This window comes from Curtobacterium flaccumfaciens UCD-AKU (assembly GCF_000349565.1).
GTDB classification, from domain to species: domain Bacteria; phylum Actinomycetota; class Actinomycetes; order Actinomycetales; family Microbacteriaceae; genus Curtobacterium; species Curtobacterium poinsettiae.
In genome coordinates this window covers 256510-310437 of record NZ_KB714631.1, presented here as the reverse complement: position 1 = coordinate 310437, position 53928 = coordinate 256510, and the positions used below count along the sequence as shown (strand labels likewise).

59 protein-coding genes and 1 riboswitch are annotated in these 53928 nt (G+C 72.3%); of the genes, 25 read left to right on the top strand and 34 right to left on the bottom strand.

The window, feature by feature from the left end; genetic code table 11:
- Nucleotides 1-54 precede the first annotated feature (54 nt).
- The 5 genes from H489_RS35105 to H489_RS35085 form a co-directional block, all read right to left on the bottom strand.
- Complete coding sequence (locus tag H489_RS35105; RefSeq protein WP_017888565.1) at nucleotides 55-669, bottom strand: superoxide dismutase; 615 nt, start codon at nucleotides 667-669, stop codon at nucleotides 55-57.
- Between the two features lie 44 nt (nucleotides 670-713).
- The gene (locus H489_RS35100) at nucleotides 714-1223 is read right to left on the bottom strand and encodes a flavin reductase family protein (protein ID WP_017888564.1); all 510 of its coding nucleotides are present in this window, start codon (nucleotides 1221-1223) and stop codon (nucleotides 714-716) included.
- A 141-nt stretch (nucleotides 1224-1364) separates the two neighbouring features.
- Nucleotides 1365-2888, bottom strand: a complete 1524-nt coding sequence (locus H489_RS35095; protein ID WP_017888563.1) for an MFS transporter — start codon at nucleotides 2886-2888, stop codon at nucleotides 1365-1367.
- A gap of 213 nt (nucleotides 2889-3101) precedes the next feature.
- Nucleotides 3102-4109 (bottom strand): LacI family DNA-binding transcriptional regulator, encoded by a 1008-nt coding sequence (locus tag H489_RS35090; RefSeq protein ID WP_017888562.1) that lies wholly within the window; start codon nucleotides 4107-4109, stop codon nucleotides 3102-3104.
- Nucleotides 4088-6124 (bottom strand): aldo/keto reductase, encoded by a 2037-nt coding sequence (locus H489_RS35085; protein ID WP_017888561.1) that lies wholly within the window; start codon nucleotides 6122-6124, stop codon nucleotides 4088-4090. The genes H489_RS35090 and H489_RS35085 overlap by 22 nt, the downstream gene beginning before the upstream one ends.
- Nucleotides 6125-6279: 155 nt before the next feature.
- Here H489_RS35085 and H489_RS35080 point away from each other — a divergent pair, with 155 nt between their 5' ends.
- Complete coding sequence (locus H489_RS35080) at nucleotides 6280-6828, top strand: TetR/AcrR family transcriptional regulator (RefSeq protein WP_017888560.1); 549 nt, start codon at nucleotides 6280-6282, stop codon at nucleotides 6826-6828.
- Nucleotides 6829-6894: 66 nt separating this feature from the next.
- Entirely contained in the window at nucleotides 6895-7065 is a 171-nt protein-coding gene (locus H489_RS38410; RefSeq protein WP_017888559.1) for a hypothetical protein, read from the top strand.
- Between the two features lie 91 nt (nucleotides 7066-7156).
- Here H489_RS38410 and ribH read toward each other — a convergent pair whose 3' ends face one another.
- The 5 genes from ribH to H489_RS38550 all read right to left on the bottom strand — a co-directional run bounded on the left by ribH (nucleotide 7157) and on the right by H489_RS38550 (nucleotide 12705).
- Entirely contained in the window at nucleotides 7157-7636 is a 480-nt protein-coding gene (gene ribH / locus H489_RS35075; protein WP_017888558.1) for a 6,7-dimethyl-8-ribityllumazine synthase, read from the bottom strand.
- On the bottom strand, nucleotides 7633-8322 hold the full coding sequence (ribB, locus tag H489_RS35070) for a 3,4-dihydroxy-2-butanone-4-phosphate synthase (RefSeq protein WP_017888557.1): 690 nt from the start codon (nucleotides 8320-8322) through the stop codon (nucleotides 7633-7635). Before ribB ends, ribH begins: the two co-directional genes overlap by 4 nt.
- Nucleotides 8322-8996 (bottom strand): riboflavin synthase, encoded by a 675-nt coding sequence (locus H489_RS35065; RefSeq protein WP_017888556.1) that lies wholly within the window; start codon nucleotides 8994-8996, stop codon nucleotides 8322-8324. Before H489_RS35065 ends, ribB begins: the two co-directional genes overlap by 1 nt.
- A 94-nt stretch (nucleotides 8997-9090) precedes the next feature.
- A riboswitch (FMN riboswitch) is annotated at nucleotides 9091-9225 on the bottom strand.
- Nucleotides 9226-9519: 294 nt separating this feature from the next.
- A complete protein-coding gene (locus tag H489_RS38555) occupies nucleotides 9520-11253 on the bottom strand; it encodes a hypothetical protein (RefSeq protein WP_020381116.1) in 1734 nt (577 codons plus the stop codon).
- Nucleotides 11254-11340: 87 nt separating this feature from the next.
- Complete coding sequence (locus H489_RS38550) at nucleotides 11341-12705, bottom strand: hypothetical protein (RefSeq protein ID WP_031260468.1); 1365 nt, start codon at nucleotides 12703-12705, stop codon at nucleotides 11341-11343.
- Between the two features lie 111 nt (nucleotides 12706-12816).
- Here H489_RS38550 and H489_RS35050 point away from each other — a divergent pair, with 111 nt between their 5' ends.
- On the top strand, nucleotides 12817-13248 hold the full coding sequence (locus H489_RS35050; protein ID WP_017888555.1) for a GNAT family N-acetyltransferase: 432 nt from the start codon (nucleotides 12817-12819) through the stop codon (nucleotides 13246-13248).
- A 43-nt stretch (nucleotides 13249-13291) separates the two neighbouring features.
- Here H489_RS35050 and H489_RS35045 read toward each other — a convergent pair whose 3' ends face one another.
- Together H489_RS35045 and H489_RS38770 are read right to left on the bottom strand one after the other, a co-directional pair.
- Nucleotides 13292-13819 carry an Lrp/AsnC family transcriptional regulator gene (locus H489_RS35045; RefSeq protein ID WP_017888554.1) on the bottom strand — a complete coding sequence of 176 codons (528 nt, stop codon included), beginning with the start codon at nucleotides 13817-13819 and terminating at the stop codon, nucleotides 13292-13294.
- A 9-nt stretch (nucleotides 13820-13828) separates the two neighbouring features.
- Nucleotides 13829-14395 carry a TetR/AcrR family transcriptional regulator gene (locus H489_RS38770; RefSeq protein WP_017888553.1) on the bottom strand — a complete coding sequence of 189 codons (567 nt, stop codon included), beginning with the start codon at nucleotides 14393-14395 and terminating at the stop codon, nucleotides 13829-13831.
- A gap of 122 nt (nucleotides 14396-14517) precedes the next feature.
- Here H489_RS38770 and H489_RS35035 point away from each other — a divergent pair, with 122 nt between their 5' ends.
- Together H489_RS35035 and H489_RS35030 are read left to right on the top strand one after the other, a co-directional pair.
- Entirely contained in the window at nucleotides 14518-15993 is a 1476-nt protein-coding gene (locus H489_RS35035) for an MFS transporter (protein ID WP_017888552.1), read from the top strand.
- Between the two features lie 177 nt (nucleotides 15994-16170).
- Nucleotides 16171-16620, top strand: coding sequence for a phage holin family protein (locus tag H489_RS35030; RefSeq protein WP_017888551.1), 450 nt, complete (start codon nucleotides 16171-16173; stop codon nucleotides 16618-16620).
- A 55-nt stretch (nucleotides 16621-16675) separates the two neighbouring features.
- Here H489_RS35030 and H489_RS35025 read toward each other — a convergent pair whose 3' ends face one another.
- Both H489_RS35025 and H489_RS35020 read right to left on the bottom strand, forming a co-directional pair.
- Nucleotides 16676-17182: a hypothetical protein gene (locus H489_RS35025; protein WP_017888550.1), complete on the bottom strand. Its 507-nt coding sequence runs from the start codon at nucleotides 17180-17182 to the stop codon at nucleotides 16676-16678.
- 30 nt (nucleotides 17183-17212) lie between these two features.
- Entirely contained in the window at nucleotides 17213-17602 is a 390-nt protein-coding gene (locus H489_RS35020; RefSeq protein WP_017888549.1) for a DUF5997 family protein, read from the bottom strand.
- Nucleotides 17603-17635: 33 nt separating this feature from the next.
- Here H489_RS35020 and H489_RS35015 point away from each other — a divergent pair, with 33 nt between their 5' ends.
- Nucleotides 17636-18439: a LysR family transcriptional regulator substrate-binding protein gene (locus tag H489_RS35015; RefSeq protein ID WP_031260463.1), complete on the top strand. Its 804-nt coding sequence runs from the start codon at nucleotides 17636-17638 to the stop codon at nucleotides 18437-18439.
- A complete protein-coding gene (locus tag H489_RS35010; protein ID WP_017888547.1) occupies nucleotides 18436-18906 on the top strand; it encodes a GNAT family N-acetyltransferase in 471 nt (156 codons plus the stop codon). Before H489_RS35015 ends, H489_RS35010 begins: the two co-directional genes overlap by 4 nt.
- A 151-nt stretch (nucleotides 18907-19057) precedes the next feature.
- Here H489_RS35010 and H489_RS35005 read toward each other — a convergent pair whose 3' ends face one another.
- The 5 genes from H489_RS35005 to H489_RS34985 form a co-directional block, all read right to left on the bottom strand.
- The gene (locus tag H489_RS35005; protein ID WP_017888546.1) at nucleotides 19058-19738 is read right to left on the bottom strand and encodes a DJ-1/PfpI family protein; all 681 of its coding nucleotides are present in this window, start codon (nucleotides 19736-19738) and stop codon (nucleotides 19058-19060) included.
- A gap of 51 nt (nucleotides 19739-19789) precedes the next feature.
- The gene (locus H489_RS35000; RefSeq protein WP_017888545.1) at nucleotides 19790-20410 is read right to left on the bottom strand and encodes a DNA-3-methyladenine glycosylase I; all 621 of its coding nucleotides are present in this window, start codon (nucleotides 20408-20410) and stop codon (nucleotides 19790-19792) included.
- Nucleotides 20411-20447: 37 nt separating this feature from the next.
- Complete coding sequence (locus H489_RS34995; RefSeq protein ID WP_017888544.1) at nucleotides 20448-20864, bottom strand: VOC family protein; 417 nt, start codon at nucleotides 20862-20864, stop codon at nucleotides 20448-20450.
- A gap of 175 nt (nucleotides 20865-21039) precedes the next feature.
- On the bottom strand, nucleotides 21040-21375 hold the full coding sequence (locus H489_RS34990; RefSeq protein WP_017888543.1) for a hypothetical protein: 336 nt from the start codon (nucleotides 21373-21375) through the stop codon (nucleotides 21040-21042).
- Nucleotides 21376-21397: 22 nt separating this feature from the next.
- On the bottom strand, nucleotides 21398-23068 hold the full coding sequence (locus H489_RS34985; protein ID WP_017888542.1) for a sodium:solute symporter family protein: 1671 nt from the start codon (nucleotides 23066-23068) through the stop codon (nucleotides 21398-21400).
- A gap of 142 nt (nucleotides 23069-23210) precedes the next feature.
- On the opposite strand from H489_RS34985, the gene aroQ reads away from it, so the two are divergent.
- The gene (gene aroQ, locus H489_RS34980; RefSeq protein ID WP_017888541.1) at nucleotides 23211-23654 is read left to right on the top strand and encodes a type II 3-dehydroquinate dehydratase; all 444 of its coding nucleotides are present in this window, start codon (nucleotides 23211-23213) and stop codon (nucleotides 23652-23654) included.
- Nucleotides 23655-23850: 196 nt separating this feature from the next.
- Here aroQ and H489_RS34975 read toward each other — a convergent pair whose 3' ends face one another.
- Nucleotides 23851-24447: an NAD(P)H-dependent oxidoreductase gene (locus H489_RS34975; RefSeq protein WP_031260461.1), complete on the bottom strand. Its 597-nt coding sequence runs from the start codon at nucleotides 24445-24447 to the stop codon at nucleotides 23851-23853.
- A gap of 88 nt (nucleotides 24448-24535) precedes the next feature.
- Here H489_RS34975 and H489_RS34970 point away from each other — a divergent pair, with 88 nt between their 5' ends.
- On the top strand, nucleotides 24536-25003 hold the full coding sequence (locus H489_RS34970; protein WP_017888539.1) for an MSMEG_6728 family protein: 468 nt from the start codon (nucleotides 24536-24538) through the stop codon (nucleotides 25001-25003).
- A 22-nt stretch (nucleotides 25004-25025) separates the two neighbouring features.
- Here the strand turns inward: H489_RS34970 and H489_RS34965 are convergent, their stop codons facing one another.
- The 7 genes from H489_RS34965 to H489_RS34935 form a co-directional block, all read right to left on the bottom strand.
- On the bottom strand, nucleotides 25026-25316 hold the full coding sequence (locus H489_RS34965; protein ID WP_017888538.1) for a hypothetical protein: 291 nt from the start codon (nucleotides 25314-25316) through the stop codon (nucleotides 25026-25028).
- Nucleotides 25317-25534: 218 nt separating this feature from the next.
- Nucleotides 25535-25801: a hypothetical protein gene (locus H489_RS34960; RefSeq protein ID WP_017888537.1), complete on the bottom strand. Its 267-nt coding sequence runs from the start codon at nucleotides 25799-25801 to the stop codon at nucleotides 25535-25537.
- 79 nt (nucleotides 25802-25880) lie between these two features.
- A complete protein-coding gene (locus H489_RS34955; RefSeq protein ID WP_017888536.1) occupies nucleotides 25881-27020 on the bottom strand; it encodes a cysteine desulfurase family protein in 1140 nt (379 codons plus the stop codon).
- Nucleotides 27021-27022: 2 nt separating this feature from the next.
- Nucleotides 27023-27925: a carboxylating nicotinate-nucleotide diphosphorylase gene (nadC, locus tag H489_RS34950; protein ID WP_017888535.1), complete on the bottom strand. Its 903-nt coding sequence runs from the start codon at nucleotides 27923-27925 to the stop codon at nucleotides 27023-27025.
- Nucleotides 27922-29667, bottom strand: coding sequence for an L-aspartate oxidase (locus H489_RS34945; protein WP_017888534.1), 1746 nt, complete (start codon nucleotides 29665-29667; stop codon nucleotides 27922-27924). The genes nadC and H489_RS34945 overlap by 4 nt, the downstream gene beginning before the upstream one ends.
- Nucleotides 29668-29699: 32 nt before the next feature.
- Entirely contained in the window at nucleotides 29700-30971 is a 1272-nt protein-coding gene (gene nadA / locus H489_RS34940; RefSeq protein WP_017888533.1) for a quinolinate synthase NadA, read from the bottom strand.
- A gap of 8 nt (nucleotides 30972-30979) precedes the next feature.
- Nucleotides 30980-31687: an NUDIX hydrolase gene (locus tag H489_RS34935; RefSeq protein ID WP_017888532.1), complete on the bottom strand. Its 708-nt coding sequence runs from the start codon at nucleotides 31685-31687 to the stop codon at nucleotides 30980-30982.
- 144 nt (nucleotides 31688-31831) lie between these two features.
- On the opposite strand from H489_RS34935, the gene H489_RS34930 reads away from it, so the two are divergent.
- The 3 genes from H489_RS34930 (at nucleotide 31832) to H489_RS34920 (ending at nucleotide 35107) form a co-directional block, all read left to right on the top strand.
- Nucleotides 31832-32113 carry an acylphosphatase gene (locus H489_RS34930; RefSeq protein ID WP_031260459.1) on the top strand — a complete coding sequence of 94 codons (282 nt, stop codon included), beginning with the start codon at nucleotides 31832-31834 and terminating at the stop codon, nucleotides 32111-32113.
- Nucleotides 32114-32278: 165 nt separating this feature from the next.
- The gene (locus H489_RS34925; protein WP_017888530.1) at nucleotides 32279-33760 is read left to right on the top strand and encodes an MDR family MFS transporter; all 1482 of its coding nucleotides are present in this window, start codon (nucleotides 32279-32281) and stop codon (nucleotides 33758-33760) included.
- Between the two features lie 99 nt (nucleotides 33761-33859).
- Nucleotides 33860-35107 carry a D-arabinono-1,4-lactone oxidase gene (locus H489_RS34920; RefSeq protein WP_031260457.1) on the top strand — a complete coding sequence of 416 codons (1248 nt, stop codon included), beginning with the start codon at nucleotides 33860-33862 and terminating at the stop codon, nucleotides 35105-35107.
- Between the two features lie 84 nt (nucleotides 35108-35191).
- Here the strand turns inward: H489_RS34920 and H489_RS34915 are convergent, their stop codons facing one another.
- Nucleotides 35192-35701 (bottom strand): 2'-5' RNA ligase family protein, encoded by a 510-nt coding sequence (locus H489_RS34915; RefSeq protein WP_017888528.1) that lies wholly within the window; start codon nucleotides 35699-35701, stop codon nucleotides 35192-35194.
- A gap of 177 nt (nucleotides 35702-35878) precedes the next feature.
- Here H489_RS34915 and H489_RS34910 point away from each other — a divergent pair, with 177 nt between their 5' ends.
- Genes H489_RS34910 through H489_RS34900 form a run of 3 tightly spaced genes read left to right on the top strand, consistent with a single transcriptional unit; the run spans nucleotide 35879 to nucleotide 38627 of the window.
- Nucleotides 35879-36829, top strand: a complete 951-nt coding sequence (locus H489_RS34910) for a MetQ/NlpA family ABC transporter substrate-binding protein (protein WP_017888527.1) — start codon at nucleotides 35879-35881, stop codon at nucleotides 36827-36829.
- The gene (locus tag H489_RS34905; RefSeq protein ID WP_017888526.1) at nucleotides 36829-37956 is read left to right on the top strand and encodes a methionine ABC transporter ATP-binding protein; all 1128 of its coding nucleotides are present in this window, start codon (nucleotides 36829-36831) and stop codon (nucleotides 37954-37956) included. The genes H489_RS34910 and H489_RS34905 overlap by 1 nt, the downstream gene beginning before the upstream one ends.
- Nucleotides 37953-38627, top strand: a complete 675-nt coding sequence (locus H489_RS34900) for a methionine ABC transporter permease (protein ID WP_017888525.1) — start codon at nucleotides 37953-37955, stop codon at nucleotides 38625-38627. Before H489_RS34905 ends, H489_RS34900 begins: the two co-directional genes overlap by 4 nt.
- 712 nt (nucleotides 38628-39339) lie before the next feature.
- Here the strand turns inward: H489_RS34900 and H489_RS34895 are convergent.
- Both H489_RS34895 and H489_RS34890 read right to left on the bottom strand, forming a co-directional pair.
- Entirely contained in the window at nucleotides 39340-40116 is a 777-nt protein-coding gene (locus tag H489_RS34895; RefSeq protein WP_017888523.1) for an endonuclease/exonuclease/phosphatase family protein, read from the bottom strand.
- A 133-nt stretch (nucleotides 40117-40249) separates the two neighbouring features.
- Complete coding sequence (locus H489_RS34890; RefSeq protein WP_017888522.1) at nucleotides 40250-41659, bottom strand: MFS transporter; 1410 nt, start codon at nucleotides 41657-41659, stop codon at nucleotides 40250-40252.
- Nucleotides 41660-41909: 250 nt separating this feature from the next.
- Between H489_RS34890 and H489_RS34885 the strand changes: the two genes are divergently transcribed.
- Nucleotides 41910-43157, top strand: a complete 1248-nt coding sequence (locus H489_RS34885; RefSeq protein ID WP_017888521.1) for a hypothetical protein — start codon at nucleotides 41910-41912, stop codon at nucleotides 43155-43157.
- A 223-nt stretch (nucleotides 43158-43380) separates the two neighbouring features.
- Here the strand turns inward: H489_RS34885 and H489_RS34880 are convergent, their stop codons facing one another.
- From H489_RS34880 to H489_RS34870, 3 genes are all read right to left on the bottom strand, one after another.
- Entirely contained in the window at nucleotides 43381-43872 is a 492-nt protein-coding gene (locus H489_RS34880; RefSeq protein WP_017888520.1) for a pyridoxamine 5'-phosphate oxidase family protein, read from the bottom strand.
- A 369-nt stretch (nucleotides 43873-44241) separates the two neighbouring features.
- Nucleotides 44242-44904 carry a hypothetical protein gene (locus H489_RS34875; RefSeq protein ID WP_017888519.1) on the bottom strand — a complete coding sequence of 221 codons (663 nt, stop codon included), beginning with the start codon at nucleotides 44902-44904 and terminating at the stop codon, nucleotides 44242-44244.
- A gap of 200 nt (nucleotides 44905-45104) precedes the next feature.
- Nucleotides 45105-46214, bottom strand: coding sequence for an LLM class flavin-dependent oxidoreductase (locus H489_RS34870; protein ID WP_017888518.1), 1110 nt, complete (start codon nucleotides 46212-46214; stop codon nucleotides 45105-45107).
- A 166-nt stretch (nucleotides 46215-46380) separates the two neighbouring features.
- Between H489_RS34870 and H489_RS34865 the strand changes: the two genes are divergently transcribed.
- Nucleotides 46381-47319: an SDR family oxidoreductase gene (locus H489_RS34865; RefSeq protein WP_017888517.1), complete on the top strand. Its 939-nt coding sequence runs from the start codon at nucleotides 46381-46383 to the stop codon at nucleotides 47317-47319.
- Nucleotides 47320-47651: 332 nt separating this feature from the next.
- Here H489_RS34865 and H489_RS34860 read toward each other — a convergent pair whose 3' ends face one another.
- Nucleotides 47652-48443, bottom strand: a complete 792-nt coding sequence (locus H489_RS34860; RefSeq protein ID WP_017888516.1) for an NRDE family protein — start codon at nucleotides 48441-48443, stop codon at nucleotides 47652-47654.
- A 64-nt stretch (nucleotides 48444-48507) separates the two neighbouring features.
- Here H489_RS34860 and H489_RS34855 point away from each other — a divergent pair, with 64 nt between their 5' ends.
- The 8 genes from H489_RS34855 to H489_RS34830 all read left to right on the top strand — a co-directional run bounded on the left by H489_RS34855 (nucleotide 48508) and on the right by H489_RS34830 (nucleotide 53879).
- Nucleotides 48508-49776 carry a bifunctional phosphopantothenoylcysteine decarboxylase/phosphopantothenate synthase gene (locus H489_RS34855; RefSeq protein WP_031260447.1) on the top strand — a complete coding sequence of 423 codons (1269 nt, stop codon included), beginning with the start codon at nucleotides 48508-48510 and terminating at the stop codon, nucleotides 49774-49776.
- Between the two features lie 78 nt (nucleotides 49777-49854).
- Entirely contained in the window at nucleotides 49855-50253 is a 399-nt protein-coding gene (locus H489_RS34850) for a hypothetical protein (protein ID WP_017888514.1), read from the top strand.
- A complete protein-coding gene (locus tag H489_RS34845) occupies nucleotides 50250-51041 on the top strand; it encodes a YqjF family protein (protein ID WP_017888513.1) in 792 nt (263 codons plus the stop codon). Before H489_RS34850 ends, H489_RS34845 begins: the two co-directional genes overlap by 4 nt.
- A complete protein-coding gene (locus tag H489_RS38545; protein WP_017888512.1) occupies nucleotides 51038-51142 on the top strand; it encodes a DUF1810 family protein in 105 nt (34 codons plus the stop codon). Before H489_RS34845 ends, H489_RS38545 begins: the two co-directional genes overlap by 4 nt.
- 14 nt (nucleotides 51143-51156) lie before the next feature.
- The gene (locus H489_RS38765) at nucleotides 51157-51291 is read left to right on the top strand and encodes a hypothetical protein (protein ID WP_200860534.1); all 135 of its coding nucleotides are present in this window, start codon (nucleotides 51157-51159) and stop codon (nucleotides 51289-51291) included.
- A 133-nt stretch (nucleotides 51292-51424) separates the two neighbouring features.
- Nucleotides 51425-52075, top strand: coding sequence for a GntR family transcriptional regulator (locus H489_RS37120; RefSeq protein ID WP_017888510.1), 651 nt, complete (start codon nucleotides 51425-51427; stop codon nucleotides 52073-52075).
- Between the two features lie 176 nt (nucleotides 52076-52251).
- Nucleotides 52252-52707: a MarR family winged helix-turn-helix transcriptional regulator gene (locus H489_RS34835; protein WP_017888509.1), complete on the top strand. Its 456-nt coding sequence runs from the start codon at nucleotides 52252-52254 to the stop codon at nucleotides 52705-52707.
- Between the two features lie 299 nt (nucleotides 52708-53006).
- Nucleotides 53007-53879, top strand: a complete 873-nt coding sequence (locus tag H489_RS34830; RefSeq protein ID WP_139179821.1) for a hypothetical protein — start codon at nucleotides 53007-53009, stop codon at nucleotides 53877-53879.
- Nucleotides 53880-53928: the final 49 nt, after the last annotated feature.

Below are 53928 nucleotides of genomic sequence, written 5' to 3'. Positions count from 1 at the left end.
GGCACCGTGCCTCCCGTTCGTCAGGTCGTCACCGTGGCGACCCGCCGACGCGGATCAGAGCGTGACGAACCGCTGCGACTTCGCGTTCTCGAAACGAGCGGCGACGTTCTCCCAGTCGACGATGTTCCAGACGGCCTTGACGTAGTCCGCCTTGACGTTGAGGTAGTCGAGGTAGAAGGCGTGCTCCCACATGTCGAGCATGAAGATCGGGACGAGACCGAACGGGATGTTGCCCTGCTGGTCGAAGAGCTGGAACGTGGTGAGCTTCTGGCCCACGGTGTCCCAGGCCAGCACGGACCAGCCGGAGCCCTGGATGCCGTTCGCGACGGCGGCGAACTGCGCCTGGAACTGCTCGAACGAACCGAAGAACTCGTCGATCGCCGCGGCGAGCTCGCCCTCGGGGACCTTCGTGTCCGGACCGAGGTTGGTCCAGAAGATCGAGTGGTTCACGTGACCACCGAGGTGGAACGCGAGGTCCTTCTCGAGCTTGTTGATCGCACCGAAGTTGCCCGACTCACGGGCTTCACCGAGCTGCTGCAGCGCGGTGTTGGCACCGGTGACGTAGGCCTGGTGGTGCTTGTCGTGGTGCAGCTGCATGATCTTGCCGCTGATGTGCGGCTCGAGCGCGGCGTAGTCGTACGGCAGTTCCGGCAGGGTGTACTCAGCCATGTGAGGTCCTTTCGATCAGTGGGTTGTGGACGCGGCTCCGCGGCTCACGAGAGCCGGGAACGATCGGTGAGGGAGTGGAATTCCCGGTTGTGGTAGACCAGCGGCTCGCCACGGTCGGCGCCGACGATGATGTCGAGCACCTCGGCGACGACGACGGTCGAGCTGCCGATCGGGGTCGTCGACAGCGGTCGGCAGCGGAGGGCACTCGCCGCACTCGGCAGGTAGCGGTCGCCGGACGGCAGGGTGCCCCAGATCGGGTCGTCGGCCGCCGGGCTGCCCGTCGAGGCGAAGCGCTTGGCCAGTGCGACCCCGAGGGAGTCGACCAGGTGCACGACGAAGATCGGCGCACCGAGCACGACCCCGGCCGAGCCGGAGTTGGTGGAGAGCGAGAAGACGAGGACGGGTGGGTCGACGGCGACGCTCGCGACGCTCGACGCGGTGAGGCCGGTCGGTCCGTCCGGGCCTTCGGCCGTGATGACGGCGACGCCGGCAGGGTGCCCGCGGAACGCGGACTTGTACACGTCGGCGATGGTGGCCGGTGCTTCGTCGGGCATGGTGATCGTGGTCGTTCCTTCGGGAGGGGCTGCCGTCACTCGGCGGCTGTCACCCAACGTATGACCTGAACCCTGGTTGAGGTCAACGATTCACAGGTTCGGGGACGGCCGGGCGCGCCGTGGCGACGACTCCGCGCCCGCTCAGCGGCGCTTGAGCATGACGAGCGCACCCGCTGCCGCCACGACCATGAGCACCGCCGCGACGCCCGCGGTGATCGTCACGCCGGAGTCGAACGCCGCCCGTGCCGACTCGAGCAGTGCCTGCCCGGCGCCACCACCGAGCTGACCGGCCGCGGCGACCGCGCCACCGAGGGTCTCCTGTGCCGCGACGTGCGCCGACGAAGACAACCCGTCGGGCACCACGACGTGCGCCCGGTAGGTCGTCGCCAGGATCGTGCCGAGGACCGCGGTGCCGAGCACGGCACCGATCTCGTACGCCGTCTCGGACATCGCCGATGCCGCACCCGCCTTGTCCGCCGGTGCCGTCGAGATGATGAGGTCGTTCGTCACCGTCTCGGACGCCCCGATGCCGATGCCGAGCAGCACGAACGCGAACGCCAGGGCCGCGATGGACGCGTGGTGTCCGAGGACCGCGACGAGGGCGTACGCCGCCGCCGAGAACAGCAGCGCCACCGACACGACCCACCGCGGTGCGACCCGGGCGACGACCGGCACGACCGCGAGCCCGGCGACGATGGTCAGCACCGACCCCGGGATCAGCACGACGCCGGACGCGAACGGATCGAGCCCGGCCACGAGCTGCAGGTGCTGGGCGATGAAGAACAGGAACCCGGTGAGCGAGAACATCGCCGCCAGGTTCATCAGCACGCTGCCGGTGAAGGCCGTGCTGCGGAACAGCCGCAGGTCGAGCATCGGCGTGCGGGACCGCAGCTGCCGGCGGACGAACGCGATGCCGCAGACGACACCGACGGCGAGCATGGCGATCGCGAGGCCCCGCTCCTCGGGGTGCACGACGGACTTGATGGCCCAGGCGATCGGTGCGAGGGCTCCGAGGGACAGGAACATGCTCGGCAGGTCGACCGGCCCGGGCAGCGGGTCGCGGGACTCCGGCACGCAGAACGGCACACCGACGAGCATGAGCACGAGGATCGGCACCGCGACCAGGAACACGCTGCCCCAGTGGAAGTGCGCGAGCAGGGCGCCACCGACGAGCGGGCCGAGCGCGTTGCCGGCGGCGAACATCGTCGACCAGACGGCGAGCGCCATCCGCCGCTCCCCCGCGTCGACGAACACGTTGCGGATGATCGACAGCGTGGCTGGCATGAGCATCGCGCCGAAGACCCCCATCGCGATCCGTGCCGCGACGAGCATCCAGGCGTCGGTCGCGAAGGCCGCGGCCACCGAGAACAGGGCGAAGCCGGTCGCGCCGATCACCAGGATCCGCCTGCGGCCGATCCGGTCGCCGATGCTGCCCATGACGACGAGCAGTCCGGCGAGCACGAGCGGGTACGCGTCCACGATCCAGAGCTGCGTGGTGGCGTCCGGGTTCAGCGCGCGGCTGATCGACGGCAGCGCGAAGCTCAGGATGGTGTTGTCCACCGAGATGAGCAGCACCGGCAGCATGAGCACGGCGAGCGCCAGGAACCGTCGGGCGCGGCTCCCGGTGACGCGGGTGGCGACGGGGCTGGTGAGCAGTGCGGACACGGCGGACTCCTGGGACTTCGAGCCGGACCAGGTCGACGGCGGGTGGTACGTGGGGCAGACGAGACGGGACGCGGGATGGACACGCGCCCCGTCAGGACTCCGTTAGTGTACCGTCCGGACGGTTTTGGTTGCAAGTGCAACTGACGACGGCCGGGAGGCCCGTGGCGGTCGTGCCGTCTGCCGTCGGGCCGTCCTCTGGTCGCGTTCCCGGACCTACGCCGATTCGCGGAGCAGCAACCGGTGTCGCACCATGCGCTCCACGGCCGCGCCGGAGCGCGGCAGCTCGCCCGCGAGCATGCCGAGCGCGAGGTCGAGGGCCTGGCCGGCGACCTCGTCCAGGTCGACGGCCAGCGTGGTGAGTGTCGGCGCGACGAGCGTGCCGAGCGGCAGGCCGTCGACACCGACCACGCGGACGTCACCGGGGACGTCGACGCCGGCACGACGGCAGGCCGACAGCACGCCGAGGGCCAGGACGTCGTTGAACGCCAGGACAGCGTCCACACGGCGGTGCTCGGCGAGGATCCGCTCGGTCTGCTCGGCACCGGCCTCGGCGGTGGGCACGGACGCGATGACGAGGTCGGGCAGGTACCCGCGGTGCCGCAGTGCCGCGACCATGCGCTCCCCCCGCTGGCTCGGCACACCGTCGGCGGCGGCGTCGAGCACGACGGGGTGCTTCACCCCGGTGTCGACGAGGTGGTCGGCGAGGTCCTCGATCGCGGCGGTCGGGTCGATCCGGACCGCGGCGCGGGTCACCGGGCCCGAGGGGTCGAGCTCGACGACGGGGACCGAGCCGAGCCGTTCGATCCACTCCGGCGCCCGGGACCCGAGGTAGCCGATCACGACGTCGGTCTGCGCGCCGAGGGACTCCACCATCCGGTCCGAGTCGCTCGCGAGCCCGACGTCCGCGAGCATGACGTTCCACCCGCGAGCGGCGGCCAGGCCGAGCACCGCCGACGCGAGCGCGGGGGCGTAGGGGTTCCGCAGGTCGTTGACGACGAGTCCGAGCTGGTGGTCGCCGCCGGTGACGAGCCCGCGGCCGAACCGCGACGGCCGGTAGTCGAGCGCCGCCGCGGCCTGGAGCACGCGGTCCTTGGTCGCCGCGCTGATGCCGGACATGCCGTTCATCGCGCGGGTGACGGTCTGCCGGGACACCCCGGCGGCCGCGGCGACGTCGATGATCGTCGCGCGGCCGCCCGGGGTCAGGCGCGGAGGTCCAGCCATGCCACCTGTTCCGGGGTGAGGTCGACGGAGAGGCCGGTCATGGACGACCGGGCCTCCGCGATCGTACGGGGTCCGAAGAGCGGGAACGTCGGGAACGGCTGGTGGAGCACGTACGCCAGGGCGATCGCCGTCGCCGGGACGCCGAACTGCTCCCCGAGTTCGCGTGCACGCCGGAGCCGCTCGAAGTTGTCGTCCGAGTAGTAGCAGCGGACGAGCTCGGCGTCACTGGTGTCCTCGGGCGTCGCGCGGCCGGTGAAGAAGCCGCGGGCCTGCGACGACCACGGCAGCAGCGGGACCTGGCGCTCCTCGAGCCAGGCCTTCGACGCGGCGTCGGTCGCGTGCTCGCAGCCGTCCCACGGCACGTCGTACGCCTCGGCGAGACCGAAGTGGTTGCTCAGGACCTCGAACCCGTGCTTCCCGTTGGCCCGGGCGTAGGCGTTCGCCTCGTCGAAGCGTGCGGGGGTCCAGTTCGAGCCGCCGTAGACGCGGATGCGGCCGGCACGACGGTGCTCGTCGAGCACGTCGACGAACTCCCCCACCGGGATGTCCGGGTTGTCCCGGTGCATCATGTAGATGTCCGCGTAGTCGGTGCCCTGTCGGTCCAGGCTCTCGAGCAGCTGCCGGGTGATCGACTCCGGGTCGCAGTGCGGGGTGTGGGCCCCCTTCGTGATGACGACCACGTCCTCGCGGATCCCCCGGTTCTGGATCCACTTCCCGAGCCGACCCTCGAGCACCCCGCCGCCGTAGATGTACCCGGTGTCGAAGACGTTGCCGCCCTGCTCGACGAACAGGTCGAAGATCGCGCTGGCGTGGGCCAGGTCGGGCTGGTTGTCGACGCCCATCACCAGGCGGGACATCCGCTTGCCGACCCCCGGCACCTCGCCGTACCGCATCGGGTTGCCGTCCTGCACGGCGAGCGGTCGGCCGGACACCGTCGGGATGTCGGCGGACTCGGCCTCGAACGGGTAGCGCAGGCCGATCGCCGCGCGCCACCGGTCGAGCGTGCGCGCGGTGGCGAGGGTCTCGTCGATGGTCATCTGCGCTGCCTCGACCGCACCGGCACGCAGGGCGTCGGTGGTGGCGTCGGCCTCTCGGGCGTAGGGGTGCTCTCCCGCGAAAGAAAGCGAACGAGGGGGTTCGTCGACCGTGCGGATCTCGATCGTGGGGTCGTCGCCGAGCGTCCAGGGGTCGGTGAGGACGATGCGGCCGCGCGTGCCGTACACCGACACCGCGTTGTCGTCCTGCACGGAGACGCCGGTGCGGACCGAGGCCGTGACCCCGCCCTTGTAGGTGAGCTGCGCCACCGTCCACTCGTCGACGCCGGTCGGTCCGAGCGTGCCGGTGGCGGTGAGGTCCACGGGCTCGGCGACCGCGACCCCGGTGGCGGCCTGCACGATCGCCGCGGCCATCGTCACCGGGTAGCCGCCGACGTCGAGGATCCCGCCGCCGGCGGTGTCGACGTCGAACAGCCGCCCCGTGCGCTCCCCCGTCCGGAACGCGAACGAGGCGTCGATGTGGGTCACGTCGCCGATCACGCCGTCGCGGACCAGGTCGACCAGCGCCGCGGTCTGCGGGTGGAAGCGGTACATGAACGCCTCGACGAGCGGCAGGCCGGCCTGGCGAGCGGCATCGGTCAGCGCCATCGCGGTGCCGTGGTTCACGGCGAGGGGCTTCTCGCACAGCACGGCCTTGCCGGCCTGGAGTGCGGCGAGCACGAGCCGGGCGTGCCCGGTGTGCACGGTCGACACGTAGACGGCGTCGACGCGCGGGTCGGCGAGGACCTCGTCGTAGGTGCCGGCGGTCACGTCGGCGAACCCGTACCCGGCAGCCTCGTCGGCGAAGACCTGTGCGCGTTCGGTCGAGGAACTGCCGGCCGCCACCAGGACGCCCCCGCTGGCGGGCAGCTGCGAGAGGAAGCGTCGGGCGATGCCGCCGGGGCCGAGGACGGCCCACCCGGGGCGGTCCGTGGTGGTCGGGGTCGGAGTAGTGGCGGTGTTCGCCGTCTGCGCTGACATGCGGATCCTTGTCGTCTCGTGAACCTTCACGGTCGCTCCGACCGTAGCCCCTGCGGGCGCGATCAGCAACGGGCACACGGCACTTCGTGAGCGTTCACGGCGACTGCGGCCGTGCTGGCGTCCGCGCCCCCGGGAACTGCTCCTAGACTCTCGGCATGGCCAGTGCCCGCGACCGTGTCCTCGACAGCTTCGTCGCCATCGTGTGCGAAGAGGGCGAGCGCCCCGCCACCCTCGACGCCGTCGCCGCGCGCGCCGGTGTCTCGAAGGGTGGGCTGCTCTACCACTTCGGCTCGAAGGCCGCCCTGGTCGAGGGGCTCTGCGAACGGCTGTCGGACCTGTCCGCGATCGACGTCGAGCGCATGCAGGACGCCGAGGACGGCGCCGCGCGCTACTTCGTCCGCAACTGCCTGTTCGTCGGCAGCGAGCTCGACCTCGCCCTGCTCGCCGCGAGCCGCCTGCAGCAGGCCGGCTACGAAGAGGCGGGTCGCACCCTCGACGACACCGAGAACGCCTGGCTCACGACACTCGTCGACGCCCTGGGTGACGAGCCGACCGCGCAGGCCGTCAAGCTCCTCGGCGACGGGCTGTACCACCAGGCCTCACTCGGGGCCGCGAGCGAGGTCCGACCGAAGCGCGGCAGCGTCGACATGGAGACCCTGCTCGCCGTCGTCGACCGTCTGATCGCGACCCGACCCGGCGCGTGAACCGGCACACCCCCTGCTGGGGATAGACTGGGGAACGATCCACTCGTCGACACCCGGAGGTATCCCGTGGGCCGCGTCATCGCCGCTGTTTTCTCGATCCTGCTGCTGCTGGTGTCGATGTACCTGTTCGGGTTCGCCTTCCAGGTCGAGTCGGGCCAGGCCTTCGTCTTCATGGCGGGTGTGCTCCTGATGAGCCTCTCCTTCTTCCTGCCGATCCACGTGTTCGGCAAGCGCTAGCGGGCGCAGCCGCTCGACGAGCGCAGACAGAACGGCCCCGCACCTCACCGGTGCGGGGCCGTTCTGCGTGGAGCGTCAGGCCGAGAGCGGCTCAGGCCAGGACGCGCAGCGACCGCAACGTCACCGCGGTGCTGATCGCGGCGTGGGCGGCCTCGGCGCCCTTGTCCTCCTTGGAGCCGGGCAGCCCCGCACGGTCGAGGCCCTGCTGCTCGTCGTCCAGGGTGAGCACACCGAACCCGACGGGCTTGCCGGTGTCGATCGCGACCTGCGTCAGCCCGGTCGTCGCGGCGCCCGAGACGTACTCGAAGTGCGGGGTGCCACCGCGGATGATGACGCCGAGCGCGACCGCGGCGTCGAAACCGGCGCCGAGCGCGGTCTTCGCGACCACGGGCAGCTCGAAGCTGCCGGGGACGGGGATGACGTCGGCCGTCGCCCCGAGCCGCTCGACCTCGCGCTGCGCCCCGGCCAGCAGTCCCGCAGCGATCGTGTCGTGCCACTGTCCGGCGATGATGGCCACCCGGATCCCGGTGCCGTCGACCTGGTCGCGGTCCGCCGCGCCTGCTCCGCTCATCGTTTCGTTCCTTCCGTGGGCGCGGCAGTCGCTGCCGCCGCCCGGTCTGCCGCGTCCAGCCACTCGGCGAGCGCAGCGATGGTGATGACGGGCACGCCTTCGCGCGCCCCGAGTGCGACGAGCGCCGGCAGTCGCATCATGCTGCCGTCCTCGTCGACGATCTCGCAGATCGCCGCAGCGGGACGGAGTCCGGCCGCGGTGACGAGCTCGATCGCTGCTTCGGTGTGCCCGGCGCGCTCGCGGACCCCACCCGGTCGGGCGCGCAGGGGCACCACGTGGCCGGGTCGGTGCAGGTCGTCGCGCACCGAGTCCGGGTCGGCGAGGACCCGCAGGGTGCGGGCGCGGTCGTGGGCGCTGATGCCCGTGGTCACACCGACGGCCGCGTCGACGGTGACCGTGTAGGCCGTACCGCGGACGTCCTCGTTGTGCGCCACCATCGGCGGCAGGTCGAGCGCGTCGGCGATCTCGGTGCTGACCGGCGCGCAGATGAACCCGGACGAGTGCGCGACCGTCCAGGCGATCCACTCCGGCGACGCGAGCTCGGCGGACAGGATGACGTCGCCCTCGTTCTCACGGTCCTCGTCGTCGACGACGATGACGGGGCGGCCCGCCGCGATCGACGCGATCGCGGTCTCGATGCTCGACGAGCCGAGCGCCTGCGGGACGGTGCCGGCCTCGGCGACCATCACCGGGCCTCCGATCCGGTGGTCTCGAGCGGCTGCGCGGCGGTCTCGAGGGACTGCGCCGCGGCGTCGAGCCGCAGCATGCGGCGGACGTGCCGGGCCAGCACGTCGGTCTCCACGTTCACCCGGTCACCCGGCACACGGAGCCCGAGCGTCGTGGCCTCGAGCGTCTCGGGGATCAGGCTCACCTCGAACCAGGCGGCGTCGGGGTGGGTGTCCTCCGGGGAGACGGCGCTGACCGTGAGCGAGACGCCGTCGAGCGCGACGGAGCCCTTGTCGACCACGAGCGGGCTGAGCGCCGGCGCGAGCGAGAACCGCACACGCCGCCAGCCGTCGCCGTCGGAGGTCTCGAGCACCGCGGCGGTGCCGTCGATGTGGCCCTGCACGATGTGTCCGCCCAGGCGGTCGCCGACCGACGCAGCGCGCTCGAGGTTCAGGCGGTCCCCCACCCGGAGTGTGCCGTGGGCGCTCATGTCGAGGGTCTGCTTCATGACGAAGGCGGTGAAGGTCTCGGGGGTCTGCTCGACGACGGTCAGGCAGACACCGCTCGTGGCGATCGAGTCGCCGTGCCGGGCGTCCTGCACGACGACGGGGCCGTGCACGGTGAGCGCGACGGAGTCGCCCTGCTGCTCGACGGCGGTGACGGTGCCGAGTTCCTCGATGATGCCGGTGAACACTGGTGTCCTCTCAACGGGACTCCGGGGGCGTTCGACGATCGTCGGCATCGACGGACGGGTCGCACCCCACGGGTCGTGGGGTCGTCCTGTCCGCCCAGCGCGCCTCCCATCCGGACTTTCACCGTCGGTCCCGGAATTCCACCGGGTCAACATCTGGCGGGTTCGCACCCGTCGTCAGTTCGTGGACTGTCACCACCGGCTCGGATTTCCACCGACCCCGGAGCGCTTGCGTAGTCGGAACGATACCCCAGGCCGCTGACGGCCGCGCTCTGCTCGTGAGCGCCGTCGTAACCGGGCGTCTCCCCCGGGGCGCGGTCAGCACGTGGCACCCGCGGTGTCCGGCGTCCGCGTCCGGCGGCGGGCGTCCGCACTGCGACGATGCACGAGTCGATCGACGAGCGTTCCGTCGGAACATGCACACGCATCCGATGCGCCCACACGTTTCGACGCGCACGGCCCGTCGGCGCCCCCGGGCATGGTGACGAGGGGCGCCACGGTGTGACGCCCCTCGATCACCCGGCGGTCAGTGCCGGCGACGGAGCACGAGCGTGCCGACTCCGGCGAGGAGCAGCAGGAGCGCGAACCCTGCCGGCAGGACCGGCGAGCCGGCTCCCGTGTACGCGAGCTCCGGCTGGCCGTCACCGGCCGCGGCGGCTGCCGCGACGGTCCCGGCGCTGGTCCGGACCCCGCTGGTGGCGGCGGTCGTGGTGGTCGCCACGCCAGCTGTGGAGGCCCGGGTCGGCTCGACGACGTCGACCACACCCACGGGGGTGGTCACGGTGCCGGGCTCGGTGCCGGTTCCGGGGTCCGTCCCGGTGGGGACGGTTCCCGGGTCGGTCCCGGGGTCGGTGCCGGGATCGGTCCCGGGGTCGGTGCCGGGATCCGTGCCGGGGTCGGTTCCGGGGTCCGTGCCCGGGTCGGTCCCGGGGTCAGTACCCGGGTCGGTGCCGGGGTCCGTGCCGGTGCCGGTGCCCGGGGTGGTGCTGGCGCCGTCACCGACGATGCCGATCCCGTTGCCACCGATGGTGATCGGCAGGCTGATCACGGGGGTCACCTGCGTGCCGGAGAGCAGACCGCCGTCACCGGAGGTCGTGCCGCCGGTCGTCGATGTCGTGGAGCCGGTACCGGTGGCCGGAGCCGTCGTGCCGGTGCTCGTGCCGTCACCGACGATGCCGATCCCGTTGCCACCGATGGTGACCGGGACGGCGACGACCGGGCTGACCTGCGTGCCCGACGCTGTGCCGTCCGAACCCGAGGTCGAACCACCGGCGGCCGGAGCGGTCCCGGTGCCCGTGGTCGTGCCTGCGGCCGGAGCCGTGCTCGTCGAGGTACCCGTCCCGAGCAGTCCGATGCCGTTGTCCGCCACCGTGACCGGGATCGAGACCACCGGGGACACCTGCGTGCCCGAGGCCGTCCCGTCCGAACCCGAGGTCGAGCCACCGGCCGCCGCGGCGGTCCCGGTGCCCGTGCTCGTGCCTGCGGCCGGAGCCGTGCTCGTCGAGCTGCCGTCACCGAGGACGCCGATGCCGTTGCCACCGATCGTCACCGGGACGTCGACCAGACCGGTCACCTGGGTGCCGGAGAGCAGTCCGTCGGTGCCCGAGGTGGTCGGCGCTGCCGGGGCCTCGGCGGCCGGAGCCGTCGGGGTCGTCGGTGCCGTCGCCGCGGGGGCGGTCGATGTCGACGTGCCGTCACCCAGGACACCGATGCCGTTGCCGGACACCGTCACCGGGGCCGTCACGGTCGGGGCGACCTGGGTGCCGGAGGCGGTGCCGTCCTGCCCCGAGGTGCTCGGAGCGGGAGCCGGAGCCGGAGCGGGAGCCGCCGGCGCCGGGGCCGGAGCCGGAGCAGCCACGGGGGCAGCCGCGGGGGCGCTCGTCGAGACCGCGTCGCCGCCGACGGCCACGGCGTTGCCCCCGACCGTCACCGGTGCTGCGACGTCCGGCACCACCTGCGTGCCGGAGAGTGTGCCGTCCTCGCCCGAGGTGCTCGGGGACACGGCGGCGGGCGCCGGAGCAGCCGCCGGGGCCGGGGCAGCGCCGGCCGAGCCGGTCACGGTGGACACCGCGTCACCGAGCACGCCGATCGCGTTGCCGCCGAGGGACACCGGAGCGTCCACGGAGGGCACCACCTGGGTGCCCGAGACGGTGCCGTCGGCACCGGATGTCGTGGCCGCGTTCGCCGCAGCCGTGCCGCCGAGCGTGAGCCCGCCGACGAAGAGGGCGAACCAGAGCCCTCTGGAGACGTACTTGTTCATGGTCGTGCTCCCTGATCGAGATCGTCACCGACCGCGGACGCAGCCGGGATGTGTGCGTGCCTGCCGTGGCGGACAGGCGCACCGATCTCAGTCAGGGGCGACGTCGTGCTCGCCGACGACCGATGCGGGGACCGCGTCGTCGGAGAGCGTGCCGCGAGACCCCGCGGCGAGGGAGACGATGTCGTCGGTCGAGCCGACGATGCCGACGGCTGCTGCGCCGCCGGAGGTCGAGGAGGCACTGCCACCGAGCACGCCGGCGTCGGCTCCGTCGAACGGGAGCCCGTGGCCCTCGCCGTCCTCGGGGACGAGCAGCGCGTGTCCGCCGAGGGTCGCGTCCTGCACATCGACGGCCGTGACGACCGGACCGACCGTGGCCGTCGTGGCGGCTACGTCGACCGGCACCGACGGCCGGAGTCCGGCTGCGCGGTCGCCCACCGCACCGGCGGCGACGACACGCGCCGATGCGGGTGCGGTGGGCACCGTGGCGCCCTGCGTGGCGACGGTTCCGGGCCGGACGGGTGCGTTCGCGACCGGCGCCGACGGGACGGGCCCGGCGGGCGGGTTCGAGCCGCCGCCCACCGGGAGTGCGGGGACGTCGACGACGGGATCCGTGCCTCCTGGCAGGGCGCCGCCGACGGACGGGACGACGCCCTCGACCACGGCGGGGACGGTGCCGACGGTCGTGCCGACCGAGCCGAGCGTGTCGTCGACCAGGCCCGTGACCGGACCGGTGACGGTGCCGAGGGTGTCGTCGCCGAGGACCGTCCCGACCACCGGGACGCTGCCGACCACGTCGTCGACGGTGTCGACGACGGCGGTCACGGGGCGCACGCCGGTGACGTGTTCCACGGTGCCCGTGACGGGACGCAGGACGTTCGCGACGGCGTCGGTGACCGGACGGGAGGCGGTGCTCACGTGGTCGACGACCTGTCGCACCGGGCGCGTGGCCGGGTCGGCCGCGCGGGCGGTCGTGGTCGTGGTCGGCTGGGCAGCCGGGGCAGCCGGGGCGGCAGGCGCCGGAGCGGGGCTCGACGGGGCCGGGGCGGCAGGCGCGGGAGCGGCGGGAGCAGGGGCGGCGGGGACCGCGGCAGGCACCGGGGCTGCGGGAGCGGGCGCCGATGCTGCCGGTGCCGGTGCCGGTGCCGGGGCTGCGGGAGCAGGTGCCGGTGCCGTTGCCGCGGGTGCCGGCACGACGGCCTTGCGGACGGGGTCCGTCACGCCGCCGACGACCTTGCCGACCTCGCCGGTCACCCCCTGCACGGTGCCACCGACGCCCTCGACCACGTTGCCGACGAGTCCGCGCTGCTCGGCAGCAGCCGGGGCCGTCGTGGCGGCGGATGCCGGGCGCGCGCCGAGCAGCAGGGACAGCAGCACGAGGGCAGCGAGGGTCCCGACGCCCAGCAGGACGATGCGGAGTGCGGCGCGCCAGGGTGCGCGCAACGGGTTGTCCATGCGCTCACCTCCTGATCTCGGCTGCGCACGTAGAGTGGTTGACCGGCAATGTACGCCGATCCGGTCCGGAACACACCCTGTTTCGGAAGAAATACTCAGGAAGGGCCGTCCGTGGTCTCGATCTTCAACGCTCCGACCCGCAACCTGGACATCGTCACGCTGCACGAGATCCTGCGGCTCCGGCAGGATGTCTTCGTCGTCGAGCAGGAGGCCGCGTACGGCGACATCGACGGCCGCGACCTCGAGCCGGGGACGGTGCAGTTCTGGGCCGGCAACGGCTCGGTGGACGCGACCCTGCGTCTGCTCCGCGAGCCCGACGGCACCGAGCGCATCGGCCGGGTCGCCACCGCGCAGCATGCCCGCGGGCAGGGACTCGCCGGGCAGCTCATGGAGGCGGCGATCGCCGAGTCGCGCTCGCCGAGCATCGCCCTCGGCGCCCAGTCCCACCTGGAGCAGTGGTACGGCCGCTTCGGATTCGTGCGTTCCGGGGACGAGTACCTCGAGGACCGCATCCCGCACATCCCGATGACGCGGAAGCGCTGACCCGGAGCTACTGCCCCGGGGCCCCTGACGCGGGGTTCGTGCCTCAGGCCCGCCAGCGCCGGAGTTCGTCGAACGAGCGGCCCTGGGCGGCACGGTCGGCGACGAGGCGTTCGAACACGATGTTCGTCTGTGTCGTCGCCACCGAGGGGTCACCGCTGAGCTCGTCGGCGACGAAGTCCCGGAGCTGCTCGGTCGACTCGCACGCGATGTGCACGAGGAAGTCCTTGTCCCCGGCCAGGAACGACACGTCCTGCACGACCGGCACCCGCAGCAGGCGCTTCGCGAAGTCCCGCAGTTCGTGGCGAGCGGCGGCGTGCACGCGGACGGACACCATCGCCTCGATCGAGAACCCCAGGCGCGCGACGTCCACCTCGGCCCGGTAGCCGCGGATCACCCCGGCGTCCTCGAGGGCACGGACCCGGGCGAGGCACGTCGAAGGTGCGATGCCGACCGCGGCCGCGAGCCGGTTGTTCGGGATCCGGGCATCCGCGGCGAGGGTCCAGAGGATGCGCTCGTCGACCTCGTCCAGGCGCGGAGCGGGGTCGGGGCGACGTGCGGGTCGGTCGGACACCCCTCGACGCTACCGCGGCGGCGCGAGCAGGGCGCGGAGGGCGTCCTCGAGCGCCGCCGACACGACGGCGTCGTCGGCGGATGCCAGGGGTTCCACCGCGGTGGACTGCCGGAGCATCGACATCCCGAGCACCACCGCGAGCGCGATCTCGGCCCGGACGAGCAGCGCGTCGGACCCGGCACCGCCGACGGTGCCCGCGAGCCGTTCGGCGTAGCGACGCAGCGTCTCGCGGCGGATGGCGTCGGCACCGTCGTCGCCGGAGGACCGGAGCAGGAGCATCAGCTGCAGCGAGTCGTCGTCGGTGGGCGTCCGCACGATGTGGGTGATGATCCCCGTGAGCGCCCGCTCGAGCCCCTGTTCGCTCGTCTCCTCGGCGCCCAGGTCACGGACGACGCGGTCGAGGCAGGCGCGGAACAGCCCTTCCTTCGACCCGAAGTACCGGTTGATCAGGGCGACGTTGACCCCGGCGTCCCCGGCGATCTCGCGCACGGTCGTCGCGCGGTACCCGTCGAAGGCGAACCGTCGGCGGGCGGCCTGCACGAGCAGGAGTCGGGTGGCCGCGGCGTCCTTGCTCATGGTGCGCAGCCTAGCGGTCCTCACAGGGATGTAAGCAAGCGTTGACATGCGGTCGTTCCGGCGTACGCTCGTGATGTCAGCAGTTGTTTACATCGCCATCGACCACGAGGACACGGAGCACGATGACCGACACCATGCAGAGCCTACGGACCGGCTCGCACCCCACCACGAACGGGCGCCGGCCGAACAGCACGGCGATCATCGTCTCCCTGTCCCTCGGCGGCCTGTCCTTCGCGGTCCTGCAGTCGCTGGTCGCCCCGGCGCTGTCGACCATCGGACAGGACCTCGGCGCCTCCACCAGTGCGACGAGCTGGGTGCTCACGGCCTACCTGCTCTCCGCCTCGGTGCTCACGCCGATCCTCGGTCGCCTCGGCGACATGATCGGCAAGCGCAAGGTCCTGATCGTCGTGCTGTCGATCCTGCTCGTCGGGGCCGTGCTCGCCGCGCTCGCGCCGAACCTCGGCGTGCTGATCGTCGGACGGGCACTGCAGGGCGCCGCCGGTGCCGTGATGCCGCTGTCGATCGGCATCGTGCGGGACGAGCTGCCGAAGGAGAAGGTCAGCGTCACGATCGGTCTGCTGTCGGCGATCTTCGGGATCGGTGCCGGTGTCGGCATCGTCGCGGCCGGACCCATCGTCGAGCACCTGTCCTGGCACTGGCTGTTCTGGCTCCCCGCCGTGCTCGTCGTCATCGCGCTGCTCGGGGCGGTCTTCGGCATGCCGGAGTCCCCGGTGCGGAAGCCCGGACGCCTCGACATGGCCGGCACGTTCGTCCTGGCGGTGTCGCTCGTCGCGATCCTGCTCGCCGTCAGCGAGGGCGAGACCTGGGGCTGGGGCGACGCCAAGACCATCGGCCTGCTGGTCCTCGGCGCCGTCGCACTGGTCGTGTTCGTCCTCGTCGAGCTGCGGGTCGCCGAGCCGCTCATCGACGTGCGGCTCTTCGCCGTCCGCGGCGTCTGGACCGCCCACGTCGTCGCACTGGTCTTCGGGTTCGCGATGTTCGGCACCTTCGTCCTCGTCCCGACGCTCCTGCAGCTCCCGACGGCGCTCGGCTACGGCTTCGGCAAGGACGTCACCCAGGCCGGGCTCTTCCTGCTGCCGACCGTCGTGATGATGGTGGTCGCCGGGCCGATCGCCGGCGTCCTGGTGCGCAAGGTCGGCCCGAAGCCGCCGATGCTCATCGGCGGGTTCGCCATCGTCGCCGCGTTCGTGCTGCCAGCCATCGCACACGCCGAGCTGTGGCAGGTGGTGGCCTCCGGCGTCCTGACCGGCATCGGCATCGGCATGGCCCTGGCCGCCTGCTCGAACGCGATCATCGAGAGCGTCCCCGCGAACCAGACCGGCGAGGCCATCAGCGCCAACACGGTCGTCCGCACCATCGGCTCGAGCGTCGGCACCGCCGTCATCGCCGCGCTCATCACCTCGCACAGCACGCCGCAGGGTCTGCCGACCGACGACGCCTTCACGATCGGGTTCTGGGCGTGCACCGGGGTCGCGGTCGTGGCCGTGCTCGCAGCACTCGTCGCCCCGTCGATGCGTGCCCGCCGCGCAGCGGCCGCCGCCCGCGGGATCGACGACCTCGAGGAGGTCACCGAGTAGCGCGGTGGACCCGGCCACCCCGCCAGGCCCGTCCTGCGTCGTCGACGCGGGGCGGGCCTCCGCGTCCGTTGCACAACCTGGGAACGCACCGCACGCACGCGCGGCGGCGTGACGATCATCGGGTCGGTCGCGTCCTGTCAGGGGACGCGGACCGCCGCGCCCGGACAGGAGACCCTCATGAGCAGCACCGATCACGACGACACCACCGCACCCGGCCGGCCGTCGTTCCGCGACACCGTGACCGCCGGACTCGTGCAGAAGGCCCTCGAGCCGGTGCTGCGCGCGGTACGTGAGGAGGTCGCCTCGGCGCGGCGGGAGATCGGCGAGCGCGCCAGCGGTGCGAAGACCGGGCTGGTGCTCACCGGGGTGGCCGTCGGGTTCGCCCTGACGACCCTGGTCGCACTGGCGGGCTTCGCGGTGGCGCTGTTGGCCCTGGCCCTGCCGCTGTGGGCGGCGACCGGGATCACGTTCGCGGCGTTCGCGATCCTCACCGCGATCCTGTTCGTCGTCGGCCTGCGCGGGATCCGGCGCGGGGTACCGCCGGTGCCGAAGGACACGATCCAGGCGGCCAAGCAGCGGGTGACGCACGCGGCGGACGCCCCGGCGGACAGCGCCGCGCGCGACTGACGCCCCGCTCCCGCCGTCGCTGCCGGCGCAGCCGCTGCTGCCGGCGCGGGCTGGGCTACATCGCCAGGGTCATGCCGACCACGGCGACGGTCATCGCGAAGACCTCGCCGCTGCGGACCGCTCGCCGGTCCTCGCGCCCCCACTCGTACCGGAGCAGCCAGCCACTGAAGGCGCAGTAGCCGATCACGCCGGCACCGAGCACCGCGGACAGCGCGATGCCGTGCCCGGCGTGGTCACCGGCGACGCCCGAGGCGTGGCCCATCAGCAGCATCCCCGCCATCACGACGGCGGAGAGCGCGCGGTGCACGTCCATCGGCTCCGCACGGCGGCCGTCGGCGCGGCGTCGACGCATGACGGGCAGCGGTGCGAGCAACAGCAGCAGGGTGGCGGCGAACAGGGTCCACACGGCGCCGGCGTCGACGACGGGCATGAGCATCGCGACGAGCATCACGCCCGCCGGCACGATCACGCCCGGACGCGGCCGGTAGCGGTCACCGACGATGCAGCACACGGACGCGAACTGCGGCACGACCAGCATGGCGTCGGCGACGGTCTCGTGCACGTGGGGCGTCCTCGGTGCGGCGGAGTGGGGTCAGTCCTCGGCGCGGGCAGCGGCCTTGGCGGCGCGCTCCTGCTTCACGCGGGCGTTCTCGGCGTGCACGGCGGCCTGCGTCGCACGCTCGCGGACGAGCCACTCGGGCTTCTGCTCGAGCAGCGTCTTGATGTCCGCCGTCGTCAGCGCGTCGTCGATCCCCGCGCGGCTCAGGCCGGAGATGGAGATGCCGAGCTTCTGCGCCACGACGGGTCGCGGGTGCGGGCCGTCGCGTCGGAGGTCCTCGAGCCAGGTCGGGGGTTCGGTCCGGAGCTCGTCGAAGGCGGTCCGCGTGAGGGGAGCGCTCTGGAAGGACTCCGGAGCGGCCGTCAGCAAGATGCCGAGCTTCTTCGCAGCCGTCTCGGGCTTCATGGTCTGTTCCTGCGCCATGAGGACAAGGGTACGGCCCCTATGCTCGTCTGCATGACCGCGGCTCTCACCATCGCCTTCGTGCCGGGGGTCTCCCCCGCAAAGTGGGCCCGTGTCTGGCGGGATCGCTTCCCCTCCATCGAGCTCCGGCTGCGGCCGATCGGTGCCGACGACGTCGACGACACGCTGGCGGGCGAGGCTGACATGGTCTTCGCGCGCATGCCCGTGTCCGAGCGGCACAACGCCATCCCGCTCTGGACCGAGACGGCCGTCGTCGCGATGCCCAAGGACTCCCCCCTCGCCGAACTCGCCGAGGTCGACCTCGCCGACGCCGAGGTCCACGTGATCGACGCGGGCCCGGTGCCCGCCGACATCGACGGATCGCTCGACCTGGTCGAGGCGAACGTCGGCGTCGTGGTGCTCCCCCAGTCGCTGTTCCGCGCCGCCAGCCGAAAGGACCTGGTCGGTCGTCCGCTCATGGACGCCGAGGGCACGCGCATCGCGCTGGTCTGGCGGGACGAGGACGCCACCGAGACCACCGAGGAGTTCATCGGTGTGGTGCGCGGGCGGACCGCCAACAGCTCGCGCCAGCCAGGAGGCCCGGATCGCGACGGCGACGACGACTCGCGTCCGGCTCGTGGCGGCGCCAAGGCCGGCTCGGGTGCCAAGGGCGCGTCGGGTGGGTCCGGCGGGTCGGGTGCGTCGGGGTCCAAGGGCGCCGGCGGCAAGGCCAAGGCGAAGTCACCCGGCAGCGGCAAGTCCGGCGCCGGCAAGAAGTCCAACACCGGCAAGGGGCCCACGCCCGGACGCGGCAAGATGCGCGGCAAGCCGAGCCGGGGCTCCAAGGGCAACCGATGACCGACACGCGGCTCGTCGCGATGCCGGCCACGCGCCTCCCGGCCTGGCTCCACCGCACGATGGCCGAGTACGTCGAGTCGCGGATGCAGGCGGGCGAGAGCCGCGAGCAGGCCGAGGCGAACGAGCAGCAGTCGCGGGACCGCTGGTTCCCGGACGGCTCCCCCGCTGACGGCCACCTGGTGTGGGAGGTCCTCGACCAGGACGACACCGTCGTCGGGTCGCTCTGGATCGGGCCGTTCACGACGGGCAGCACCGACTGGTGGGTCTTCGACGTCGAGATCGACGAGGCGCACCGGCGTCGCGGGCACGCCCGTCGCGCGCTCGAGCTCGGGCACCGCGCCGCTGCCGAACGCGGTGCGACGAGCATCGGGCTGAACGTGTTCGGCTACAACACGGGAGCGCAGGAGCTGTACGCGGCCCTCGGGTACCAGGTGACGTCGGCGCAGATGCGGAAGCCGCTGCGCTAGCGCAGGACAGCCGCGGGCGCGGCGCCGGTCACACCCCCCCGCCTGCATGGCCCCGAGCGGTCACGAAGTGTCGGCTGGCCGCGCCCGGAACGACGTGTCGTGACCACTCGGCGGAGACCAGCGGGGATTCGTGACCGTGTGGAGGTCCGCGTCAGCGCAGGACGGCTGCGGCGGCGCGGGTCACCCGGTCGCCGCGCGATTCCTCGGCTGCTGCACGGGCCCGGGCGATGACGACGGCGTCGGCGCGCTCGGCTGATCCGTGGTCGAACGGTGGCTGCGGGTCGTACTCGATCTGCAGCTGGATCGCCTCGGCCGCGGGGCGTCCGGCGAGCTCGGCCGCGAGCCACAGCGCCATGTCGATGCCCGCGCTCACCCCGGCGGCGGTGACGACGGCGCCGTCCCGAGCGATCCGGGCGTCGACCGGCTGCGCACCGAAGGCCTCGAGCATCGGCTTCGAGGCCCAGTGGGTCGTCGCGCGTCGGCCGGCGAGCAGCCCGGCGGCGCCGAGCACGAAGGCCCCGGTGCACACCGACGTCATCCACGTGGCGTCCTCGGCCTGGCGCCGGACGAAGGCCACGACGTCCGGGTCGAGCATCGCGTCGAAGGCACCGTCACCGCCGGGGACGACCAGCACGTCCGCGGCGCCTGCATCCTGGATCGTCACGGTGGGGACGAGCGCGAGGCCGCAGTCGCTCGGCACGGGGTCGAGCGTCGCCGCGACGTACTCGACGCGCGCGCCGGGCACGCGGCTGAGCACCTGGGCCGGACCGGTCAGGTCCAGCTGGGTCAGGTGCGGGAACAGCAGGAACGCGATCCGGATCTCGTCGGCCATGTCGTGACCATAGTCCCGGCGCTCTCGTTCTCGTGCTCGTGGGCTCGGCCGTCAGTTCCAGACGCCCGAGGTCCCGCGCCGGTGGCTGCCGACCAAGTGGGTGTCGACGATGCCGAGCGCTTCCATCAGGGCGTACATCGTCGTCGGCCCGACGAAGGCGAAGCCGCGCTTCCGCAGCGCCTTCGACAGCGCGAGGGACTCGTCCGACTTCGTCGGGACCTCGGCGGAGGACCGAGGCTCGGGCGTGGTCGTCGGCCGGAACGACCACACGAAGCCGGCGAGCCCGCCGTCCTGCCGCAGGGCGATCGTGGCGTTCGCGTTGGTGATCGTCGCGAGGATCTTCGCGCGGTTCCGGACGATCCCGGCATCGGCCATCAGCCGCTCGACGTCGTCCTCGCCGAAGGCCGCGACGGTGTCGGCGTCGAAGTCGGCGAAGGCTGCACGGAACGCCGGTCGCTTCGCCAGGATCGTGCGCCACGACAGGCCGGACTGGAACGCCTCGAGCGACAGCCGCTCGAACACCCCGCGTTCATCGCGCACGGGCATGCCCCACTCGGTGTCGTAGTAGGCGCGCAGCAGGTCGTCCGACGACGCCCAGACCGGCCGGGCCAGGCCGTCGTCACCGGTGACGAGGTCGGGCACGGGCGGGGCGTCGACGGGCTCGGTGCTCATGCGACCATCCTGGCGGGCGCCGCCGACACCCCGGGACTCACTCGGCGGGCGGATCGTCCTGCGTCGCCTGCTCGTCCATCCACACGTACTCCCAGCGGTGTCCGTCCGGGTCGGTGAAGCTCCGCTGGTACATGAAGCCGAGGTCCATCTCCGGGCGGTCCTCGGTGCCGCCGGCTGCCACCGCGGCGTCGACGACACGGTGGACGTCCTCCTTCGACGGTGCGCTGAGCGAGTTGATGACCTCGATCGTGTCCGGACCGGCGATCGTCTTGTCGGTGAAGTCCGCGAACTTCGCCGTCGTCAGGATCATGACGGAGATCGTGTTGCTCACCACCACGCACGCCGCGGTGTCGTCGCTGAACGCCGGGTTGATCGAGTACCCGAGCGCCTCGTAGAACGCCTTCGAGCGCTCGAGGTCGGTGACGGGCAGGTTGATGAAGACCATCGTTTCCATGGCGGTTCCTTTCGTTCCGCTCAACCTGGACCCAGCTGGATCAGCGCGCAACCGTTTCGTGGGGGAACCAACCGGTACGGGCGTCCGACGACGAGGGCGGAAACGACGAAGTCGCTGTCGTGCGACAGCGACTTCGTCGTTCTGCGTCGGCCGGGGACGCCCGAGCCAGACGGGCTCAGGCCAGCTCGCGCCCCTCGCCCGCGGCACGCTGGTGTGCCTCGGCCTCGGCCTGGCCGATGATGTCCTCGGCGGGCACGGGGTTCAGGCGGTCCCAGAGGAAGAACAACCCGCCGCCGACGAGCAGCGAGATCCCGACCCACAGGTTGATGTGGATCCCGCCGGTCTTCTCGGGGTCGGTGTTCCAGTGCACGATCCCGACGATGGTGGTGATCACGCCGTACAGGACGAACAGGCCGCCGAGGATGCGGCGCAGGTCGAGCCGGCGGGTGGAGCGGACCAGGGCTGCCTTCTGCTCCTCGGTCATCGCGCCGGGGGTGGTGGTGTCACTCATGAGCAGTGGTCTCCTTCGCGGATCAGAGGAACGGGAGGTACAGGACGACGCACAGCACGAGCGCGACGGTGCCGAGCAGCGCGGGCGAGCGGTACCAGGCGGTGTCCGTCGCGACCGAGTCGCCGTGCAGGTCGATCTTGCCGATGCCGTAGACGAGCCCGCCGAGTTCCTTCTCGTCCTTCGGCTTGGTCAGCATCGAGACGACGAAGCCGACGACCAGCACGGTGACGAACGAGATGATCGCGCCGTACAGGGTCTCCGCGGTGGCCGTGGCGAACAGGTCGGGGTTCACCAGGTACGCGATCCAGGTGATCGTCGGGGTCACGATGCCGAGGACGTAGCCCCACAGCGCACCCTGCGTCGTCATGCGCTTCCACAGCAGGCCGAGGATGAACACGGCGAACAGCGGTGCGTTGAAGAACGAGAACAGCGTCTGCATGTAGGTCATGATGTTCGACGCCTGGGCCGCGATGAACGCGGTCGCGATGCCGACCACGACGCCGACGACGGTGACCCAGCGGCCCGTCTTCAGGTAGTGCAGGTCGGGCATGTTCGGGCGGATGTAGCGCTGCCAGATGTCGTAGGTGAAGACGGTGTTGAACGACGAGACGTTCGCCGCCATGCCGGCCATGAACGATGCCAGCAGACCGGTCACGGCGATGCCGAGCACACCGGTCGGCAGGTACATCTGGATGAGCTTCGGGATCGCGTCGTTGTAGGTGAGTGTGCCGTCCGCGAACTGGTTGCCCACGACGGCCGCGGCAATGAGGCCGGGGATGACGACGATGGCCGGGATGAAGAGCTTCGGGATCGCGGCGATGAGCGGGGTGCGGCGGGCCGCGGACATGTTCTTCGCCGAGAATGCACGCTGCACCTCGGTGAAGTTGGTGGTCCAGTAGCCGAACCCGAGCACGAAGCCCAGGCCGAGCACGATGGCGAGCCAGTTGGCACCGATCGGGTTGGTGACGTCACCGAAGCCGGTGCCGGCCCAGGCCTGCAGGTGCTGCACACCCTGGGTCTTGGTGATCGCCTTCGACAGGCCGTCCCACCCGCCGACGCGGTGCAGACCGACGATCGTCAGCGGGATGAGCCCGGCGATGATCACGAAGAACTGCATGACCTCGTTGTAGATCGCGCTCGAGAGTCCGCCGAGGGTGATGTAGACGAGCACGAAGCCCGCGGAGACGATGATCGCCAGCCACTCCGGCCAGCCGAGCATGGCCTCGATGACGATGGCCATCGCGTACAGGTTGATGCCCGCGATGAGCACGTTCGACACCGCGAACGCGATCGCGTTCACCAGGTGCGGCGCCTTGCCGAAGCGGCGCAGCATGAACTCCGGCACCGAGCGGACCTTCGAGCCGTAGTAGAACGGCATCATCACGAGGCCGAGGAACACCATCGCGGGCACGGCGCCGACGAGGTAGTAGTGCAGGGTGGCCATGCCGATCTGGGCACCGTTCGCCGCCATGCCGAGGATCTCGGTGGCACCGAGGTTCGCGGACACGAACGCCAGGCCCGTGATCCACGCCGGCATCGAGCGGCCGGACAGGAAGAAGTCCATGCTCGTCCGGACCTGCTTGCGGGCGGTGAACCCGATCCCGATGACGACCGCGAAGTACACGATGATCATCAGGTAGTCGACCCAGCCCAAGTCGAGCCGGATCCCTTCGTTCGCTGCAGCGAGAACCATTCACATCTCCACGTCAGTGTGTTGCAGTCGACAACTCTGCCGACCCGGACGAAGACGTTACACCGGTTTGTGACCGTTCACATAGCCCGCGCATGCATCGTCCGCGCCGCGCATCGCTCCCCCGGTTCGCTACGCTCGGCCCATGACCGACGCGTCGCGCATCCTCGTCCTCAACGGCCCGAACCTCGACATCCTCGGGCGCCGCGACCCGGAGCAGTACGGCACCGTGACGCTCGCCGAGATCGAGGCGATCGTGCACACCGAGGCAGCGGTGCACGGGCTCGAGGCCGACTTCCGCCAGACCAACCGCGAGGGCGAGCTGGTGGAGTGGCTGCACGAGGCGCTCGACGACTTCGCGGCGGTCGTGATCAACCCCGCCGCGTACGCGCACACCTCGGTCGCACTGCACGACGCGGTGGAGGCCCTGTGGGTCCCCGTCGTCGAGGTGCACCTGTCGAACACGTGGAAGCGCGAGCCGTTCCGCCACGTCGACCACGTCGCCACCGCCGCGACGGCGGTCATCGCCGGCGCGGGTGCCGACGGCTACCGACTGGCGGTCGCGCACGTCGCGTCCCTGCTCGCCTGACCCACAGAAGACCGGGAGGCCCGTGGCGGCGCCGCCACGGGCCTCCCGTCCGCCTGCTGCTCACGCTGGGTCGCGCCCGTTCCTTCCAATCGCACGCGCGATGCCAGGTGGTTCCGGGCGTCCCTGATGGGAACTTCCGACCAGGGGCACCCGGAAGCACCGGGTACGCCCGGAAGGACGGGCGCACGCGCGCGGATCAGAAGTCGGCGGGACGCCGCACGTCGGTGAGGCCTGCGGTGGCGAAGCCGCCACGGATCAGCGGTACGGCGCGGCGCACGGCCTGGTCGATGCGGAGCTCGAGGTCGACGCTCGCGATGTCGTAGCCACCCTCGCGCTTGGTGAAGTCCCGCTCGTTGCCGAACACCCCGAGCGGCAGCGTCGTGGACTGGAAGAAGCCGAACAACGGGCGCATCTGGTGCTCGACGAGCAGGGCGTGCCGGTCGCTGCCACCGGTGGCGGTGAGGAGCACCGGCGTGTCGACGAGGTCGTACTGGCCGACCCAGTCGAAGAACAGCTTGAAGGCGCCGGAGTAGGCCGCGCGGAAGGCCGGGCTGCCGACGACGAGCACGTCCGCGGCCTCCACCGTCTCGAGGGCCCGGCGGGTGCGGTCGGACATCGTCTCGCGACCCGAGGCCGCGCCGAGGTCGGCCAGCAGCGGGCCGATCTCGATCGTCTCGGTCCGGGCGCCGTCGATCTCCTCGGCGAGCCCGGCGACCGTCGCCGCGACCAGGGTCGAGGTCCGCGAGGGGTCCGATGGGCTGCCACTGACGCCGACGACCAGTTCTCCGCTCATGCGGTCGATGCTCACACGCTGCCGGGGCGGGCGGCACGTTCGTGACGACATGTGTCGGGTGCCAGTCGGTCGGGGTAGCGTCCGCGCCATGCAGACCTTCCTGCCGTACGCCGACTTCCGGGCATCCGCCGAGGTCCTCGACGACCGGCGGCTCGGCAAGCAGCGGGTCGAGACACTCCAGGTGATGCGCGCACTGACGCTCCCGGACTACGGCTGGCAGCACCACCCGGTGACGGCGATGTGGCGCGGCTACCGTCCGGCGCTGATGGCGTACCAGGAGGCCACGTGCCGCGTCTGGGCCGAGCGCGGGTACGCAGACACCTGTCTCGAGAAGACCCTGCTCGACCTGGGCCGCGTGCCGGAGGACCTGGCGGTGTACGAGCGCGGCGACGTGCCGATCCCGCCGTGGAACGACGAAGAGGCCCTGCACGTCTCGCACCGGTCGAAGCTCGTGCAGAAGGCGCCGGAGCACTACCGGGAGCTGTTCCCCGACGTGCCGGACGACCTGGACTACGTCTGGCCGGGGACCCCCGAGCCGGCGAAGCACCCCGTCTGAGGGTCAGGCGACCGCCAGACCGTCAGGCGACCGGGATCCAGCGACCGCCCTCGCGCCGGGTGACGACGTCGGAGCGGATCTCGACCACGTCCCGCAGCCCGTCGACGGCGGCGTCGCGGACGGCCGCGGCGACACGGTCGTCCTCGGCCTCGAAGCGCACGACCGCGCACGGGACGCCACGGAGCAGCCGGACGTCCTCGGCCTCGACCACGGCGTGTTCGCGCACCAGGGCGGCAGCGGCGGGCAGGACGGCGTCCGGTGCCGTCCCGGGCGCGAGGGCGCCGATCGCCAGGGTCACGCGGTACGAGGGCATGCGACGACGCTACCGGGGAACCGGATCCCGCCGTGGGCTGCAGGGGAACCGACGCCGCTGGAGGGGTGCGGACGTCGACCCACGGCGGGATCGCGGTGTACGGCGGGACACGACGACAGGGGAACGTCGCGCCCCGCGCCGGACGCCGATCAGGGGGTCGACATCCGGTCTGGGTCCACCGCGCGGCTCGGTTCAGGGGAACCGCACGGTGGTGGACCTCAAGGGTGTTCGGTGTCCTCTCGGTACCGGTCCGTCTCGGTCGGTGCAGGCATCGACCGGTGGGCGGCGGCTGGCCGGACCATCGGGAGCAGGGCACTCCCGGCGGTCGCGAGCGCTCCGACCACGGCGATGAGCCCGAGCGGGGCCGTGCCGAGGTCGTGCTGCGCTGCCAGGGCGAGCGCGACGAGAGTGGCCGGCGCCGGCAGGAGCTGCACCGCTCGGAAGCGGTCGTCCCGTCGTGTCCGGGCCACCATCACGTTCGCCATGACGACACTCTGACGCAGATCGGTTGTCCGCAGAAGAGGGGACACGTACCCAGAGATGGAGTAGAACGTCTAGTACACCTCAGCCGAGGGCGCGGACGGTCGCCACGGCGTCGGCCACGGCCCCCACGACGAACGGGACATCGCCGGCCGTGAGCGTCGCGTCGAACGTCAGACGGAGCCCGGTCCGGGCCACGTCCTCGGGGATCCCGAGCGCCGTGAGCACGTGCGAGGCTTCCGTGCTGCCCGCTGCGCAGGCGCTGCCCGACGACGACACGACGTCGCGCTGCTCGAGCTCGAGCAGGACGGTCTCGCCGTTGACGCCCGGGAAGCAGAACGACGCGTGCCCGGGCAGCCGGTGCTCCCGCGACCCGGAGACGAACGCACCGGGGACGGCGGCGAGCACGCCGTCGAGCACCGCGTCGCGCACCGTGGTCGCCGTGCCTGCCCCCGACCGCACCGTCTCCGCCGCCAGCCCGAGCGCCGTGGCCACCGCCACCGCTCCGGCCACGTCCTCGGTGCCGGACCGCCGGCCCCGTTCCTGACCACCGCCGTGCAGCAGCGGCTCGAGCGGGACGCCGGAACCCACGGCGAGCACGCCGGTGCCCTTCGGAGCACCGAGCTTGTGCCCGGACAACGACAGCGCGTCGACGCCCAGGGTCCCGAGGCCGATCGGCAGCCAGGGCGCGGACTGCACGGCGTCGGTGTGGAACCGCGCCCCGACCTCGTGCGCCACCGCGGCGAGCACGGGGACGTCCTGGACGGTGCCGATCTCGTTGTCGGCGTGCGCGATCGAGACGAGTGTGGTGTCGGGGCGGAGCGCCGCGCGCAGCACCGCCGGGTCGACGCGGCCGTCCGGCCCGACGGGCAGCACGGTGACGTCGAAGTCGTGGAAGCGGGCGAGGTAGGCGCAGCTCTCGAGCACGGCCTCGTGCTCGATGGCGCTCGTGACCACGTGCCGACCGCGGGGCGCGGCGAGGGCGATCCCCTTGATCGCGGTGTTCGCCCCCTCGGTGCCGCCGGTGGTGAAGACGACCTCGGCGGGCCGGCACCCGAGCACCCCGGCGACGGCGGCCCGTGCGGCGGTGAGTCCTCGCGCGGCCTCGTCCCCGACCCCGTGCGTCGACGAGGGGTTGCCGAACACCCCCGCCAGGTAGGGCCACATCGCCTCGAGCACCTCGCGGCGGACCGGGGTGGTGGCAGCGCGGTCCAGGTAGAACACGACTAGTCCTGCACGGGCACCGCGACGTGCTCGGGCACCGCGACGTCGATGTCGAGCCCCAGGTCGAGCGCCCGCGCCGAGTGGGTCAGCGCCCCGACCGAGATGACGTCGACGCCGGTGGCCGCGATCGCCGCGACGGTGTCGAGCGACACGCCTCCCGAGGCCTCGACGAGCGCGCGCCCGGCGACGATCCCGACCCCGGTCACCAGATCGTCGGGGGTGAAATTGTCGAGCATGACCGTGTCGACCCCGGCCGCGACGACTGCTTCGATCTGGTCGATGCGGTCGACCTCGACCTCCACGTGCACGGTGTGCCCGAGCCGCTGGCGGGCCTGGGCGATCGCGTCGCCGATGCCGATCCCGCCGGCCAGGAGCACCGCCAGGTGGTTGTCCTTGGCGAGCACGGCGTCGGAGAGCGAGGTGCGGTGGTTGTGTCCGCCACCACACCGGACGGCGTACCGCTCGAGTGCCCGGAGGCCCGGCGTCGTCTTCCGGGTGTCGACGATCCGCGCAGCGGTGCCCGCGGCGGCGGCGACGTGGGCCGCGGTGACCGTGGCGATGCCCGACATCCGCTGCACCAGGTTGAGGGCGACCCGTTCGGCCCGCAGCACGGCCCGCGCCGACCCGGTCACGGTCGCGAGGACGTCGCCCGCCGCGAAGTGCGTGCCGTCGGCGACGTGCACCACAGCCTGGATCGACGGGTCGACGGCGTGCATCACGGCGACGAACACCGCGCCGCCGCTCAGCACGCCCGGCTCGCGCGCGCCGAGGGTCGCCGTCGCGGTCGCCTCCACGGGGATCAGGGTCTCGCTGGTGACGTCGCCCCAGGGCGCGTCCTCCTCGAGCGCGGTCTCGATCACGCGACGGAGCGCGTGCGGCGGGATGGTGCCGGGGTCGGTGGTCATGCGGGTACCTCCTGCGGGACGGCTGCGGAACCGTCGGCGCGTTCGTGGGCGTGCTGGTCGGGACCGGCGTCGGTGCGGTCGGCGACCCAGGCGTACGAGGCCGGGGCGGTGGGGTCGGTGTCGGGGTGGTCGGTGCGGGCGTGCGCCCCGCGGGACTCGGTGCGGGCCTCGGCGGCGAGCGCGACGAGTCGGGCCAGGTCGAGGAGCGCACGGTCCTCGTGCTCACGCACGCCGCCGCCGGTCGGCGCGGTCAGCGCGTCGAGGTCGCGGCGCGCGCTCGCCAGCCCGACGGCGTCACGGAGCAGGCCGACGCGGTCCGTCATGACGGACTGGACCGCCTGCCGGACGGCACCGGCGTCGTCGAGGTGGGTCGCGCCTCCAGGCCGGGTCGGACTGGGCCCACGCCTGCCGGTTCCGGCGCGCTGCGGAGCCTGCGGAGCCTGCGGAGCGGCGTGACGGCCGAGCAGGTGGGGGGAGGAAGGGGTCGCGTCGGCCGCTCGGGGCACGCTGGTGACGTGGAGACCGGCGTCCCCGCGCAGGCGGAGCAGGCCGGGTCGCGGTGCGGCGACCGCGTCCGCTGCGCGGACCGCGAAGACGAGCCCCTCGAGCAGGGAGTTCGAGGCGAGCCGGTTGGCGCCGTGGACCCCGGTGCAGGCGGCTTCACCGACGGCGAGGAGTCCGGGCAGGCTGGTGCGGCCCTCGGCGTCGGTGGCGATGCCGCCCATCGAGTAGTGCGCGGCCGGTGCGACCGGGACGCCCTCGCGGGTCCAGTCGAACCCGGCGGCGCGGGTGGCCCGGGTGAGTCCGGGGAACCGGGTGACCAGGAACCCGGCGTCGAGGCCGGTGGCGTCGAGGAGCACGGGTGCGCCGCCCTGGTCGCGCACCGCGGCGGCGATCCCGCGGGCGACGACGTCACGGGGGGCGAGCTCGGCGTCCGGGTGCACGTCCGTCATGAAGCGGTGTCCGGCGGCGTCGCGGAGGACGGCACCTTCACCGCGGACGGCTTCGGACACCAGGCCGCCGCCGGGGACCGCCAGCCGCGTCGGGTGGAACTGGACGAACTCCAGGTCGGCGAGGACGGCGCCGGCTCGCCAGGCGGCGGCGACCCCGTCGCCCGTCGCCACCAGGGGGTTCGTCGTCTCGCGGTACAGGTGCCCCGCTCCCCCGGACGCGATGACGACGGCGTCCGCGTCGAGCCGGCGGGGTTCTCCGAGCAGGTCCAGGACGTCGGCGCCGACGACTGCCCCGTCACGGACGACGAGGTCGGTCAGGCTGGTGCGCTCCAGGATCGTGACGTGCCGTCGGTGCAGTGCCGCGATGAGGGTGCGCTCGACGGCGGCCCCGGTCGCGTCGCCGTCGGCGTGCACGACGCGCCACCGGCCGTGCGCGGCTTCACGACCGCGGGCCAGGTCGTCGCCGTACCGGTCGAGGGTCGCCGGGTCCGACGACCGGTCGAAGGGCACGCCGAGGGCGAGCAGGTCGCGGACGCGGGCCGGGCCGTCGGTGCACAGGACCTCGACGGCACGCGCGTCGGCACTGCCGGCCGCGGCGACGTGGGTGTCGGCCTGGTGCAGTGCCGCGGAGTCGTCGGCACCGAGCGCCACCGCGATGCCGCCCTGGGCGTACGCGGTGGCGCTGTCGGCGAGCGCCCCCTTCGTCACGAGGGTGACGTCGTGCAGGGCACTGGCGCGGATCGCTGCGGTCAGCCCGGCGATGCCGGAGCCGACGATGACGACGTGCACGGTGGTCTCCCTCGTTCGGTCGGACTCGTGTGTCAGCCGCGGGGCTTCGCAGCGAGCATGCGCTCGAGCGCGACCTTGGCGTCGGCCTGCACGTCGGCGGGGACGACGATCTCGTTGAGGACCTCGCCGCGGACGAGTGCCTCGAGCACCCAGGCGAGGTAGCCCGGGTGGATCCGGTACATCGTCGAGCAGGGGCAGACGACCGGGTCGAGGCAGAAGATCGTGTGCTGCGGGTACTCGGCGGCGAGCCGGTTCACCATGTTGATCTCGGTGCCGATCGCGAAGGTCGTCGGTTCGGTGGCGGCAGCGACGGTCTTCCGGATCAGGTCGGTACTGCCGGCGTGGTCGGCAGCGTCGACGACGGCCATCGGGCACTCCGGGTGCACGATGACCCGCACACCCGGGTGCTCGCGGCGGGCCTGGTCGATCTGGTCGACCGTGAAGCGACGGTGCACCGAGCAGAAGCCGTGCCAGAGGATGACCTTCGCCGCTTCGAGTTCACTCGTCTCGTTGCCGCCGAGGGGCTTCCGGGGGTTCCACATCGGCATCAGGTCGGTGCTGATGCCCATCGCCTTCGCGGTGTTGCGGCCGAGGTGCTGGTCGGGGAAGAACAGGACGCGCTGCCCGCGCTCGAAGGCCCACTCGAGCACCGTCGCTGCGTTCGACGAGGTGCAGACGATGCCGCCGTTGCGCCCGCAGAAGGCCTTGAGGTCGGCGGCGGAGTTCATGTAGGTGACCGGGATCACGGGCACGCGGCCGTCGGCGTCGGGCTCGGTGCCGTACACGGCGGTGAGCTCGGCCCACGCGGCCTCGACGCTGTCGATGTCGGCCATGTCCGCCATCGAGCAGCCGGCGGCCAGGTTCGGCAGGATCACGCGCTGGTCGTCGCGCGCCAGGATGTCGGCGGTCTCGGCCATGAAGTGCACGCCGCAGAACACGATCGCCTCGGCGTCGGGCTTGGTCAGGGCGGCGTTCGCGAGCTGGAACGAGTCACCGAGGAAGTCCGCGTGCCGGACGACCTCGTCGCGCTGGTAGAAGTGCCCGAGGACGACGACCCGGTCGCCGAGGGTGGCCTTCGCCCGCTCGATGCGCTCGTGGAGCTCGTCGGTCGGGGCCGTCTTGTACTCGTCGGGCAGGACGCCCTGGCGCGGGGCACTCGTCGGGATGACGTCGGACATCGACGATCCCGGGCCGTACCCGGGGCGGGAGTCGAAGTCCCACGTCGGCATCGCAAGGTCGGGCGTGCAGGTGCTGCCGCCGGCCTTGCCGTTGGAGATGAGCTCGATCGTCGTGGCGATGGACACGGGGTTTCCTATCGGTTCCGCTGCTGGTGCTGATCGGCCCCGGTCTGCAGCGGGCCGTTGTCCGCGTAGGCCAGGTCGGGGTTCGAGCGGTACAGCCGAGCCGGACGGTGCCGGCCCCCGCTCGTGGTCTCGTCGGTCGGCAGGACCGCGTCGGTCTTCTCGACCTGCCGACGGAAGTTCGCGGGGTCGAGTGCTCGGCCGAGCACCGCCTCGTACACGCCGCGGAGTTCGGCGAGGGTGAACCGGTCACCGAGGAACGCCTGCGCGATCCGCGAGTACGACATCTTGTTGCGCAGCCGCCACAGGGCGTACTCGACGATGCGGTCGTGGTCGAAGGCGAGCGGCGGGTGCTCGTCGGCCAGGAACCACCGGACGTTCCAGTCGTCGGGCACGACGTTCGCCTCGTCCGGGTGCACGAGCGCCCAGTACACGATCGACACGACCCGGCTCGGGGAGCGTCCGACGTCGCCGAACGCGTAGAGCTGCTCGAGGTAGCGCGGCTGGACGTTCGTCGTCTCGCGCAGTCGGGCGGCCGCCGAGTCCTCGAGCCCCTCGTCGTCGCCGACCCAACCGCCGGGGAGCGCCCAGGATCCCTCGAACGGTTCGGCGACGCGACGCACGAGCGGCATCCACAGCGCCGGCGCACCGGTGTCGGGGTGCGGACGCAGCGCCACGATCACGGTGGAGACCGCGACGCGGATGCCTGGTTCGTCCATGAGGAAGATAGTGTCAATCTGACTCGAAGTGTTCGGGTTGGGATGACACTATCACTGCCGACGCGGCGCGCTCGTCACGAGCCGGAAACAGATCGTCACGGGGCCGAAAACTCCCGGGAGCACGCCGCGGTTAGCGTGGAGGGCATGACGACGGTGACGAGGGTGCATGCCGTGGTGTCGGGGACCGTCCAGGGGGTCGGCTTCCGGTACTGGACCGCTCGGAAGGCCGACGGGCTCGACCTGGTCGGCTACGCGAGGAACCTCTGGGACGGCACGGTCGAGGTCGAGGCCGAGGGCCCCTCGGTCGCGGTCGACTCGCTGATGGCGTACCTGCGCACCGGGCCGCCGTCGGCGACCGTGACCGACGTCTCCCTGCGGTCGGTCGTGCCGCACGGGGACGCCGACGGGTTCGCGATCCTGCACTGAGCGGACACGCCCGACGTCGCACGGGCACGTCGGGGGCGGCGCCGATCGTCCACCTGCGGACGTCGCCAGCGAAGCGGAATAATCCCATCCACTCAGGGAGTTGGCCTGTCTGCGCGCCCTGCGCCACACCCGTTCCACCCGTCGTGACCCACCAGGAGCACCCGCATGACCCAGGCCGTCGATTCCGCCCCCCGCACGGGAAGCGTCTCGCAGCCGTCCGCTGCCGAGACCCGACTCGTGATCGGGCTGCTGCTCGTCTCCGCGTTCGTCGTCATCCTCAACGAGACGATCATGGGCGTGGCGCTGCCCCGGCTCATGGACGACCTCGACATCAGCGCCGCGACCGGTCAGTGGCTGACCACCGGCTTCCTGCTCACCATGGCGGTCGTCATCCCGATCACCGGGTTCCTGCTGCAGCGGTTCAACACCCGCCCGGTGTTCGTCTGGGCCATGGGCCTGTTCTCGGTCGGCACGCTGATCGCCCTGCTCGCCCCCGGGTTCACGGTGCTGCTCATCGGCCGCATCGTGCAGGCCAGCGGCACCGCGATCATGATGCCGCTGCTCATGACGACGGTCCTGACCCTCGTCGACCCCGCGCACCGTGGCCGCATCATGGGCAACATCTCCATCGTCATCTCGGTCGCACCGGCGATCGGCCCGACGATCTCCGGCCTGATCCTCAACGCCTTCTCGTGGCGCTGGCTGTTCGGCTTCGTGCTGCCCATCGCGATCGCGGCGCTCATCCTCGGCATGGTCAAGGTGCAGAACGTCTCGACGCCGCGCAAGGCGCCGATCGACGTCGTCTCGGTGGTGCTCTCCGCCTTCGCGTTCGGCGGCATCGTCTACGGCCTGTCCAGCATCGGTGAAGCCGGCGCGACCGGTCCGCTCGTCCCGGTGACCGCCCTGGTCGTCGGCGCCGTCGCCCTCGCGGTGTTCATCGTCCGGCAGACGCGCCTGCAGCGCACCGACAGCGCCCTGCTCGACCTGCGCACGTTCCGCACCCGCGGCTTCACGGTGCCGATCGTCGCGATGGGTCTGAGCTTCATGGCGATGTTCGGCACGCTCATCCTGCTGCCCATCTACCTGGAGCGCGTCCTCGGGCTCGAGGTCCTGCAGGTCGGCCTGCTGCTGCTCCCCGGTGGTCTGCTGATGGGCCTGCTCTCCCCCATCGTCGGTCGCATCTACGACCGCCGCGGCCCGCGCGTGCTGCTCATCCCCGGATCGATCATCGTCAGCGCCGTGCTCTGGGCGCTCTCCACCGTCGGCGTCGACACGAGCGTGTGGTTCGTCCTCGGTGCGCACGTGGTGCTGAGCATCGGGCTGGCCCTGACCTTCACGCCGCTGTTCACCGCGGCGCTCGGCGGGCTGCCCCCGAAGCTGTACTCGCACGGCAGCGCGGTGCTCGGCACGGCGCAGCAGCTCGCCGGTGCAGCGGGCACCGCCCTCTTCGTCACGCTGCTGACGATCGGTGCGGCCACCGCCGTCGAGGGCTCCGGTGCCCGTGGGGTCCAGGTGGCCACCGCGTCGGGCGTCGGCACCGCCTTCATGGTCGGTGCGATCATCTCGCTGTTCGGCATCCTGGCGTCGGTGTTCGTCCGCCGACCCGAGGTGCCCGAGGGCGCACCGACGCCCCCGCCCGTGCACTGACCGACGGACCCCGCCGGGCGCCGACCCCGTGACGGGGACCGGCGCCCGGCTCACACCCGGCTCGCACCGGGCGCTGGACTGCGTGGCAGGGTGGGCGCCATGCGGTCGACGACGAGCGAGCTCAACTGGTCCGGCACGGTCACGTACACGGCCGAACGGGTCGTCCGTCCGTCGTCGATCGACGAGGCCGCCCAGGTCGTGGCGGACGCCGAACGGGCGCACGGACTCGGCACCCGGCACTCCTTCAACGACGTCGCAGACTCCCCGGGCGTCCTGCTCGACCTGACCGGGATCCCCACCGACCTGGTCGTCGACGCCGAGCACCGCACGGTGACGCTCGGTGCCGGCACCCGGTACGGCGACGTCGCGTCCGACATCGACCGCGCCGGGTTCGCCCTGCACAACACCGGATCACTGCCCCACATCTCCGTCGGGGGCGCGGTCGCGACCGGTACCCACGGCTCCGGCACGGCGCTGGGGTCACTCGCCACCGCCGTGCGCGCGTTCGAAGTGCTCGGTCCGGACGGCTCCGCCCGGACGATCGACCGGACGGACCCCGGGTTCGACGGTGCGGTGCTGCACCTCGGCCTGCTCGGCATCGTGACCCGGGTGACCCTCGACGTCGAGCCCACCTACCGGATGCGTCAGGACGTCTACGGCTCGATCCCCTGGGACACCTTCACCGCGAACGTCGCCGAGGTGCACGCCGCCGCGTACTCGGTGTGCGCGTACACGGTGTTCGGCGACGCGATCACCGAGGTCCTGGTGAAGTCGCGCGTGCCCGACGGCGCCGAGGACGTGCCGGTTCCGGACGTGCTGGCCGGGGCACCCCGCCTGCACGGCACCCCCGGTGACGACCACCGGACCGCGCGCGACGGCTCCGTCGGCCCGTGGTGGGACCGGCTGCCGCACTTCCCGATCGGGTCGGTCCCGAGCCACGGGTCCGAAGTGCAGAGCGAGCACTTCGTCCCGCTCCGGCACGCGGCTGGAGCCCTCGACGCGCTCCGAGGACTGGCGGACCGGATCCAGCCGCACCTGCACGTCTGCGAACTCCGGACGATGGCCGCGGACGACCTCTGGCTCAGCCCGACCCAGGGCGAGGACGTCCTCTGCATCGCGTTCACCTGGCAGAAGCACCCGGCCGAGGTCGCCGCGGTCCTGCCCGACCTGGAGGCCCGGCTCGCGCCCTTCGACGGCCGACCGCACTGGGGCAAGATGAGCTCGCTCGACCACGCGGCGATCGCCGCGCTGTACCCGCGGCTGGCGGACTTCCGCGACCTCGTCGCCCGGGCCGACCCGGGTCGGACGTTCGCATCCGCGTTCGGCGAGCGGGTGCTCGGGACCTGACCCGGGCCTCCAGGCCGCGCAGCGCCGCGCAGTGCAGGCAGCGCCGCGCAGCGCAGCGCAGCGCTGCCGTTGCCCCGCCGGAGGTCAGATCGACGTGAACGCGAGCGGCGTGATCGTCCGCGTCTCACCGTCCCAGTGCCGGACACCGCCCACGTCCAGCGTCTCCGGCAGCGCCACGGCACGCAGCGCCGCGACCGCCCGTGGCAGGTCCTCGTCGCGCACCCGGCGGGCCAGCGTGACGTGCGGCGACCAGTGCCCGGGCACCGACGTCTCGACGCCGCCGGGCGCGATCGCGTGCACCTCGTCGTGGAAGGTGGTGAGCGCCGTGTCGAGGACCACCGCGCGCACGAGCACCGAACGGCCGGCGCCCGCGGGGAAGAGCAGCAGCCCGCCCAGCCGGATCGACGTCGGGACCGAGGTGCGGAACCCGGCGGGCACGGGCAGCGTCTCCCCGGCGGCCAGGGTGACGTGCGGCGCGTTCGACGGGGACGGGTGTCGTCCCAGGCTCGGCAGGTCGGCGTCGATCAGGGCCTGCCAGGCCGACCGCACGGCGGCGTCCGACTCCGGGCCGAGGACGAGTTCGATGCTGCGCACGGTCCGAGTCAACCAAGTCGTGTCGGGACGCGTCCTGCGACGCACGCGGCACGGGTCGAGTGCTGCGTAACACGACGGAACGGAACTCGCTCCGGCGGTGGGGCGCAGGTCACACTCGTCTCCACGCCGCGGACCACCGCGGCTCCCCCGCACGCACGGCCCACGAGGAGCACCAGCATGTCCGCAGCCCCAGCACTGCCCGAGAAGCCGAAGGGCAAGCGTCCGATCGGCTGGATCGTCGCCGCCGCGATCGTCGTCGTGGCCATCGTCGTCGCCGTGGTCGTCGGAGCCCTGCGCTCCGGCAGCGACGGTGCCGGTGCCGCCGGCGACGCCGCGCCGAAGACCGTCACGATCGGTGTCTCGGACAAGTCGCTCGGCTACTGGAGCACGTACACGAAGCTGGCGAAGGAGAAGCTCAACGTCACGGTCAAGCTGACGAACTTCTCGGACTACTCGCTGCCGAACCCCGCGCTCAAGGACGGCCAGCTGGACATCAACCAGTTCCAGCACATCCAGTACCTGGCGGACTACAACGTCACGTCCGACGACGACCTGCAGCCCATCGGCTCCACCGCCGTGTACCCGCTGCCGCTCTACGCGACGAAGTACGACAAGCCGTCCGAGCTGCCCGCGAACGCGAAGGTCGCGATCCCGAACGACTCGATCAACCAGGCCCGTGCGCTCCTGATCCTGCAGGCGGCGGACCTGATCACGCTCAAGGACGGTGGCTCGGCGTTCTCCACCGCGGACGACATCGAGACGAAGAAGGTCGACGTCCAGCCCCTCGACGCCTCGCAGACCGCGAACGCGCTGCAGCAGGGCTCCGTCGCCGCCGCCGTCGTGAACAACAACTTCGCCACCGCGGCCGGCCTGCCGATCTCGGACGCGATCTACCAGGACGACCCCTCGAGCGCAACCGCTGCCCCGTACGTGAACGTGTTCGCCGTCCGCGACGAGGACAAGGGCAACAAGACCTACCTCGAGCTGGCGGAGCTGTTCCAGGACGACGCCGTGCAGAAGGCCTTCGCGAAGGACCTGCCCGAGGCCGTCGCCCGCGACGAGAGCGCCTCGAAGCTGCAGGACGAGCTCGCCCAGGTCGAGCAGGACGCGAAGGCGGCCAAGCAGTAGTGCCGGTCCTCGTCGAACTCCGCGGCGTCTCGAAGCACTACCGCCGCGCCGACACCGGCGAGACCGTGGTGGCCGTCGAGGACGTCTCCCTGGACGTGCACCAGGGAGAGGTCCTCGGCGTCATCGGGTACTCCGGTGCCGGCAAGTCCACCCTGGTCCGCCTGGTCAACGCACTCGAGCTGCCGAGTTCCGGCACGGTCACCGTCGCGGGCCGCGAGCTGACGGCGATCCCCGAGCGGGACCGCCGTCTGGCACGTCGGAACATCGGGATGATCTTCCAGCAGTTCAACCTGTTCCGGTCCCGCACGATCGCCGGCAACGTCGCGTACCCGCTCAAGGTCGCCGGTGTGCCGAAGGTCGAGCGGGACCGCCGTGTCGCCGAGCTGCTCGACTTCGTCGGCTTGCTCGAGCGTGCCCACGCCTACCCGGAACAGCTGTCCGGCGGCCAGAAGCAGCGCGTCGGCATCGCCCGCGCCCTGGCGGCGTCGCCCGACCTGCTGCTCGCCGACGAGGCCACCAGCGCCCTGGACCCGGACACCACGTCCGAGGTGCTCGCGCTGCTGCGCCGGGTGAACCGGGAGCTCGGCGTCACGATCATCGTCATCACGCACGAGATGGACGCCGTCCGGCAGATCGCCGACCGGGTCGCCGTGATGGAGCAGGGCCGGGTCGTCGAGGTCGGGGATGTCTACGACGTGTTCTCCGCACCGAAGACCGGTGCCGCGCAGCGCTTCGTCCGCACCGCGCTGCACGACCGGCCCTCACCCGAGACGCTCCGGCGTCTCCGGGACCGACACCCGGGTCGGCTCGTCACGGTGCAGATCACCGACGAGGCCGGGCTGCAGAACCGCATCGACGCCGCGTTCCGCGCCGCCGGGGTCACCGCAGAGCTGGTCTACGGCGGGGTCGGCGAGATCCGGGAGCGTCGGATCGGCTCGCTCACCTACGAGCTGAGCGCAGCGGGCGGCGCGTCCGGCGGGCCCGGAGTGCCCAGCGGGCCCGGAGTGCCCAGCGGGCCCGGAGCGTCCGGCGGGCCCGGGGTGGCCGGCGGTTCCGACGCCATCGACCGGGCGATCGCCGCGCTCCGCGCCGACGGCGTCACGACCGACGAGGAGGCCGCCGCGTGAACAACAACTCGTTCCAGAGCGTGATCGACACGTTCGACGTCTTCCTCGCAGCGATCCGCGACACCATCGTGATGTCGCTGATCTCGCTGGTCATCGCCGGGGTCATCGGCCTCGCGCTCGGCCTGCTGCTCTACGCGACCCGGCCGGGCAACGTGCTCGGCAACCGCACCGCGTACACGGTGCTCAACGTGTTCGTGAACCTGATCCGCCCGATCCCGTTCGTGATCTTCCTCGCCGCGATCGCCCCGTTGTCGCGGGTCGTCGTGCAGACCACGATCGGCGTCCCCGCGGTGACCTTCGCGATCTCGCTGGCCGCGGCCTTCGCGGTGTCCCGGATCGTCGAGCAGAACCTGCTGTCGGTCGACCCGGGCGTCGTCGAGGCGGCTCGGGCCTCGGGCGCGCACCCCGTCTCGATCCTGCTGACCGTGCTCATCCCCGAGGGTCTCGGCCCCCTGATCCTCGGCTACACGTTCATCTACATCGGCATCGTCGACATGACGGCGCAGGGTGCGTTGATCGGTGGCGGCGGCCTCGGCGAGTACGCGATCACCTACGGCTCGCAGCGCTACGACTGGTGGGTGGTCTACGTCTCGGTGGCGGCGATCGTCGTCATCGTGCAGCTCGGCCAGTTCATCGGCAACCGCTTGGCGCGGGCGACCCTGCGCCGCTGACCCGCGGTCGCGGGCTCTGCGGGCGACCGCCTGGAGGCCCGGTACCGGTCCACGAGACCGGCACAGGGCCTCCAGTGCGTTGCGGGCTGAACGGGCGCGCCCAGCGTCGTCCGCCGAGCGGTCACGACTCCCCGCTCACGTCCGCCGGCTGGTCGCGCCCCCGGAACGCGGCGTCGACACGCCCGACCGCCCACCACCGAGCGGTCACGACTCCCCGCTCACGTCCGCCGAGGTCGCACGAACCGTCGCCCGCCGGGCCGCCAGCCGACACTTCGTGACCAGCCGGCGGCACACCCGCGGCAGGTCGCACCCTCGGAACGCGACACCGACACGCCCGACCGCCCACCGCCGAGCGGTCATGACTCCCCGCGCGCGACCGCCGAGGTCGCACGAACCGTCGCCCGCCCGGCCGCCAACCGACACTTCGTGACCAGCCGGCGGCACACCCGCGGCACGTCGCGCACCCGGCCGCCAGCCGACACTTCGTGACCAGCCGGCGATGCGCGCGCTGCAGGTCGCGCCCCCGGAACGCGACGCCAACACGCCCGACCGCCCACCACCGAGCGGTCGCGACTCCCCGCTCACGTCCGCCGCGGGCGCACGAACCGTCGCCCACCCGGCCGCCAACCGACAGTTCGTGACCAGCCGGCCATGCGCGCGCGGCATGTCGCGCGACCGCGGTAGCCAGCGGCCAGCGCCTGAGGGCACCCGGTCAGGCGGCGGGAGCCTCGACGGTGGTGACGGCGCCGGTCTCGCCCGGGTGCTCGTAGTGCGCTCGCACCAGGATCGGACGGTGGTCGGAGATGCCCGCCGGCAGGGTCTCGACGCCGGCGATGTGCAGCCCGACGCTCGTCGCGAAGTCGAAGTGGCCCGTGAACTTTCGGTAGCGCAGGTACGTCGGCTGGTCGGACAGCGACAATGCAAACCCGCCCTGCTCGATCTTGCGACGCAGGTTCGTCTGGAACCACGGGTAGTTGAAGTCGCCGACCATGACCGCGGGGACGTCCTTCGCGAGCTCGCGCAGGAACTGGTGCGCCGCCTCGATCTGCTTGCGGCGCAGGGAGTTCGTCGCGGTCAACGGTGAGGCGTGGAACGACGCGACGACGACCTCGGCGTCGGCCTCGGTGTCGCGCAGGTGCATCGCGATGAGCCGTTCGTGCGCGGGTGCGAGGACCCGGTCGTGCAGCGACTTCTGCAGCGAGTGGATGCTGAAGTCCTGCACCTCGAAGCGGTCGTCGCGCTTGTAGATCGCGAGCCCGAGTCGGTTGGTGCGGGTCGACGCGGCGAGCGACAGGCCGCCGATCGACGGAGCGAGGTCGTTGCTGTCGCACTCCTGCACGCACAGGACGTCGGCGTCGGATGCCTCGGCCAGTGCGGCGAGCTCGCCGTTGGCGGTGTGCTCGCGGAGGTTGTAGCTGACGACACGGAGCTGCGTGGGCTGCACGGTCTGGTCCGATGCGATCGTGCTCTGCTGCTCTGGCGCGGCCATGCTGCCTTCCTGTCCGGGTGTTCCGGTCACCCTGCCGCGGTCACCGTACTCGGGTACCGCGGACGGTTGCTGAGACTGTAACGCCTGCCGGGTTTCGTCCGTGTGACCGTGACGGAAACGGACAGCGGCGGGATCAGGCGCGGACACGGCGGACCGGACGGACGGTGTCGCCCGCTGAGCGACTCATCAGGATGCCCTCGACGCAGGCGACCACGAGCAGGGCGGCGATGACCCAGAAGGCCACCGTGTACGGTCCGTCGCCCCCGAGCCCCGAGGCCGCGCGGATGACCACCGCGGCGACGGCGACCCCGAAGCCCGCGGCGGTCTGCTGCAGGGTCGACGACAGCGTGTTCGCCGGGGTCATGTCTGCTTGCTCGACGTCGGCGAAGGCGATGGTGTTGTAGGCCGTGAAGCCGACGGAGCGAGCAGCACCGCTGACGACGAGCAGCACGGCGAGCAGCCAGAACGGGGTGTCCTCGGTCATGAACGCCATCGCGACCACGGTCAGCGCGGCGATGGCCGACGACACGATGATCACCGGGCGGTAGCCCCACCAGCGCAGGAACGGGGTCGTCATCGGCTTGATGCCGAGGTTGCCGACGAACACCCAGAGCACCGCTGACCCGGCGAGCACGGCGCTCCAGCCCCAGGCGTCCTGGAACAGCAGCGGGAGCACGAACGGCACCGCGGACACCGCCAGACGGAACAGGCTGCCGCCGGCGTGCGACACCCGGAACGTCTCGAGCCGGAACGCGTCGAGCCCCATGATCGGGTGCGGCGCCCGACGGAAGTGCCGGATCGCGAACCAGCAGCAGACGGCTCCGACGACACCGGACACGACGACGGCCAGGACCGGGATGACGTCGAGTGCGAGCAGGGACGCCATCACGACGAGCGAGCCGAGCCCGACGCAGGCGAGCAGCGACCCGAACCAGTCGAACGGCACCCGCTGCGCCGCACGCTCCTGCGGGACGAGCACCAGGGCGGCGACGAACGCGATGACGCCGAGCGGGATGTTGATGAGGAAGATCCAGTGCCACGACAGCGTCTCGACGAGCACGCCGCCGATGAACGGCGCGATGATCGGGGCGGCGAGGGCCGGCCAGGTCAGGATGGCGATGGCGGTGACGAGTTGTTCGCGCCCGGCGCTCCGGAGCACGACGAGCCGGCCGACGGGCACCATGAGCGCTCCGCCGAGGCCCTGCAGGATGCGCCACAGCGTCAGCTCCACCAGCCCGGTCGACAGCGCGCACAGTGCGGACGCGATCGTGAACAGCGCGATGGCCCCGGCGAAGACGGTCCGCGAACCGATCCGGTCGGTGAGCCAGCCGGACACCGGGATGAACACCGCGAGGGTGACGAGGTAGGCGGTGATCGCGACACCGACCGCGGCGGAGTCGACTCCGAGGTCACGCCCCATCGCCGGCGCGGCGGTCGCCAGGATGGTGCCGTCCAGCAGCTCCATGAAGTAGGCCCCGGCCACCAGCACGGCGACCGCAGTGCTGCCCGTCCGTCGTCTGGGTGTCGTCGCCGTCGTCGTCATCGCCCATCGAGACTATGCCCGCGGACGTCCCTGTCGTCACGACGTCGCCCGTCCCCACGCGGAACCAGGCGTCTGGACGGCGCGTGGAACGAGCCACCCACCGCACTCGGCACCGGCCGTCCACCGGGCGCGAGGTGGGATGCACGACGCAGGTCGGACCTCCAGGCGCGGTTCGGGGCGATCCTCACGCTCGGGCCGACTACCCTGGCCGGGTGCCGACCCGACCACCCGAACGCCGAGGAACTCGCGCGTGAGCCGCACCGACAGTGCCGGCGTGCTCGCCGGACGGTGGTCCGCCGGCCGACGGCGTGCCCTCGACACCGTGACGTCGCTGCCGGCGTGGGCGGCGGTCCTGCTCGTCTGGACCGGCGGCCGGGTGCTGTCCACACTGTGGCTCGCGCTCGCGTACCCGCTCATCGGTCGTGCCCTGCCGGACAACGCGATCTGGGGCAACGAACACGGGTTCGGCGCGTTCCTGGTCGCCTGGGACGGGCAGTACTACGAGCAGATCTCGCTGCACGGCTACCCGGATGCCCTGCCCCTCGACGCTGCCGGCAACGTCGCCCAGAACGCCTGGGCCTTCCTGCCGGCGTTCCCCTTCACCATCCGGGCGCTGACGGCCTCGACCGGGGTGCCCTTCGACCTCGGCGCACCGCTGGTCGCGATCGTCGCCGGCCTGCTCGCCACCTTCTTGCTGCACCGGCTGGTGCGGGACCGGGCGGGGCACGCAGCGGCGATGTGGGCGGTCTTCTTCTTCAGCTGCGGTCCGTTGTCGTTCCTGCTGCAGGTCGGGTACGCGGAGAGCATGTTCCTCGTGTTGTCGTTCGGGGCGCTGCTCGCGCTGGAACGTCGGCGGTACGCCCTCCTGACCGCACTCGGGGTCGCCGCGGCGTTCACCCGCCCGGGCGCCCTGGCGATCCCGCTCGTGCTCGGCGTCGTCGCGCTCGTCCGGTGGGTCCGGGCGCGGCGGGAGACCGGCCGCGTGTTCGAGGGCTTCCCGCTCCGCGAGCAGGTCGGGGTCGTCGCCGCCGGCCTGACCATGGTCGCCGCCGGACTCGCCTGGCCGGTGATCGCCTCGCACGTCACCGGGACGCCGAACGCGTACCTGGAGACGGAGATGTCCTGGTGGGTGAACTTCATCGGCCGGGTGGACTTCGTGCCGCTGACGCCGTGGTTCCTCATCGCGGGCCGCTGGCTCGGCGTGGGCGGGATCCTGATCGTGGTGTTCCTGCTCGTCGCGTACCCGCTCTGGCTGCTAAGGAAGTCGACGCGCCGGCTCGGACCCACGACGGTGCTGTACTCGGCCGGGTACGCGCTGTACGTCTTCGCGGTGTCGTTGCCGATGGCCTCGACCCCGCGGCTGCTCATGCCGCTCGCGCCGCTGTTCGGGTCGCCCGAGCTGGTCGCGAAGCCCTGGATGCGGTGGACGCTCGTGTCTGCGGCGTTGGCGGGGCAGCCGGTGCTGGTCGCGGTGCTCTGGTTGCTCGGCCCGCCGTGAGCAGCTGACGCGCAGACCGGGCTGGTCTTCGCGCGACGCCGGCGTCTCGTCGCGGCAGGACGCCGTCGTCTCGTCACGACGCCGTCAGGTGCGCAGGACGCCCCCGAATCCGGCGGCGTCATGCGCGCGAGGCGGCGCCACAGCACTACGACGGCGTCAGCGCACCAAGCCGGCGCCACAGCACCGCCCCGCACCGGGCCGGCCCCACCACGCCGTCAGAGCCTCAGAGCTCGAGCGTCCCGTGGTCGCCCGTGTCCGGCTGGCTCTGCTTGCCGAGTGCCGCCTTGAACATCTGCACCAGGCTGCCGACCGGCCCGGTGTCCTGGGTCCAGTACTCGACCGAGACCCCCTCGACCGTCAGGAGCCGGATCGTCGGGTCCTGACGCCCCTCCGGGAACCACGCTTCGGCGAACGGCGACCACAGCTCGTCGACGACGGAGTCGTCCTGGGTCACGGTCGCGGTCCCGGCGATGGACAGGTACCCGCCCTGCGACTCGATCGAGACGTTGACGTGCGGGTTCCGCGCGATGTCCTCGACCTTCTCGCTGCCGTCCTGCACCAGGAACCGCAGGGTCCCGTGGAACGTCTTGTCCTGCACCGCGAGGGGCCTGGCGTGCAGGTTCCCGTCCTCGCTCACCGTGGTGAGCAGTGCCGTGTGGGCGCCGTGGACGATGTCCGAGATCGCGGCGCGCTGCTCCGTCTGTGTGTCGGTCATGGTGCTCCTTTGCGTCATGCGCCCCGATCCGCCCGACGTGCGACCGTCGGTTCACGGGGCCGTACCGTTCCGACCAGTGTGCCCCTCCGGCGCTGGACGCGTCAGCCCCGCGCGTCGAGGTGGTCCGGTCGAGGTCGGCCTGGAGGCCCGGCGCACCTCCGCCTCGCCGCCCCCGCCCCGGCAGATCCCGGCCGTCGGGCCGCACATGCGTGTGCAGGATGCGACACCACACGCGTCGATCGACAGGTGGAACGTCGTTGCATGCACACGCACCGGATGCGTGTGCATCAAGCGATCGGACACGAGTCGTTCGACACGTGCATCGTCGGAACATGCACACGCACGGAACCGACTCCCGGCCGGCCGGGCTCAGACGGGTTCGCGGATGGTGGTCTCGACGTCGACGACCTGCGGGATCTTCGGCATCGAGGCGAAGCCGAACGCCACGGGCGGGTCGAGCGGCGCAAGGTCCCCCAGGGACTCCCCCGCCCAGGTGCCGCGCACACCGGTGACGTCGTGCGCCCCGGTCACGCCGTAGTACTCGCGGCGGCCGTTGCCCGCCGAGCCCGCGGTGCCGGAGCCCGGCGCGAGCAGGCGCGCCACGGGGTCGATCGCAGCGAGCCAGCGCGGGTCTCGGGCGATCGGCTTCGGCACGATGCGCAGGATCCGGCCGAGCGGCGAGATCCCGCCGACGTCGATCGAGGCCTCCAGCGCACCGGCGCTCAGTTCGAGGCCGCGGGCGGTGCGGCGGGCGTGGACGTCCACGACCGAGACCGTGTCGAAGCGGTAGGTGCCGGAGACGTACGCGGCGACGATCTCGTCCGGGGCGAGCAGCACGCTGGTGCCGTCGGGGAGCTCGAGGAACACGTCCGTGAACGGCCCGAACGGTGAGCGGTCCCACATGCCGACGACGATGCGGACGCCCGAGGTCGTGCCGACGCCCATGATCCGCCCGCGGAACCGGCGCTCGACGACGGAGTCGGAGGCGTGACCAGGAACGGGACCGGAGGCGTGGTCGGGGTGTGACGACATGTCCTGGACCGTACCCGCGGCCCCCGTGAGCCGATCTCGGTGGCCGCCCCGGACCTCCCGGCCGTTGCCCGCGCGCCGCGCTGCCCGCCGGAACCCGAACGCACGACACCGGTGCTCACGCTCCGAACACCCGCGAAGGGTGGTGCGGAGTGCGAACACCGGTGTTTTGCGGACCCGGACCGGGACCGGGACGGCGTCCGTCAGGCGACGGGGACGGGCTGCGCCAGCAGCTCGCGGACGCGGGGCGCGACCTCGGAGCCGTAGAGCTCGATCGACCGCATCATGTCGGCGTGCGGCAGGCGACCCGTCGCGTACCGCATGTCGAAGCGCGAGGCGCCGAGGATCCGCATGTTGCGTGCGACCTTGCGGGCGACGGTCTCCGGCGAGCCGACGTAGAGCGACCCGCCGGCCGACAGGCTCGCCCGGTACCCGGCGACGTCGAGGGGCGGCCAGCCGCGCTCCCGGCCGAGCTGGTCGGTGACGGCCTTGTGGTACGGCCAGTACCGCTCGGCGGCCTCTTCGTCGGTGGCCGCCACGAAGCCCGGCGAGTGCATCGCGATGGGCTGCTGCGGCAGGTCGAGCTGCGCGAGGGCCTGGCGGTACAGGCGCGAGAAGGGGGCGAACTGTGCCGGCTGCCCGCCGATGATGGCGAGGAAGAGCGGCATCCCGTAGGACGCGGCACGGATGACCGACTGCGGGGACCCGCCGACACCGATCCAGGTCGGGATGGCGCCGTGCTCGAGCTTCGGGAAGACGTCCTGGTCGACCAGGCCCGCGCGCTTGGTGCCGGACCAGGTGACGGCGTCGCCGCCGCGCAGGGCCGCCCAGAGCTGGAGCTTCTCCTCGAACAGGACCTCGTAGTCGCTCAGCTCGTAGCCGAACAGGGGGAACGACTCGGTGAAGGAGCCGCGGCCCAGGATGACCTCGGCGCGGCCGTTCGACAGCGCGTCCACGGTGGCGAAGCGCTCGTAGACACGGACGGGGTCGTCGGAGGACAGCACCGTGACCGCCGAGCCGATGCGGATGCGCTCGGTGCGGGCGGCGATGGCGGCGAGGACGACCTCGGGGGCACTCACGACGAAGTCGGCGCGGTGGTGCTCCCCGACGCCGATGAAGTCGACGCCGACCTGGTCGGCGAGGACGGCCTGGTCGACGACGTCGCGGATGCTCTGCGCGTCGGACTGCAGGCTGCCGTCGGCGCGTTCGGTGACGTCGCCGAAGGTGTCGAGGCCGAGCTGCAGGGGCCCGACCCGATCGGGTGCGGGCGGCGGGACGTCCGACGGACGGTCGGTGCCGAATGCGTTGCTCATGGTGTCCTCCTGATCGCATTTCCATGCGTTTGCATCAATGTAGCACGATGCGCCCCAGCGCGCACGGGGTGGGCGACCGGTCCGGCACGGCCCAGGCCGGGGTCGGCGACCGGTCCTGCACAGGCCCGGCCGGGGTCGGCCAGCCCGGACGAGTACGGTCACCCGCATGCCGAACCTCCCCGACCAGACCGGACGCCGCATCGTCGTCACCGGATCCAACAGCGGCACCGGACGAGAGGCCGCCCTGCGCCTCGCCGGAGCCGGCGCCAGCGTCGTGCTCGCCGTCCGCAGCACCGAGAAGGGCGAGTCCGCCGCCTCCGGCATCCGCGCCGCCCACCCCGGCGCCGACGTGGAGGTCCGCGAACTCGACCTCGCCGACCTGGCCAGCGTCCGCCGCTTCGCGAGCGGCATCGTGGACGAGGAACGTCCGATCGACGTCCTGGTCAACAACGCCGGCGTGATGGCCCCGCCGGAGCGCTTCGAGACCGTCGACGGTTTCGAGCTGCAGTTCGGCACGAACTTCCTCGGCCCGTTCGCCCTGACGAACCTGCTGCTGCCGTCGCTGCTCCGCGCCGGGACAGCCCGGACCGGTGCACCCCTGGCCGAGGCACCCCGTGTCGTGACGATGTCGAGCCTCGCCGCGATCCCCGGCCGGATCCGCTTCGCCGACCTGCAGTGGGAGCGCGGCTACAACGGCTGGCGTGCCTACGCGCAGTCGAAGCTCGCCGACCTGCTCCTCGCGCTGCACCTGCATCGCCTGACGGTCGAGGCCGACGTGCCCCTGGTCAGCACCGCCGCCCACCCCGGCTACACCCGGACGAACCTGCAGGCCGCCGGGCGCTCGCTCGGTCGGTCGAAGCCGGTGCGGTCGAGCAACCGCGCGCTGCCCTTCACCCAGGCCGTCGAGCAGGGCACCGAACCGCTGCTCTACGCGGCGGTCGGCCCGAACGCCGTGGGTGGCGCGTACTACGGGCCCTCCGGTCCGTTCGGCATGACCGGTCCGACCACCACCGTGTCGATCCCGGGCTCTGCGCGGAGCGCCGACCTCGCCCGCTCGCTCTGGGCGGTCGCCGAGGACCTCACCGGGACGCGCCCGCCGCTCTAGCCGAGACGCCGTCGTCTCCCCAGGACGCCTCCAGCTCCACGAGACGCCGCCGAATCCGGAGGCGTCTCGCGCACCTGGCGGCGCCTGACAGGCACACCGGCGTCTCGCGCGCTCGAGAACGCAGGGACAGGCGGACGGGAGGCCCGTGGTCGCGCCACCACGGGCCTCCCGTCCGGTGGGGAGCGCACGCTGCACGCCGGCGTCATCCCGAGACGCCCCGGAACGCACGAGACGCCGCCGTTTTCGGCGGCGTCTCGGCGAGACACCGGCGTCTCGCAACGGGCGCGGGGCGCAGCCGGGAGGCCCGGGTCGGATCCGGCACGTCGAGCGCGTCAGGCGCGGTGCAGCTCCACCGACCCGTCCAGCCGACCGGGTTCGGTCAGCCGGGCGTGCTGCAGGACGGTGCGGTCCGGAGCTATCGCTGCCGCGACGATCGACAGCGTCGTCATGTGCCCCTCGGTCTCGTGCACGTCGCGGAGGATCGCGTCGGGGTGGTCGCTCGGCAGCGCTGCGGACTCCGCCAGCACGCCGAACCAACCACCCCACCCGTCCCCGGCGTCGGTACCGGCGTCCACGGTGCGGAGTTCGTCGAAGGGGCCGAGCACCGGCGGGCCGGTCGGCGCGTCGACCGAGCGGAAGGCCTCGAGCCACCGACCGATGCGCGGTGCCGCGGGGTCGTCCGCCGCACCGTGGGTGACCATGTGGACGCCGGGACCGAGCTCGGTGGTGCGGACCCGATCGCCGTCCCAGGTCAGCACCGAGGCGCCCTCGGCCGTGGCGCGCACCAGGTTGAAGGCCCGGGTGGTCGGCAGCGTGCCATCGTGTCCGGGCAGCAGGTCGTCGGCGACGGCGTCCACCGGCACCACCCCGCGGGTCGTCCAGGTCCCGTCGGCGCTCGCGACGGGTTCGGCGCGGTTGAGCACCACGGCCAGTCCGGCACGGTCGGACGCGGCGAGCCAGGCTCCGCCGGCGGAACGGTCACGGACACCGCGGACCTCGGGGTCGCGGTCCGGCCACCACGCGGCGGGCGGGTCCCACGGGCGTTCGGGCGACTCGTCCCGCAGGGCCAGGACGGTGACGGGCCACGCGGACCCGGGGTCGACGCGGACGACGACGGTGCACATGCCGTCGATCCTCGCACGTGGCCCCGGTAGCGTGAGCCAGGTGAACGCAGCAGCAGAGCGCGCCCTGACCGTCATCGTGGGGATCACCGGGGGCATCGCCGCCTACAAGGCCGTGGGGGTCGTCCGCGACCTGGTCAAGCGTGGCCACGACGTGCACGTCGTCCCGACCGAGGGCGCGCTGCGCTTCGTCGGTCTGCCCACGCTCGAGGCCCTCAGCCGCAACCCCGTCACCACGAGCGTGTGGGACGACGTCGCCGAGGTGCGCCACGTCGCGCTCGGTCGCCGGGCGGACCTGGTCGTCATCGCCCCCGCCACCGCGGACTCGCTGGCCCGGATGGCGCACGGCCTGGCGAGCGACCTGCTCGGTACGACGCTGCTCGCGACCGAGGCACCCGTCGTCGTCGCCCCCGCGATGCACCCGCAGATGTGGGAGCACCCCGCGACCCGGGCGAACGTCGCCACGCTGCGTGACCGCGGCGTCCACCTGGTCGGACCGGTCGTCGGCGCGCTCACCGGCGACGACGCGGGCATCGGACGGATGGCGGAGCCCGAGGACATCGTCGTCGCGGCACTCGCGGTGCTCGACGAGCACCCCGCCCCGGCCGGCCGCCGCGGTGGGGGGACCAGCACGGGCGCGGGGACCGGGGCCCGCGGTGAACAGGGGGACCTGGCCGGCGTCCGCGTCGTCGTCAGCGCCGGCGGCACCCGCGAACCCTTCGACCCGGTGCGGTTCGTCGGCAACCGCTCCAGCGGCCGCCAGGGCATCGCGATCGCCGCCGAAGCCGTCCGTCGTGGCGCGTCCGTGACCCTCGTCGCCGCGAACGTGGACGGCTCGCTGACCGCCGGACTGGACGCGACGGTGGTGCCCGTGGGGTCCGCGCTCGAACTCGCCGACGCCGTGCACGCGGCCGCCGCCGAGGCCGACGTCGTCGTGATGACCGCAGCGGTCGCCGACTACCGACCGGCCGAGGTGCACTCCGAGAAGCTCAAGAAGGACGCGCAGGGCGAGCGCATGACGCTCGAGCTGGTGCGGAACCCGGACGTGCTCGCCGACCTCGTCGCAGCACGGCGGACCGGGCAGGTCATCGTCGGGTTCGCCGCCGAGACCGAACCCGACCGCGATGCCCGGGTCGAACTCGGGCGCGCCAAGATCGGCCGGAAGCCCGCGGACCTGCTCGTCGTGAACCACGTCGGCTGGTCGGCCGGCTTCGAACGCGAGGAGAACGCGATCGAGGTCCTGGTCCCCGGTGGCCAGGTCGTCCGCGAGACCTCCGGCACGAAGGCCGAGGTGGCGACGGCGGTCCTCGACCTCGTCGCGACCGCACTGACGTGAACGCGCACTGCCGTGCGTGCGCACTGAACTGAGCCGCGCCTCCGGCTGCTTCCGAGGACGAGCGGGCACGATGGGCACATGCGACGACGTGAGCGGATCCGACGTGCCAACCGCACTGCCACCATCCTGGCAGTGGCCCTCGGCGGGGCGGGTGCCATGCACTTCCTGCGCCCCACCCACTTCGACCGGATCGTGCCGGAGGCCCTGCCGCCGCGGCTGACCACGCTGGCCTCCGGCGTGGCCGAGCTCGGGATCGCCGCGGGGCTCGCGTTCCCCGCGACCCGCCGCGCTTCGGGCTGGGCTGCGGCGGCACTGTTCGCGGCGGTGTTCCCGGCGAACCTGAAGATGGCGAACGACCTGCTCGAGCACCCCACCTCGAGCCGGGCGATGCGGCTGGTCGGGGTCCTGCGGCTCCCCCTGCAGCTGCCGCTGGTCCTCTGGAGCATCCGGGTCGGTCGGCACGCGCCGAAGCCGTGACCCAGCCGTCGTGGACCCGCGCGGCGGTGCCGTTGCTGCACCGCCCGGTCACCCAGCACGCGTGGGAGGACATCGTCTTCGCGCACTGGCGGCACGACCCGGCGTCGCTGCGGCGGCTCGTGCCGCGCGGCACCCACCCGGACGTCGTCGACGGCAGCGCCTGGGTGGGACTGTCGGCGTACGTGTTCCGTGAGACCCGGGTCCCGCCGTTCCCGTCCGCCGGGCGGCTCGGCACCATGACCGAGGTCACAATCGAGGTCCTGACGGTCGACGACCAGGGACGGCGCGGGGTGACCTACCGCACGGTCGACACCGCGAACGTGCCCGCCATCGTGGCGGCGCACGCGTTGCTCGGCGTGCCGTACACGTTCGCGCACGCACGCTCCCGGCGCCGGGGTGACGCGATCGCGCACCGCTCCGTCCGGCACCCGACCCGCGCACTGCACCCGGTGCGGTGGGCGCGGTCGCTCCGGCAGGAACGCCCGACGGGTGCGGCCAAGCCGAAGCACGCAGCGTCGGTGCGGGTGACCGCGGGCGAGGTCGTCGACACCCCGCTGGCCGCGGAGCTCACGACCCGGGCCGGCATCCACGCGCGGTACCTGGCGCAGACGTTGTTCTGGCAGCGGCAGCACCCGGTGCTCACCACCCGTGCGGCCACGCTCGACCGGCTCGAGGGCGACCTGCCCGACGCGGTCGGGATGCCCGGGCTGTTCGACCGGGCGCCGGACTCCCTGCTCGTGGTCGACGGCACGACGGTCCGGTACGGCTGGGGCGGGGTCGTCCGGTGACCGACGACCCGTTCGACCTCGACCGCTTCGTCCGCGCCCAGCAGGGGGTGCACGACGTCGCACTCGACGAACTCCGCCGCGGCCGCAAGTCGTCGAGGTGAAGCTCCGGTCGTCGATGACGCTCTTCGCCCGGATCGCCGCCGACCCGGGCCCGTTCGTCGCCGTGCTGGAGCGCTGGTACGACGCTGCCGAGGACCCGGCCACGATCCGCCTGCTCGTCGATCGAGGACCCGCCCGAACCGGCACCTGACACCCCGGTACTGACACGCGCTGAACCGATCGCAACGCCGTTGTCATATCAGGTACGGTGATGCGAGCACGTGCGATGTCGACCGTGCCCGTTCGCCCGGCGCCCCGACGCCGCCACCCCCGAAGGAGAACGCATGCCGGTCCCCCGCAGCGCCCCGACCGAGCACCAGCTGCTCCGTGACACCGTCCGCCACAAGATCCACGACGCGATCATGGACGGCACCCTGCTCCCCGGGGAACGACTGAACGACGACGAGCTCATCTCGTGGCTCGGCGTCTCCCGCACGCCCATCCGCGAGGCCCTGAGCCAGCTGTCCCGCGCCGGCCTGATCGAGATGGCCCCGAACCGGTACACCCGCGTCACGACGCCGGACCCCGCCGAGGTCATCGAGGCGATGCAGACCCTCGGCGTGCTGTTCGGCGGTGTGGTCCGGCTCGCGGTCCCGCGCCTCGGCACGGCGAGCCGGAAGAAGATCCTGGCCCAGCTCGACAAGACGATCACCGAGCTCGAGGCGCACGAGGTCGCCGCCGTCAACCACGACGCCCTCGACGTCTTCGCCCTGTACGTCGCCGAGTGCGGCAACGAGAACCTGCAGCGCGTCTGCCGCGACACGATGGACGGCCTGGCGTTCCGGTTGCGGCTGCCGAACCTCGACGAACTGGTCGACTGGGACCGGATGACCGAGGACTTCCGACGCCTGCGCGCGGCCACCGAGTCGGGCGACAACGTCGCGGCCGAGCTCGCGACCGAGGCGATCCACCAGCTGCCGGGCGAGAAGCGCTGAGTCCACCTGTACCCGCGTACAGGAACCGCCCGTCTCGCCGACGCGAGGCGGGCGCTCGGCGCTCCACGGGCCTCCCGGCCGGAGCGCCGGCCACGCGCCCGGCGCTCCCAGTCCCGGGGCCGCACGGACCGATAGCATCGCTGGCGACCACCTGAACCAGGCACCCGGAGCAGCACATGAACCCCCGCCCGACGGACCGTACCGAGGTCGCCGCACGCCTGGCCGCAGCGGTCGGTCGGATCAACCGACGGGCCCGCACCGACTCGGCCTCGCTCGGGTACGGCATCGTCTCCGCGCTCGCGTCGATCCAGCGGCACGGACCCCTGCGCCCCGGCGACCTGTCGCGGATCGAGGTGGTCACGAAGCCCACGATGACCCGCATCCTGACCGAACTCGAGCAGCGCGGGTTCATCCAGCGCGAAGCCGACCCGCGCGACGGTCGGGCGTTCATGGTCACGGCGACGCCGGAGGGCATCGAGGCGGTCGAGCAGGCCCGCGCGAACCGCACCGGGATCGTGGCCGAGCTCATCGCCGAGCTCGACGAACCGGACGTCGAGGCGATCGCCGGAGCCCTGGCCGCACTCGAGCGTGTGGCCCAGGGCGAGCACGCCCAGGAACCTCACACCTTCTAGCCCCGCGCAGGACCGTTACCGAACCGTTACCAAGCGGTGGACGGACCGTTCTGCCAGCGTTCCTGGACGCGCTGCCCAGTCGGACCGGTCACAGTGACCGCTCCGCCTGACCGCGGCCACCCCACGGCCGCGTACCCGGCGGACGGACGGGCCCCACACCACCGTCCGGTCCTCACCGGCTCGAGGACTCCTCCGTCGTCGCCGACGGTGTCACCGACACCGCCAGCATCCGGCACGCCCGCACGACCCGTTGTGCGAGCAGGAGTCCGTCCCCACCGAGCCGCCGACCTGCGGAACCGATGCGACACACCCCTGAGCTCCCCACCCCCACCGCCTCGACCCGACGTGAGGCGCTGAACACCCCCAGCCGCCGGATGCGCCGTGCCCTGCGACACCGGGCGACGATGATCGCCGGCGGCGCCGCGGTCCTCGCCGTCGCCGGTGGCGCGTTGACCGTCGGCACGCAGCCCGCGATCGGCGAAGCCCTCGGCATGCCGACCGGCACCCCGAGTGCCTCGGCGACCGCCCAGCCCGCGCTGCACGGCACCGCACTCGACCGCGCCCAGGCCGCCGCCACGATCACCACGGCGAAGACCGTCATGCAGACCGCGAACGCCAAGGTCGACACCTCGTCGCTCGAGCAGCGGGTCGACGCCCTGAGCGACTACCCGGAACTGTCCGGTGCGGCGCTGACGAACCGGATCTCGACGACCGTCGCGTCCGCCACGCACGTCGCCGAGGCGAGTGCGACGCAGGACAAGCGGGACGTCGACGCGAAGGCAGCCGCCGCCGCGAAGGCCGCCGCCGACCGGCAGGCCGCCGCCGAGGCAGCCGAGGCCGCCCGGAAGCTCGCCGCCGGCAACACCGTCGCGGGAGCCAAGGCCACGGCGACCTCGCTCGCGTCGTCCGAGTACGGCTGGGGCGCCGACCAGTTCCAGTGCCTGGACAACCTGTGGACCAAGGAGTCCGGATGGAACTACCAGGCCGTCAACGCCAACGGCGGTGCCACCGGCATCCCGCAGGCGCTCCCCGGATCGAAGATGGCCACGGTCGGATCGGACTGGCGCACCAACGCCACAACCCAGATCACGTGGGGTCTGCGGTACATCAGCTCGGCGTACGGCACCCCGTGCGCGGCGTGGGCGCACTCGCAGGCGAGCAACTTCTACTGATCGGCGCGGGTCGCGACGGCGACCAGCAGACGAACGGGAGGCCCGTGGC

What these genes read in the sequence shown, in the direction of transcription:
- H489_RS35105 (WP_017888565.1), bottom strand. Translation starts at nt 669, where the DNA reads ATGGCTGAGTACACCCTGCCGGAACTGCCGTACGACTACGCCGCGCTC.
- H489_RS35100 (WP_017888564.1), bottom strand. Translation starts at nt 1,223, where the DNA reads ATGCCCGACGAAGCACCGGCCACCATCGCCGACGTGTACAAGTCCGCG.
- H489_RS35090 (WP_017888562.1), bottom strand. Translation starts at nt 4,109, where the DNA reads ATGGCTGGACCTCCGCGCCTGACCCCGGGCGGCCGCGCGACGATCATC.
- H489_RS35085 (WP_017888561.1), bottom strand. Translation starts at nt 6,124, where the DNA reads ATGTCAGCGCAGACGGCGAACACCGCCACTACTCCGACCCCGACCACC.
- H489_RS35080 (WP_017888560.1), top strand. Translation starts at nt 6,280, where the DNA reads ATGGCCAGTGCCCGCGACCGTGTCCTCGACAGCTTCGTCGCCATCGTG.
- ribH (WP_017888558.1), bottom strand. Translation starts at nt 7,636, where the DNA reads ATGAGCGGAGCAGGCGCGGCGGACCGCGACCAGGTCGACGGCACCGGG.
- ribB (WP_017888557.1), bottom strand. Translation starts at nt 8,322, where the DNA reads ATGGTCGCCGAGGCCGGCACCGTCCCGCAGGCGCTCGGCTCGTCGAGC.
- H489_RS38555 (WP_020381116.1), bottom strand. Translation starts at nt 11,253, where the DNA reads ATGAACAAGTACGTCTCCAGAGGGCTCTGGTTCGCCCTCTTCGTCGGC.
- H489_RS38550 (WP_031260468.1), bottom strand. Translation starts at nt 12,705, where the DNA reads ATGGACAACCCGTTGCGCGCACCCTGGCGCGCCGCACTCCGCATCGTC.
- H489_RS38770 (WP_017888553.1), bottom strand. Translation starts at nt 14,395, where the DNA reads ATGAGCAAGGACGCCGCGGCCACCCGACTCCTGCTCGTGCAGGCCGCC.
- H489_RS35035 (WP_017888552.1), top strand. Translation starts at nt 14,518, where the DNA reads ATGACCGACACCATGCAGAGCCTACGGACCGGCTCGCACCCCACCACG.
- H489_RS35030 (WP_017888551.1), top strand. Translation starts at nt 16,171, where the DNA reads ATGAGCAGCACCGATCACGACGACACCACCGCACCCGGCCGGCCGTCG.
- H489_RS35020 (WP_017888549.1), bottom strand. Translation starts at nt 17,602, where the DNA reads ATGGCGCAGGAACAGACCATGAAGCCCGAGACGGCTGCGAAGAAGCTC.
- H489_RS35015 (WP_031260463.1), top strand. Translation starts at nt 17,636, where the DNA reads ATGACCGCGGCTCTCACCATCGCCTTCGTGCCGGGGGTCTCCCCCGCA.
- H489_RS35010 (WP_017888547.1), top strand. Translation starts at nt 18,436, where the DNA reads ATGACCGACACGCGGCTCGTCGCGATGCCGGCCACGCGCCTCCCGGCC.
- H489_RS35005 (WP_017888546.1), bottom strand. Translation starts at nt 19,738, where the DNA reads ATGGCCGACGAGATCCGGATCGCGTTCCTGCTGTTCCCGCACCTGACC.
- H489_RS35000 (WP_017888545.1), bottom strand. Translation starts at nt 20,410, where the DNA reads ATGAGCACCGAGCCCGTCGACGCCCCGCCCGTGCCCGACCTCGTCACC.
- H489_RS34995 (WP_017888544.1), bottom strand. Translation starts at nt 20,864, where the DNA reads ATGGAAACGATGGTCTTCATCAACCTGCCCGTCACCGACCTCGAGCGC.
- H489_RS34990 (WP_017888543.1), bottom strand. Translation starts at nt 21,375, where the DNA reads ATGAGTGACACCACCACCCCCGGCGCGATGACCGAGGAGCAGAAGGCA.
- H489_RS34985 (WP_017888542.1), bottom strand. Translation starts at nt 23,068, where the DNA reads ATGGTTCTCGCTGCAGCGAACGAAGGGATCCGGCTCGACTTGGGCTGG.
- aroQ (WP_017888541.1), top strand. Translation starts at nt 23,211, where the DNA reads ATGACCGACGCGTCGCGCATCCTCGTCCTCAACGGCCCGAACCTCGAC.
- H489_RS34975 (WP_031260461.1), bottom strand. Translation starts at nt 24,447, where the DNA reads ATGAGCGGAGAACTGGTCGTCGGCGTCAGTGGCAGCCCATCGGACCCC.
- H489_RS34970 (WP_017888539.1), top strand. Translation starts at nt 24,536, where the DNA reads ATGCAGACCTTCCTGCCGTACGCCGACTTCCGGGCATCCGCCGAGGTC.
- H489_RS34965 (WP_017888538.1), bottom strand. Translation starts at nt 25,316, where the DNA reads ATGCCCTCGTACCGCGTGACCCTGGCGATCGGCGCCCTCGCGCCCGGG.
- H489_RS34960 (WP_017888537.1), bottom strand. Translation starts at nt 25,801, where the DNA reads ATGGCGAACGTGATGGTGGCCCGGACACGACGGGACGACCGCTTCCGA.
- nadC (WP_017888535.1), bottom strand. Translation starts at nt 27,925, where the DNA reads ATGACCACCGACCCCGGCACCATCCCGCCGCACGCGCTCCGTCGCGTG.
- H489_RS34935 (WP_017888532.1), bottom strand. Translation starts at nt 31,687, where the DNA reads ATGGACGAACCAGGCATCCGCGTCGCGGTCTCCACCGTGATCGTGGCG.
- H489_RS34930 (WP_031260459.1), top strand. Translation starts at nt 31,832, where the DNA reads ATGACGACGGTGACGAGGGTGCATGCCGTGGTGTCGGGGACCGTCCAG.
- H489_RS34925 (WP_017888530.1), top strand. Translation starts at nt 32,279, where the DNA reads ATGACCCAGGCCGTCGATTCCGCCCCCCGCACGGGAAGCGTCTCGCAG.
- H489_RS34920 (WP_031260457.1), top strand. Translation starts at nt 33,860, where the DNA reads ATGCGGTCGACGACGAGCGAGCTCAACTGGTCCGGCACGGTCACGTAC.
- H489_RS34910 (WP_017888527.1), top strand. Translation starts at nt 35,879, where the DNA reads ATGTCCGCAGCCCCAGCACTGCCCGAGAAGCCGAAGGGCAAGCGTCCG.
- H489_RS34895 (WP_017888523.1), bottom strand. Translation starts at nt 40,116, where the DNA reads ATGGCCGCGCCAGAGCAGCAGAGCACGATCGCATCGGACCAGACCGTG.
- H489_RS34890 (WP_017888522.1), bottom strand. Translation starts at nt 41,659, where the DNA reads ATGACGACGACGGCGACGACACCCAGACGACGGACGGGCAGCACTGCG.
- H489_RS34880 (WP_017888520.1), bottom strand. Translation starts at nt 43,872, where the DNA reads ATGACCGACACACAGACGGAGCAGCGCGCCGCGATCTCGGACATCGTC.
- H489_RS34875 (WP_017888519.1), bottom strand. Translation starts at nt 44,904, where the DNA reads ATGTCGTCACACCCCGACCACGCCTCCGGTCCCGTTCCTGGTCACGCC.
- H489_RS34870 (WP_017888518.1), bottom strand. Translation starts at nt 46,214, where the DNA reads ATGAGCAACGCATTCGGCACCGACCGTCCGTCGGACGTCCCGCCGCCC.
- H489_RS34865 (WP_017888517.1), top strand. Translation starts at nt 46,381, where the DNA reads ATGCCGAACCTCCCCGACCAGACCGGACGCCGCATCGTCGTCACCGGA.
- H489_RS34860 (WP_017888516.1), bottom strand. Translation starts at nt 48,443, where the DNA reads ATGTGCACCGTCGTCGTCCGCGTCGACCCCGGGTCCGCGTGGCCCGTC.
- H489_RS34850 (WP_017888514.1), top strand. Translation starts at nt 49,855, where the DNA reads ATGCGACGACGTGAGCGGATCCGACGTGCCAACCGCACTGCCACCATC.
- H489_RS38765 (WP_200860534.1), top strand. Translation starts at nt 51,157, where the DNA reads ATGACGCTCTTCGCCCGGATCGCCGCCGACCCGGGCCCGTTCGTCGCC.
- H489_RS37120 (WP_017888510.1), top strand. Translation starts at nt 51,425, where the DNA reads ATGCCGGTCCCCCGCAGCGCCCCGACCGAGCACCAGCTGCTCCGTGAC.
- H489_RS34835 (WP_017888509.1), top strand. Translation starts at nt 52,252, where the DNA reads ATGAACCCCCGCCCGACGGACCGTACCGAGGTCGCCGCACGCCTGGCC.
- H489_RS34830 (WP_139179821.1), top strand. Translation starts at nt 53,007, where the DNA reads ATGCGACACACCCCTGAGCTCCCCACCCCCACCGCCTCGACCCGACGT.